Origin of the sequence: Devosia marina (assembly GCF_009758415.1) — a bacterium.
Lineage (GTDB): Bacteria > Pseudomonadota > Alphaproteobacteria > Rhizobiales > Devosiaceae > Devosia > Devosia marina.
The window spans coordinates 54,888-109,112 of sequence record NZ_WQRF01000007.1 but is presented as its reverse complement, the minus strand read 5'-3'; the positions used below and the strand labels follow the sequence as shown (position 1 = coordinate 109,112).

51 protein-coding genes, 2 tRNA genes and 1 pseudogene (1 of these 54 cut by a window edge) are annotated in these 54,225 nt (G+C 61.9%); 28 read left to right on the top strand and 26 right to left on the bottom strand.

All coding sequences use genetic code 11. From position 1 onward, the window contains the following. Positions 1–113: pseudogene (locus GO014_RS19265) on the top strand (IS5/IS1182 family transposase); the annotation flags it as partial. 804 nt (positions 114–917) lie between these two features. Here the strand turns inward: GO014_RS19265 and GO014_RS16355 are convergent. The 3 genes from GO014_RS16355 to GO014_RS16345 form a co-directional block, all read right to left on the bottom strand. Continuing rightward, the gene (locus GO014_RS16355) at positions 918–2,096 is read right to left on the bottom strand and encodes a site-specific integrase (RefSeq protein ID WP_157291400.1); all 1,179 of its coding nucleotides are present in this window, start codon (positions 2,094–2,096) and stop codon (positions 918–920) included. Continuing rightward, positions 2,023–2,526, bottom strand: a complete 504-nt coding sequence (locus GO014_RS16350) for a hypothetical protein (RefSeq protein WP_157291398.1) — start codon at positions 2,524–2,526, stop codon at positions 2,023–2,025. The genes GO014_RS16355 and GO014_RS16350 overlap by 74 nt, the downstream gene beginning before the upstream one ends. Positions 2,527–2,948: 422 nt before the next feature. Beyond that, positions 2,949–3,023 (bottom strand) — tRNA-Gln (locus GO014_RS16345). 172 nt (positions 3,024–3,195) lie between these two features. On the opposite strand from GO014_RS16345, the gene GO014_RS16340 reads away from it, so the two are divergent. Then, positions 3,196–3,272 (top strand) — tRNA-Pro (locus GO014_RS16340). Positions 3,273–3,336: 64 nt separating this feature from the next. Here the strand turns inward: GO014_RS16340 and GO014_RS16335 are convergent. After that, complete coding sequence (locus GO014_RS16335) at positions 3,337–4,368, bottom strand: LacI family DNA-binding transcriptional regulator (protein WP_157291397.1); 1,032 nt, start codon at positions 4,366–4,368, stop codon at positions 3,337–3,339. 240 nt (positions 4,369–4,608) lie between these two features. On the opposite strand from GO014_RS16335, the gene GO014_RS16330 reads away from it, so the two are divergent. From GO014_RS16330 to GO014_RS16310, 5 genes are all read left to right on the top strand, one after another. Then, the gene (locus GO014_RS16330) at positions 4,609–6,927 is read left to right on the top strand and encodes an alpha-L-rhamnosidase (RefSeq protein WP_157291408.1); all 2,319 of its coding nucleotides are present in this window, start codon (positions 4,609–4,611) and stop codon (positions 6,925–6,927) included. A gap of 57 nt (positions 6,928–6,984) precedes the next feature. Next, positions 6,985–8,274 carry an ABC transporter substrate-binding protein gene (locus GO014_RS16325; RefSeq protein ID WP_157291395.1) on the top strand — a complete coding sequence of 430 codons (1,290 nt, stop codon included), beginning with the start codon at positions 6,985–6,987 and terminating at the stop codon, positions 8,272–8,274. A gap of 76 nt (positions 8,275–8,350) precedes the next feature. Then, positions 8,351–9,259, top strand: a complete 909-nt coding sequence (locus GO014_RS16320; RefSeq protein ID WP_116589200.1) for a carbohydrate ABC transporter permease — start codon at positions 8,351–8,353, stop codon at positions 9,257–9,259. Next, positions 9,256–10,083, top strand: a complete 828-nt coding sequence (locus GO014_RS16315) for a carbohydrate ABC transporter permease (protein ID WP_157291394.1) — start codon at positions 9,256–9,258, stop codon at positions 10,081–10,083. Before GO014_RS16320 ends, GO014_RS16315 begins: the two co-directional genes overlap by 4 nt. A 34-nt stretch (positions 10,084–10,117) precedes the next feature. Beyond that, positions 10,118–11,200 (top strand): ABC transporter ATP-binding protein, encoded by a 1,083-nt coding sequence (locus GO014_RS16310; RefSeq protein WP_116589202.1) that lies wholly within the window; start codon positions 10,118–10,120, stop codon positions 11,198–11,200. 71 nt (positions 11,201–11,271) lie between these two features. Here the strand turns inward: GO014_RS16310 and GO014_RS16305 are convergent, their stop codons facing one another. Beyond that, positions 11,272–11,886, bottom strand: coding sequence for a biotin transporter BioY (locus tag GO014_RS16305; RefSeq protein WP_157291392.1), 615 nt, complete (start codon positions 11,884–11,886; stop codon positions 11,272–11,274). 91 nt (positions 11,887–11,977) lie between these two features. Between GO014_RS16305 and GO014_RS16300 the strand changes: the two genes are divergently transcribed. Next, positions 11,978–12,901: an MBL fold metallo-hydrolase gene (locus tag GO014_RS16300; RefSeq protein ID WP_157291390.1), complete on the top strand. Its 924-nt coding sequence runs from the start codon at positions 11,978–11,980 to the stop codon at positions 12,899–12,901. On the opposite strand, the gene aroC is transcribed toward GO014_RS16300, so the two are convergent. Together aroC and GO014_RS16290 are read right to left on the bottom strand one after the other, a co-directional pair. After that, the gene (aroC, locus tag GO014_RS16295) at positions 12,898–14,013 is read right to left on the bottom strand and encodes a chorismate synthase (protein WP_157291389.1); all 1,116 of its coding nucleotides are present in this window, start codon (positions 14,011–14,013) and stop codon (positions 12,898–12,900) included. The genes GO014_RS16300 and aroC overlap by 4 nt on opposite strands. A 48-nt stretch (positions 14,014–14,061) precedes the next feature. Continuing rightward, positions 14,062–14,703: a histidine phosphatase family protein gene (locus GO014_RS16290; RefSeq protein ID WP_157291387.1), complete on the bottom strand. Its 642-nt coding sequence runs from the start codon at positions 14,701–14,703 to the stop codon at positions 14,062–14,064. 124 nt (positions 14,704–14,827) lie between these two features. On the opposite strand from GO014_RS16290, the gene GO014_RS16285 reads away from it, so the two are divergent. Both GO014_RS16285 and GO014_RS16280 read left to right on the top strand, forming a co-directional pair. Further along, positions 14,828–16,243, top strand: coding sequence for an FAD-binding oxidoreductase (locus GO014_RS16285; protein WP_157291386.1), 1,416 nt, complete (start codon positions 14,828–14,830; stop codon positions 16,241–16,243). Between the two features lie 65 nt (positions 16,244–16,308). Continuing rightward, positions 16,309–16,872 (top strand): hemerythrin domain-containing protein, encoded by a 564-nt coding sequence (locus tag GO014_RS16280; protein WP_157291384.1) that lies wholly within the window; start codon positions 16,309–16,311, stop codon positions 16,870–16,872. Positions 16,873–16,934: 62 nt separating this feature from the next. On the opposite strand, the gene GO014_RS16275 is transcribed toward GO014_RS16280, so the two are convergent. After that, positions 16,935–17,687 (bottom strand): SOS response-associated peptidase, encoded by a 753-nt coding sequence (locus GO014_RS16275; RefSeq protein ID WP_157291383.1) that lies wholly within the window; start codon positions 17,685–17,687, stop codon positions 16,935–16,937. A 74-nt stretch (positions 17,688–17,761) separates the two neighbouring features. On the opposite strand from GO014_RS16275, the gene GO014_RS16270 reads away from it, so the two are divergent. The 3 genes from GO014_RS16270 to GO014_RS16260 all read left to right on the top strand — a co-directional run bounded on the left by GO014_RS16270 (position 17,762) and on the right by GO014_RS16260 (position 19,060). Next, complete coding sequence (locus GO014_RS16270; RefSeq protein WP_116589210.1) at positions 17,762–18,163, top strand: NUDIX hydrolase; 402 nt, start codon at positions 17,762–17,764, stop codon at positions 18,161–18,163. A 195-nt stretch (positions 18,164–18,358) separates the two neighbouring features. Beyond that, positions 18,359–18,685 carry a TIGR02301 family protein gene (locus GO014_RS16265; protein ID WP_157291382.1) on the top strand — a complete coding sequence of 109 codons (327 nt, stop codon included), beginning with the start codon at positions 18,359–18,361 and terminating at the stop codon, positions 18,683–18,685. 96 nt (positions 18,686–18,781) lie between these two features. After that, on the top strand, positions 18,782–19,060 hold the full coding sequence (locus GO014_RS16260; RefSeq protein WP_157291381.1) for a hypothetical protein: 279 nt from the start codon (positions 18,782–18,784) through the stop codon (positions 19,058–19,060). Positions 19,061–19,078: 18 nt separating this feature from the next. Here GO014_RS16260 and GO014_RS16255 read toward each other — a convergent pair whose 3' ends face one another. Further along, the gene (locus tag GO014_RS16255; protein ID WP_157291379.1) at positions 19,079–20,407 is read right to left on the bottom strand and encodes a dihydroorotase; all 1,329 of its coding nucleotides are present in this window, start codon (positions 20,405–20,407) and stop codon (positions 19,079–19,081) included. Between the two features lie 68 nt (positions 20,408–20,475). On the opposite strand from GO014_RS16255, the gene ygfZ reads away from it, so the two are divergent. The 3 genes from ygfZ (at position 20,476) to GO014_RS16240 (ending at position 22,571) form a co-directional block, all read left to right on the top strand. Then, entirely contained in the window at positions 20,476–21,318 is an 843-nt protein-coding gene (ygfZ, locus tag GO014_RS16250; RefSeq protein ID WP_157291377.1) for a CAF17-like 4Fe-4S cluster assembly/insertion protein YgfZ, read from the top strand. Between the two features lie 69 nt (positions 21,319–21,387). Further along, complete coding sequence (locus tag GO014_RS16245) at positions 21,388–22,005, top strand: HD domain-containing protein (protein WP_157291376.1); 618 nt, start codon at positions 21,388–21,390, stop codon at positions 22,003–22,005. Positions 22,006–22,118: 113 nt separating this feature from the next. Continuing rightward, positions 22,119–22,571, top strand: coding sequence for a hypothetical protein (locus GO014_RS16240; protein ID WP_157291374.1), 453 nt, complete (start codon positions 22,119–22,121; stop codon positions 22,569–22,571). A gap of 13 nt (positions 22,572–22,584) precedes the next feature. On the opposite strand, the gene GO014_RS19575 is transcribed toward GO014_RS16240, so the two are convergent. From GO014_RS19575 to GO014_RS16225, 3 genes are all read right to left on the bottom strand, one after another. After that, positions 22,585–23,658: a cell wall hydrolase gene (locus GO014_RS19575; protein WP_157291373.1), complete on the bottom strand. Its 1,074-nt coding sequence runs from the start codon at positions 23,656–23,658 to the stop codon at positions 22,585–22,587. Between the two features lie 177 nt (positions 23,659–23,835). Then, positions 23,836–24,390, bottom strand: coding sequence for a hypothetical protein (locus GO014_RS16230; RefSeq protein ID WP_116589217.1), 555 nt, complete (start codon positions 24,388–24,390; stop codon positions 23,836–23,838). Between the two features lie 84 nt (positions 24,391–24,474). Beyond that, positions 24,475–26,763, bottom strand: a complete 2,289-nt coding sequence (locus tag GO014_RS16225; RefSeq protein WP_157291371.1) for a putative PEP-binding protein — start codon at positions 26,761–26,763, stop codon at positions 24,475–24,477. Between the two features lie 102 nt (positions 26,764–26,865). Here GO014_RS16225 and ispH point away from each other — a divergent pair, with 102 nt between their 5' ends. The 3 genes from ispH to rnhA are packed head-to-tail and all read left to right on the top strand — an operon-like array spanning position 26,866 to position 28,821. Beyond that, entirely contained in the window at positions 26,866–27,837 is a 972-nt protein-coding gene (gene ispH, locus GO014_RS16220) for a 4-hydroxy-3-methylbut-2-enyl diphosphate reductase (RefSeq protein ID WP_116589219.1), read from the top strand. Then, positions 27,834–28,358 (top strand): GNAT family N-acetyltransferase, encoded by a 525-nt coding sequence (locus GO014_RS16215; RefSeq protein ID WP_157291370.1) that lies wholly within the window; start codon positions 27,834–27,836, stop codon positions 28,356–28,358. Before ispH ends, GO014_RS16215 begins: the two co-directional genes overlap by 4 nt. After that, positions 28,351–28,821, top strand: coding sequence for a ribonuclease HI (gene rnhA / locus GO014_RS16210; protein WP_157291368.1), 471 nt, complete (start codon positions 28,351–28,353; stop codon positions 28,819–28,821). The genes GO014_RS16215 and rnhA overlap by 8 nt, the downstream gene beginning before the upstream one ends. 147 nt (positions 28,822–28,968) lie before the next feature. Here rnhA and glyS read toward each other — a convergent pair whose 3' ends face one another. The 3 genes from glyS to GO014_RS16195 are packed head-to-tail and all read right to left on the bottom strand — an operon-like array spanning position 28,969 to position 33,518. Continuing rightward, positions 28,969–30,993, bottom strand: coding sequence for a glycine--tRNA ligase subunit beta (glyS, locus tag GO014_RS16205; RefSeq protein ID WP_157291366.1), 2,025 nt, complete (start codon positions 30,991–30,993; stop codon positions 28,969–28,971). A 57-nt stretch (positions 30,994–31,050) separates the two neighbouring features. Then, the gene (locus GO014_RS16200) at positions 31,051–32,958 is read right to left on the bottom strand and encodes a DUF2207 domain-containing protein (protein ID WP_157291365.1); all 1,908 of its coding nucleotides are present in this window, start codon (positions 32,956–32,958) and stop codon (positions 31,051–31,053) included. Between the two features lie 5 nt (positions 32,959–32,963). Then, on the bottom strand, positions 32,964–33,518 hold the full coding sequence (locus tag GO014_RS16195) for a LemA family protein (protein ID WP_157291363.1): 555 nt from the start codon (positions 33,516–33,518) through the stop codon (positions 32,964–32,966). 313 nt (positions 33,519–33,831) lie between these two features. Here GO014_RS16195 and rnk point away from each other — a divergent pair, with 313 nt between their 5' ends. Continuing rightward, positions 33,832–34,239 carry a nucleoside diphosphate kinase regulator gene (rnk, locus tag GO014_RS16190; RefSeq protein ID WP_157291362.1) on the top strand — a complete coding sequence of 136 codons (408 nt, stop codon included), beginning with the start codon at positions 33,832–33,834 and terminating at the stop codon, positions 34,237–34,239. A gap of 15 nt (positions 34,240–34,254) precedes the next feature. Here rnk and GO014_RS16185 read toward each other — a convergent pair whose 3' ends face one another. After that, positions 34,255–35,157, bottom strand: a complete 903-nt coding sequence (locus GO014_RS16185) for a glycine--tRNA ligase subunit alpha (RefSeq protein ID WP_157291406.1) — start codon at positions 35,155–35,157, stop codon at positions 34,255–34,257. A 137-nt stretch (positions 35,158–35,294) separates the two neighbouring features. Between GO014_RS16185 and GO014_RS16180 the strand changes: the two genes are divergently transcribed. Next, the gene (locus GO014_RS16180) at positions 35,295–36,158 is read left to right on the top strand and encodes a phosphotransferase family protein (RefSeq protein ID WP_157291360.1); all 864 of its coding nucleotides are present in this window, start codon (positions 35,295–35,297) and stop codon (positions 36,156–36,158) included. On the opposite strand, the gene GO014_RS16175 is transcribed toward GO014_RS16180, so the two are convergent. From GO014_RS16175 to GO014_RS16165, 3 genes are read right to left on the bottom strand one after another with little or no spacing between them, the layout of a single operon-like run. Further along, a complete protein-coding gene (locus GO014_RS16175; protein ID WP_104891776.1) occupies positions 36,155–36,376 on the bottom strand; it encodes a hypothetical protein in 222 nt (73 codons plus the stop codon). The genes GO014_RS16180 and GO014_RS16175 overlap by 4 nt on opposite strands. A 10-nt stretch (positions 36,377–36,386) precedes the next feature. Further along, positions 36,387–37,232 (bottom strand): S49 family peptidase, encoded by an 846-nt coding sequence (locus tag GO014_RS16170; protein ID WP_157291359.1) that lies wholly within the window; start codon positions 37,230–37,232, stop codon positions 36,387–36,389. A 47-nt stretch (positions 37,233–37,279) separates the two neighbouring features. Further along, complete coding sequence (locus GO014_RS16165) at positions 37,280–38,065, bottom strand: tRNA1(Val) (adenine(37)-N6)-methyltransferase (RefSeq protein WP_157291357.1); 786 nt, start codon at positions 38,063–38,065, stop codon at positions 37,280–37,282. Between the two features lie 88 nt (positions 38,066–38,153). On the opposite strand from GO014_RS16165, the gene GO014_RS16160 reads away from it, so the two are divergent. After that, positions 38,154–39,173 carry a polyprenyl synthetase family protein gene (locus GO014_RS16160; protein WP_157291355.1) on the top strand — a complete coding sequence of 340 codons (1,020 nt, stop codon included), beginning with the start codon at positions 38,154–38,156 and terminating at the stop codon, positions 39,171–39,173. A gap of 2 nt (positions 39,174–39,175) precedes the next feature. Here GO014_RS16160 and GO014_RS18970 read toward each other — a convergent pair whose 3' ends face one another. From GO014_RS18970 to GO014_RS16140, 4 genes are all read right to left on the bottom strand, one after another. Next, positions 39,176–41,518, bottom strand: coding sequence for a S8 family serine peptidase (locus tag GO014_RS18970; RefSeq protein ID WP_179952995.1), 2,343 nt, complete (start codon positions 41,516–41,518; stop codon positions 39,176–39,178). 150 nt (positions 41,519–41,668) lie between these two features. Beyond that, positions 41,669–42,550, bottom strand: coding sequence for a 4-(cytidine 5'-diphospho)-2-C-methyl-D-erythritol kinase (locus tag GO014_RS16150; protein ID WP_157291354.1), 882 nt, complete (start codon positions 42,548–42,550; stop codon positions 41,669–41,671). A 7-nt stretch (positions 42,551–42,557) separates the two neighbouring features. Further along, a complete protein-coding gene (locus GO014_RS16145) occupies positions 42,558–44,291 on the bottom strand; it encodes a tetratricopeptide repeat protein (protein WP_157291353.1) in 1,734 nt (577 codons plus the stop codon). 97 nt (positions 44,292–44,388) lie between these two features. Further along, positions 44,389–46,041 (bottom strand): electron transfer flavoprotein-ubiquinone oxidoreductase, encoded by a 1,653-nt coding sequence (locus GO014_RS16140; protein ID WP_157291351.1) that lies wholly within the window; start codon positions 46,039–46,041, stop codon positions 44,389–44,391. 68 nt (positions 46,042–46,109) lie between these two features. On the opposite strand from GO014_RS16140, the gene GO014_RS16135 reads away from it, so the two are divergent. The 3 genes from GO014_RS16135 (at position 46,110) to moaB (ending at position 48,852) form a co-directional block, all read left to right on the top strand. Beyond that, positions 46,110–46,922, top strand: coding sequence for a uracil-DNA glycosylase (locus GO014_RS16135; protein WP_157291349.1), 813 nt, complete (start codon positions 46,110–46,112; stop codon positions 46,920–46,922). Positions 46,923–47,012: 90 nt separating this feature from the next. After that, a complete protein-coding gene (locus GO014_RS16130) occupies positions 47,013–48,338 on the top strand; it encodes an MFS transporter (RefSeq protein WP_157291347.1) in 1,326 nt (441 codons plus the stop codon). Next, entirely contained in the window at positions 48,316–48,852 is a 537-nt protein-coding gene (gene moaB, locus GO014_RS16125; protein WP_157291345.1) for a molybdenum cofactor biosynthesis protein B, read from the top strand. Before GO014_RS16130 ends, moaB begins: the two co-directional genes overlap by 23 nt. Positions 48,853–48,859: 7 nt before the next feature. On the opposite strand, the gene GO014_RS16120 is transcribed toward moaB, so the two are convergent. Next, complete coding sequence (locus GO014_RS16120) at positions 48,860–50,020, bottom strand: GGDEF domain-containing protein (RefSeq protein WP_157291343.1); 1,161 nt, start codon at positions 50,018–50,020, stop codon at positions 48,860–48,862. 116 nt (positions 50,021–50,136) lie between these two features. After that, on the bottom strand, positions 50,137–51,624 hold the full coding sequence (locus GO014_RS16115; protein WP_157291341.1) for an MDR family MFS transporter: 1,488 nt from the start codon (positions 51,622–51,624) through the stop codon (positions 50,137–50,139). 371 nt (positions 51,625–51,995) lie between these two features. Between GO014_RS16115 and GO014_RS16110 the strand changes: the two genes are divergently transcribed. Next, positions 51,996–53,144, top strand: coding sequence for a PA0069 family radical SAM protein (locus GO014_RS16110; protein WP_157291339.1), 1,149 nt, complete (start codon positions 51,996–51,998; stop codon positions 53,142–53,144). 10 nt (positions 53,145–53,154) lie between these two features. On the opposite strand, the gene GO014_RS16105 is transcribed toward GO014_RS16110, so the two are convergent. Next, positions 53,155–53,733, bottom strand: a complete 579-nt coding sequence (locus tag GO014_RS16105) for a hypothetical protein (protein WP_116589239.1) — start codon at positions 53,731–53,733, stop codon at positions 53,155–53,157. Between the two features lie 132 nt (positions 53,734–53,865). Here GO014_RS16105 and GO014_RS16100 point away from each other — a divergent pair, with 132 nt between their 5' ends. Both GO014_RS16100 and GO014_RS16095 read left to right on the top strand, forming a co-directional pair. Further along, positions 53,866–54,147: a DUF4180 domain-containing protein gene (locus GO014_RS16100; protein WP_157291338.1), complete on the top strand. Its 282-nt coding sequence runs from the start codon at positions 53,866–53,868 to the stop codon at positions 54,145–54,147. A 2-nt stretch (positions 54,148–54,149) separates the two neighbouring features. Beyond that, positions 54,150–54,225, top strand: partial view of a ribonuclease HII gene (locus GO014_RS16095; RefSeq protein WP_157291336.1) — the beginning only. The gene runs 617 nt beyond the window's last position; the window shows 76 of its 693 coding nt (coding positions 1–76); the start codon lies at positions 54,150–54,152; the stop codon falls past the right edge of the window.

Genomic DNA, 54,225 nt, shown 5'->3' with positions numbered 1-54,225 from the left:
CGCGCCTCAAGGACTGGCGGCGAATCCACGCGAGATACGACAGATGCGCTCACACCTTCCTGTCAGCAATCGCCTTCGCCGCAGTCTTCATCTTCTGGATCAATGAGTCCTGACCCTAGTTAGCTAGCATGAACTCCCTCCATATCGCGGGCCAGGATGCGATAGGCAACCGCATCGTACCCTGCCATTTCCTGTTCGCCTGATTGGCTGTCCTGCGGAATATCTTAGCGAGATGAGCATCTTTCAAAGCCCCGCCACTCTGGTTCGCGAGGTGTAGCAACTCGCCCGTCCATTCGCTCGAAGGAGCAGTCTCTGCGCCCGACAGCGCCCTGCTTGGTCGAGATTCCCAGAATACTGCTGGATAGCAAGCTAGCATTAAATCTTTTGCAGCCCTTCCAGGACGTCTCCGGTGTCGCAGGCTGGCGGGAGCAGTGTGATGACGCTGTCGTTTCGACGAGGCGGCCTGTAAGGCCGGGGGCTTCATATTCCGGACGCCTGGGGCATGCGTCTCCATAGACCTTCTCGGCAACCATTGTGGTGGTTGACTATGAACGATTCCGGCTCTTCTTTGACCTCTGCGAAGGTAAGCGAGGAGATGGAGCCAGCTGGGCGTTTTCTTGCTGGGGTGCGACTGCAAAGCGACGCGAGCCCCATGGCGTCATGGCTACCGTCAGCAGCTCAGGCCTTTCTCACAATTATAGTTGTTAGCACCTAATCACCTTGGAAGGTGCCCCGCCGTTTGTGAGAACGGCTCCAAGAAGGCGGCTGCTTTCTCTCAACCCAAGAAATCAGTCGGATCGGTTGAGGCTGCAAGTGTCGAGTACGCAGCTGAATCTTAGCGAGGTCTTCAAGCTGAAGGGATATCTCCACGGGATCGCAATATCGTTCGGTTGTCTCGGACTGTCCTTTATGGCCCATCAAATCTTCCCGAAATTCCTAGGAACACGGTTTTGCTTGAGCTCATTGTTGAAAAAGTGTCGGAATTGGTGGGGCGTGATACCCAGTCGCTCCCGGATCGGCTGCAACTCTTTGTAGAGTCTGTCTCCCAATGCTGCTCTGGTAAGGGGGTTATGAAGGTCAGGAAAAACACGCGAAATACCTAGGTTTCGCAGGCAGTCCAAATAAGCAAGGAAGCCCAACCTGACAAGTTCAGGATGAAGCGCCAGGTTGCGTACAGACTGATTGTTCTGCAGCCGCCTAAATTCGTTGAAGCGAACGTGAATGTAGGGATGCTCGCCGTTGTCCAGAACGATATCGTTCACAGCTGGGCCGCAGAATTCTTCGCGGCGCATACCTTGATAGTGCGCCAGCATAGGCCCGAAGTAGGCGGCTCTGTGAAAAACTAGCGGTCCGGGTTCGTCGAATTCGTCTTCGCTGCGGCAACCGACAAAAACAGGCGACTCGAAGAATTTCGCCATAGCGTCCGGTTTTGGAATAGAGCGTTGATCGCGGGCCCGCACCTTCTTCTTTCCAGTGAACGCCGCGGGACGCAAGCGAGGGTCGAGATCCTCGGTTTCTTTGGCCATCTCGAACAGTCCGGAAAGAAACCCAAAGTGACGCGTGCGCGTTCCAATGGATAACCCTCTTTCTGCATCAGTTTTGGTCGCCGCGACTGCCCGCAATTCAGCAATCGAGCAGTTACGTTCTCGGCTGCTTTTTCCATAGTACTTATGGATGGACAGCAGGTGAGCATTGAAGTGTTCGAGGTCTGCCTGACGAAGGTCAACAAAGCGCGTGATGCCCCGCTCTTCGCGCATCAATCGAGCAAATAGATTGAAAGTCGCTCCTGCCTGATCGGCGGTGTTCGGATCCCAACTATGGTTCTCAATCTGCCTTTTGACAAATTCGGGGCCTAGCTCTTGAATCGAGAGCGTTGAAATAGGGATAGGCCTGTCAGGACGTGTCTCGGGCGTGGATGGCTCAGCATGCGCCACAACTGGTTGCGCAACTTGGCGGGATTTCAGGATTCCCGGGAGATCATCGAGAACTCGCTGCAAGTTGTCCAGATATTGACCGAGGTGCTCATGGTCGAATGTCGTGGACAGCGGGGCTGAATGCCTTATCCAGTTGGCAAGCAAGCGTGGGCTGGACGTCATCGAGCAAGGTCTCAATTTCGAATTCCTCCTCTCTACCCTCCCACTCGTATGGGTTGTAGTATTGAATGAACTCGATGGTTCTGCGCAGCCATTCCTCCAATGTTTCGGGCCGCCGAGCATCGATCGCCAGGCACCTGCCTTGCGCGATGTCATTGATGAATCTGTCAACATCGATATCAATGATGCTCTGATTTTTGGCCGCTTGTAAGCAATTGTGCGCCTCCGCTAGCCAGCGGGCCTTTGCCACCGCTTCTGCTGCCTGCCCCGTTGGTTCGACGCCTGCGCCAAGTGACGCGGAGACAGCCTCTTCGACGAAGCTCGCTGCATCTGGCCCTGCCCGGCGGGTCTTCTCTAGGCTCTCCTCAACCAAGTCTGGAAGCTCTTCGTGACCCCATGCCCGTTTCAGTCCCGCCACGTCAGTATCGGACAAGCGAGCATCAATTCCTCGCGTCGCTATCAAGCGCGCCGCCAGGCCGTGCGCCAGCAGGACGAGTCCGTCCCGTATGGGACAGGTTTCTCGACAATTAGTCCATTCAAATAGGAGATGAGCTGATCTTTGTTCATAAGGCCCGAAGTCCAGAGCGGAAAAAGGCGGTCGCTCTCTGCCGTCAGGCGGGACGATATGATGCGGGCCGTTCTTGCTTCCTTAACTCGCAAGCAGAGCTCCAAGAGCTCTCGGTGCGGACCCGGCCTCCAACGACGCCAATAATATACGGCGTTGCGGCGAAAGCAGTTCGGAATGGCTGGCATAACCTGCTCAAAGGTTTTTAGCACACGCCTGTAATACAGCTGCGATGTCATCCGGCCCCTCATTAGGGCGAATGCATCACATATCAACGACTTAGGAATTTCTGGCTGGGGCGCCAGGATTCGAACCTGGGAATGCCGGTACCAAAAACCGGTGCCTTACCACTTGGCGACGCCCCAACTTGGAGCCGGTTCCTACACGGTTCGGCCGCGCCGTGCAACACGATCTGCACCACGAGCAAAAGGTTGTCACAAGCGCTTGAACACGGAAAAGACCACAGCTATAAAGCCGCCACATCGCGGCAGGGTCGACCCGTTCGGCCCCTGCCTTCCCGACATGCCGCGAGTCTGACGGAGTATAGCGCAGCCTGGTAGCGCACCTGCTTCGGGAGCAGGGGGTCGCAAGTTCGAATCTTGCTACTCCGACCAATCAACCCCGGCGTCTTTGGACGTCGGGGTTTTTCATTGGGCGGCAGCTATGCGGCCCTTGGGGTCAGCCTTCCTTGCGGCTGGTGCTACGGCGCGCCACGAGCCGCGGCGGTACCACGAAATGCTCGACGTCGGAGCGACCATTGATCCGCTCGATCACCAACCGTGTCGCCTGCAGGCCAAGCAGTTCGCCGGACTGGTCGATGCTGGTCAGGCTGTTCTGGGCGAAGTCGCAATACATGGTGTTGTCATAGCCCACGATACCGACGTCCTGGGGCACGCGCAGGCCCAGTTCGGTGGCGACGCTGATCACCTCAAGGGCGATGAAGTCGGTCCAACAGAAGATGGCGTCGGGACGCTTGGGGCCCTGCAGCAGCCGGCGTGTGGCAAACTGAACGTCACGCATGATCTGCGGAGAGTGCGCAATATTGATGGCGCCGCCCAGACCGGCCTCGATCATGCCCCGGCGGTAGCCCATCTCGCGTTCCGAAAGAATGGACGATGGCTCACCCTGCAGGCTCAGCATGGCAATGTCGCGGTAGCCAGCCGCGACCAGATGCCGGACGACGAGCAAGGCGCCCTGCTGGTCGTTATTGTTGACCGTGTCAAAGGTTTCGGCCGATGGATCGTGATGGCCAATCGCGACCAGCGGCTTCTTAGTAGCAATGCTATTCAGACTTTCCCGTGTTTCGGTGGAGCCGATCAGGATGATGCCATCCATCTGCCGGTCGATCATGGAATCGACCACGCCGGTTTCCAGCTTTGCCGTGGATGAACTGATCCCCATCATCACCTGATACTGGGTGCGCTCGAGCGCATTGTTCACGCCGGTCATGATGTCGGCGAAGAAGGGGTTGCGCAGGTCGGGCAGGACCAGGCCCAGCGTATAGGTCTGGCCGCGCATGCCGCGTGCCGAGGCCAGGGGGCGATAGCCCAGCTTGTCCATGGAGGCCCGCACTTTGGCGCGGAGCGCTTCGGAAACGCCATAGGCATCGCGCAGCACCTTGGAGACGGCGGCAACCGAGACCCCGGCATCCTCTGCGACTTCGCGGATCGTCACCCGCCCGTTTCGCCGCCCCTCCCCCGCCTGCGCCATCCGGCTCTCCCAAGATCCTGTTATTCCAACCGATTTTGTACCGGACCGGCGCCCCTTATACGCGCTGATCCACAGTCGAGAAAGCCTATTGCCAAATGATGAAAAACGTAGAACGATACACGTAGAACATTCTACAAGATCGCTTCAGGCGACTTTATCGGCGAGGAGGCCAGCGTGACCGACGCAGCAGCAGTTCACACCCAGGGTGCAGCAAAAGCCCTGCACAATTGGACCGCGCGGATGATCCATCCGCTCGCCGACGCAGGTGTGGGCACGCCGGCCAGCTTTGTTGCCAAATCCTTCACGCTGGACCGCGTCGGTGGATCTGAAGTGCTGACCATCAGCGCCCTCGGCCTGTATCGCGCCTTCATCAATGGCAAGCGTGTCGGCAACGACCTGCTGACGCCGGGCTGGACCAGCTATGATGCGCGTCTGAGCTATCAGACCTATGATGTCGGCGACCTGCTGGTGCCGGGCGAGAACCGGATCGAAATCTGGCTGGCCGATGGCTGGCTGCGCTCGCAGATGATGTGGGGCAAGCATCCCATCTTCAACACCTGGGGGGACAAGATTGCGGCCATTGCCGAGCTGCATGCCGCGCCGGGCGTCGCAGAGCCGCTGTTGGTCACCGATGCGGGCTGGGAAAGCGGCGAACTGCCCGTTCGCAAGTCCGGCATCTATTTCGGCGAAGTGTTTGACGCGCGGGTTGCCCCCAAGGTTTCAGCGGGCACCGAAGCGCTGGCGTTCGACACGGCGGTGCTGGTGCCGCATGAAACCACGCCCGTGCGCGAGCTCGAGCCCCTGGCCGTTGCCAAGAGCTGGACCGACGCCGAAGGCCGCACTGTTTACGACTTCGCCCAGAACGCCGGGGGCAATGTTGCTATCACGGTCAACGGCGCGGCTGGCGCGAAGATCACGATCGAACACGCCGAAGTGCTCGATCAGGACGGAAATTTCTACAATGGCAATTACCGCACGGCCGATGCGCGCATTGAGTATGTGCTGGCGGGGACGGGCGAGGAACATTATCGCCCTTACTTTACCTTCCAGGGCTACCGCTATGTCTGCGTAACCATTGAGGGCGACGCCAAGCTGATCGATATCGTATCCGTGCCGATCAGCTCGGTGACCGAGGTGAAGTCCGGCTTCACTTCCGGCAATGCGCTGGTGAACCGGCTGTTCCTCAATACACTCTGGAGCCAGCGCGCTAATTTCATCGAGGTTCCGACCGACTGCCCGCAGCGCGACGAACGCCTGGGCTGGACCGGCGATGCACAGGTGTTTGCCGGAACCGCCGCCTATCTGGGGGAGGTGCAGGGCTTCTTCCACAAATGGGTGCGCGACCTGATGGTCGACCAGCGCGAAGACGGGGCGGTGCCCCATGTCTGCCCCGACCCGACGCGACTGGACCCCACCAATTATCCCGGCTTTTACGGTTCGACCGGCTGGGGCGACGCCATCTGGATGGTGCCCTGGCAGCTCTATCTGCACTATGGCGACACGGCTTTTCTCGAAGAAGTGCTGCCCTCAATGGTCAAATGGGTGGACTTCGTGTGGTCGATCAGCGATGGCCCGATCGTGTCGCCGCCGCGCGAATGGGGGGCCCGCGGCTTTTCGTTCGGCGACTGGCTGCAGCCCAAGGGCCCGAGCGCCAAGCCGCTGCCGACCATGGGCGACGATGCTGCCGCCACCGTCTATCTTCATATTGCGGCCAAGGCCGTGAGCGATATTGCCCGGATCGTGGGCAAGACCGACATTGCCGATCGAATGGCCGGCATGGCCGGCGAAGTGAAGGCGGCGTTCGCCAAGGAGTTCGTGACGCCGTCTGGCCGCCTGGCCTATGACGACCAGACCTCCTACGCGCTGGCGATCGTCCATGACCTGATCCCGGTCGACAAATTCGAAGCCGCCAAGCGCTATTTCAAGAACACGATCGAGCGGGCCGAGCGCCGCATCGGGACTGGCTTTATCGGTACCCCTGCACTGTTGCCTGCATTGATCAAAATTGGCGAATGGGGGCTGGCCAGCGAAGTGTTCCTGCAGGAAGAGGTTCCGGGCTGGCTCTATCAGGTCAAGATGGGCGCCACGACCATCTGGGAACGCTGGGATGCGATCCAGCCCGATGGCAGCATCTATAATCCGCAGATGAACTCCTACAACCACTATGCCTATGGCGCCGTTTGCCAGTGGCTTCTCGAAGGGGTAGCCGGGTTCCGCCCGGACGAGACGGATCCCGGCTTCAAGACCGTGGTTTTCGAGCCGGTCATTCTGCCCGAGCTCGCGCCGGTCAAGGCGCATCACGACAGCCCGGCCGGGCTGATCCGCGCCGAGTGGACCATCGAAGGCGAGGCTGTGCGCTACGAAATCGAGGTGCCTGCCGGCAGCAAGGGCGTCTTGCGCCTGGCCGAGCAGTATCGCGATGCGACGCTGGATGGCGCGGCCATTTCGGCCGGGACCGAGACCGCGCTGGGCGCGGGGACCCACGTCGTCACCTTCAACTACACCGCACCCAGGCGCGAGGAGCGCCAGAGGTCGCTGGTGAATGCGAACACGCCCTGAACGGCGCGTAACTTTCTTAGGACCGGACCGCATTAGCGGCCAAATGGGAGGAAGACCATGACCAAGACCAAACTCATTGCCCTGATGGGCGCCAGCACGCTGGGGATGCTGATGACGGCCAGTGCCGTCCAGGCACAGCAGTCCGGCTATCTGTCGATCCTTGTCGACAATGGCCCGCAATCCATTGCCACCATGGAAGCCTGGGCCGAGGCCTACAAGGCCATGAACCCCGATGTCACCATCGACATCGAAGTGCGTCCCGGCGGCGGCGAAGGCGACAACATCGTCAAGACACGCCTGGCAACCGGCGCCATGGCAGACGTGTTTTCGTATAATTCGGGTTCGCTGTTCCAGGCCATCAACCCGACCCAGAACCTGCTGCCCCTGACCGACGAGGCGTTCCAGGACGGTGTTCAGGACAGCTTCAAGAGCGTGGTTTCCGCTGGCGGCGAAGTCTATGGCGCCCCATTCGCTCCGGCCATGGGTGGCGGCATTTTCTACAACAAGCCTATCTATGAAGAGCTTGGCCTCGAAATTCCCACCACTTGGGACGAATTCATGGCCAATAATGAAGCGATCAAGGAAGCCGGGAAGGTTGCGGTGATCCAGACCTATGCCGACACCTGGACCAGCCAGCTCTTCGTGCTGTCCGATTTCTACAATGTTCTGGCCGAAGAGCCCGACTTTGCCGAAAAGTTCACCGCCAATGAAGCCAAGTTCGCCACTACCCCTGCGGCGCTGCGCGGCTTTGAGAAGCTGCAGGAAGTGGCCGAGGCCGGATACTTCAACGCCGATTTCGGTGCGGCCACCTATGCTGATGGCGTGCGCATGATCGCCATGGGCGAAGGCGCACATTATCCCATGCTGACCTTTGCGGTCGGCGCGATCGCCGAGACCGCCCCGGACTATCTCGACGACGTGGGCTTTTTTGCCCAGCCCGGCGACAGCGCCGAGAACAACGGCCTGACCACCTGGATGCCAGACTCGGTCTATGTGGCTGCCAATACGGCGAGCCCGGATCTGGCCAAGGACTTCGTGGCGTTTATAGCAAGCCCAGAAGGCTGCGACGTCCGCAACGAGGCCGTTGGCGCAACAGGCCCTTACATGGTTGCTGGTTGTGAGCTGCCGGCCGACGTGCCGCCCTCCGTCTCCGACATGCTGCCCTACTTCCAGGAAGGCGGCCAGAACGCTCCGGCGCTTGAATTCCTCTCGCCGGTCAAGGGCCCCGCGCTCGAGCAGATCCTGGTCGAAGTGGGTACCGGCAGCCGTGATGCGGCCAGCGCCGCAGCCCTCTATGATGAGGACGTGCGCAAGCAGGCTCAGCAGCTCGGCCTTGAAGGCTGGTAAGAGCCACTAGTCCTTATGGTCCGGGGTGCTGATTGCAGCATCCCGGACCACTTTCAGAGTTGAAGGAGGGGGAGACATGAGCGCTTCCACCATGGCTGGTTCACCCAACCGGGCCGAAACGCGGGCCATCAAGCGCTCGCCATATCCGGGATGGTTCTTCACCCCCGCCGCCATCATCTATTCGGTGCTGTTCCTGGTGCCGACCTTTGCCTCGCTCTATTTCAGTCTGACGCGCTGGACACTGTTCGACTCTGAATTCATTGGCCTGGAAAACTTCGCACAGTTCCTGCGCGAACCCTTCCTGATCAAGGGCCTGATCAATACCGTGATCTATGCCGCAGTGACGTCCGGCCTCAAGGTTGTGGTCGGCCTGCTGCTGGCCGTGATGCTGACCAGCCAGATCGTCGGGCGCGGCTATCTGCGCTCGGTTATCTTCTTTCCTGTGCTGGTGTCCACGGTTGGCGTCGGCATCACCTTCACTGTCCTCATGCATCCCACCCAGGGCATGATCAATGAGACGCTGGCGCTGTTCGGCATTGCCGGGCCGGGTTGGCTGACCGATCCGAACCTGGCGCTCTATTCAGTTGCGCTGGTCGATGTGTGGAAGGGCGTGGGCCTGGCCACCGTGATCTATATCGCGGGCCTGGTCGCGATCCCCCAGGATTACTACGAGGCCGCACGCATTGACGGCGCCACGCCCTGGCAGAATTTCTGGTACGTCACCCTACCGCTCTGCCGGCCGGCCACCTCGACCGTCATCACCCTGAGCTTTATCGGCGGTCTCAGGACATTCGATCTGATCTGGGCCATGACCAAGGGCGGCCCCGGCTTTGCCTCCGATACCATCGCCTCGGTGATCTACAAGCAGTATCAGGCCGGGTTCTATGGCCTGTCGACCGCGGGCAATGTGGTGCTGTTCATCCTCATCGCCCTGCTGGTTGTGCCGCTGACCATGTTCCTCAATCGCAAGCAGGGTCACGAATGAAAAAGCGCACTTCGATCCTGGGCGGCGCTGCCGCCATCGCAGCCACTTTCGTGGTGTTCGTCATTCCGTTCATCTTCATCATCCTGATGGCGTTCAAGGACCGGCAGCAATCGGCCCTGCGGGACTTTTCCCTTCCCACCGGATTCCACTTTTGGGAAAACGTGGTCGAGGTGGTCAAAACCCGCAACTGGATGATGATCACCGCCTTCATCAATTCGAGCATCATCACCGTGGTCAGCGTGACCCTGCTGGTGATCTTTGCGGCCATGGTTGGCTATGTGCTGGCCCGACGCAAAACACGCTGGAACGGGCTGATCGAATTTCTGGTCCTGGCGGGCCTGATGGTGCCGCCCGCCGTGGTGCCGACGATCTGGTTGCTGCAGGGCCTGCAACTGTTCGGGACACTGCATGGTATGATCCTGATCGAGGTCGCCTACAACCTGCCCTTCTCGATCATTCTCTACCGCGCTTTCGTCGCCACCATTCCGCGCGATCTCGACGAAGCGGCCATCATCGACGGCGCGCGGCCGCTGGATGTGTTCTTCCGCATTGTGCTGCCGCTGCTCTGGCCGGTCACGGTCACCAATATCGTGGTGCAATCGGTCGGAATCTTCAACGACTTCACCAACCCGCTCTACTATCTGCCGGGCAATGCCAACGCGACCGTGCAATTGACGCTCTATAATTTCCAGAGCCAGTTCAGCACCGCCTATAATCTGCTGTTCACCAATATCCTGCTCATCACCATACCGCCGCTGCTGGTCTTCATGTTCTTCAACCGGCAGATCGTGGCCGGCATGACGGCCGGCGCTGTGAAGGGATAAGGGCACATGACGACACACTGCAAGGAGACCGACCATGGCCGGGCTTGAACTGAGACAGCTCCGCAAGAGCTATGGCAAAGTCGAGGTCATCAAAGGCGTTGACCTTACCATCGAGCATGGCGAGTTCGTTGTTTTCGTCGGACCGTCAGGCTGCGGCAAGTCCACACTACTGCGCATGATTGCAGGTCTGGAGGACATCACCGGCGGCGAGCTGGTGATTGGCGACAAAGTGGTCAACGCAGTCGAACCGCGGGACCGCGGCATCGCCATGGTGTTCCAGTCCTATGCGCTCTACCCGCACATGACGGTGTACGACAATGTCGGCTTTGGCCTGAAGCTGGCGCGGACCCCCAAGGAGGTGCGCGACCAGAAAATCCGCGAGGCGGCACGTATCCTGCAGATGGAACATCTGCTAGACCGCAAGCCGAGCCAGCTTTCGGGTGGACAGCGCCAGCGCGTTGCCATCGGTCGAGCCATCGTGCGTCAGCCGGAGGTTTTCCTGTTCGACGAACCGCTGTCAAACCTTGACGCGGCGCTGCGCGTCGACATGCGCATGGAAATCTCCAAGCTGCATAGTGAGTTGGACGCCACCATGATCTATGTGACGCACGACCAGGTCGAGGCCATGACGCTGGCTGACAAGATCGTCGTGCTTGACGGCGGCGTGGTGCAGCAGGTCGGCAGCCCGATCGAACTCTACAAGCACCCTGCCAATCTCTTCGTGGCGGGCTTTATCGGTTCGCCCAAGATGAATTTCGTTGAAGTGAATGCCGACAAGATTGTTGGCGAAACGGTCCATGTGAGCGGGCCTGACGTCGTCGGCGTGCCCGTCGCGCTGCCCGCCGGCAAGGTCCACCCGGGTGACAAGCTGACCCTTGGCGTGCGGCCACACGATCTTGTGGTCGCGCCCTCCGGGGCCATTGTCGGTCGCGTTGGTCTTGTCGAGCGGCTGGGCAACGAGACCATTGTCAATCTCGAGCTCCCATCGGGCGCCTCCTGGCTTGCCGTGCTCGATGGCGACCAGGCGCTCAAGCGCGGCGAGAGCCTGGCGCTCGATGTAGATCCGGCGAAGGCCTTGCTGTTCGATGCCAATGGGTTGGCCGTGGCGGCGGGCTGACCCACCAAATATGGACATGAAAAAGGGCCGGTCTTTCGACCGGCCCTTTCTTATAAGAACTGCGTCTTCGCTTAGCGCTTGGCGCCGAAGAAGCTCCACAGGCCGGTCACGGTCAGGGCCGCAAGGGCCATCTTGAGAGTGTCCCAGACGAGGAAAGGCTGCACGGCCTTGGCAAAGGCGGAGGCGAGCACATTGGTCTGATCAACCCATGCGGCCTGACCTGCCATCATCACCAACCAGGCAAAGCCGAAGGCATACAGCACTGCGGTCGCCACCAGCATGGCCCCGAACAGGGCCAGGGGACGGCCCGAAGCGCCGCGGTCAGCCGCGTAGCCGATGATAGCGGCCTGCGCGAGGAAGCCGATGAGGAAGCCGCCGGTGGGTCCCAAAAGGTAAGCCATGCCACCGCCGGTGGCGAAGACGGGCAGGCCCATGGCCCCTTCGATGAGGTATGCGGCAACGGTGGCGACACCGATACGCATGCCGAAAGCAGCGGCGAGCGCGGCAATGGCAAAGCTCTGCAGGGTCACCGGCACCGGCCAGACCGGGACGTTGACCTTGGCAGCAGCCGTGATGAGCATGGTGCCAATGAGGACGATAGCGGCATTGGTTGCCAGCTTGGCGACGTTGCCCTTGGGCTGGAATGCACCGAGCAGCGTGTTGGGCGTGGTCAAAGTCACAGCCATTTCATACCTTCCGTAATTGATAGGGACCAACCCCCTCCCGGGTGGTCGGGTCCGGACCACAGTCTATTACGGTTTCGTTACACGGCACGCAATGGCCCCCACCGCTCCTGAACTCCACTTTGAGACCCAGTTCGATGCCCAAACGGGTCAACCCGTTGCCGTTGCAGAGCGCATTGTCCGGATTACTGCCCCCAATGCGTCGCCGTTTACATTCACCGGAACGAACAGTTTTCTTGTGGGGCATCAGAAGCTTGCACTGATAGATCCGGGTCCAATCGACCCTATGCATGAGGCTGCCCTGCTCAAGGCTATTGGCGGACGTCCGGTCACGGCCATCCTGCTCACGCATACCCATCGCGACCACAGCGCGTCGGCAAAAATGCTGGCGCAGAAGCTAAGCGCGCCGCTCTGGTTTGGCGGACCGCACCGGCTGTCACGACCCTTGCGCCGATTCGAAGTCAACCCGATCCGCAAGTCTTGCGATTGGGACCTCGTGCCCGACCGATCCCTGGTCGATGGTGAAGTCATCCCGGCAGGCGACATGACCGTCAGCGTTCTCACAACACCCGGCCATTGCGCCAACCATCTGGCCTTCGGGGTGGTGGGCAGCGACCTGCTGTTCTCCGGGGACCATGTGATGGGATGGAATTCTACCCTGGTATCGGTGCCGGACGGCTCAATGGCGGATTATCTCGCTTCGCTGGACAAGCTCATTGCCCTGCCCTATCGCCGCTATCTCCCCGCACATGGCGATAGAATTGCAGATGGCCCGGCGCACGCTGCGGCCCTCAGGGCGCACCGGCAGATGCGCAACCAGCAAGTGCTGGACGCCGTGGACGCAGGTGCGCGCACAATAGGCGCGGTGGTCAGGGCAATATATCCCAATCAACCGACCAAGGTGCGCATGGCGGCACGCATGACCATTATGGCGCACGTAGAATATCTGGAAAAGCTGGAGCAGTTGACTGTGAAACGCGGACCCTTTGGACTCCGCTTGCACGTGTCGCGTAGCTAGTTCCGCTGAAAACCGACGCCACCTTCGCGGCCGGTCTGTCCCCGGTGGCGCAACATGTGATCCGCAAGGACCAAGGCCATCATGGCTTCGCCCACCGGCACGGCGCGGATCCCGACGCAGGGGTCGTGGCGGCCCTTGGTAATGATGTCGACATCTTCATTGGCCGTGGTGACAGTCTGGCGCGGGGTCAGAATGGACGAGGTCGGCTTGACCGCAAATCGACACACGATCGGGTCGCCATTGGAGACACCGCCCAGAATGCCGCCGGCATGGTTGGAGAGAAAATAGGGCTTGTCCTCGCCCGCCCGCATCTGGTCGGCGTTCTCCACACCGGTCAGGCCCGCCGCCTCGAAGCCCGCGCCGATTTCGACAGCCTTGACAGCATTGATGCTCATCATCGCCGAGGCCAGATCGGCGCTGAGCTTGCCGTAGATCGGTGCGCCCCAGCCAGATGGAACACCTTCGGCGACCACCTCGATCACCGCACCGGCCGAATTGCCATCCTTGCGCAAGCCATCAAGATACTCGGCCCAGAGATCGGCGGCCTTGGCGTCGGCGCAGAAGAAGGGATTCTGCCCCACCTGGTCCCAATCGAAATTGGCATAGTCGATCTTGTGCGGACCCATCTGCACCAGGCTGGCACGAATGGTCACGCCGGCGAGTACTTGTCGCGCCACGGCACCAGCCGCAACGCGCGCGGCCGTTTCACGGGCCGAGGTGCGGCCACCGCCGCGATAATCGCGAATGCCGTATTTCTGGTCATAGGTGTAGTCGGCATGCCCGGGACGATATTTGTCGCGAATCTCCGAATAATCCTTGGACCGCTGATCGGTATTCTCGATCATCAGGGAAATCGGCGTGCCGGTGGTCCGCGGGCCGTCGGTGCGTTCGTCCTCGAACACGCCGGAAAGGATTTTCACCTCGTCGGCCTCGCGGCGCTGCGTGGTGAATTTGGACTGTCCGGGCTTGCGGCGATCGAGATCGCGCTGAATCATCTCGGGGGTCAACGCAATGCCCGGCGGGCAACCGTCGACCACGACGCCCAGCGCCGGCCCGTGGCTTTCGCCCCAGGTGGTGAAACGAAAAAGATGCCCGAACGTATTGAAAGACATGGCGCGGCCCCGTGGTTGCGAGCGTTCTAGGCAGGCCGAGGCGTCAGGTCAATCGACCGGCTCGTCCCAGGTGTTCTCAGCCGCATGCAGCGTCATCCGGCCACCGGCGAAATGAGCGATCACACCCTGCGGCGGCGGCCAGTTGAGCACATCACCGCGTGGCGTGCCTTCCACCAGATGCCGAACCACGCGCAGCACGCCGCCATGGGCCACGACCACCGCATGATGGGTCAGTTCGCGCGCGAAATCGAGCAGGCGGGTCGCTACATCGTCATAGTTCTCGCCATTTTCGGGGCGGAAGCGCCAATAGCTCTCGTCGCGTTCACCGGGTGCCAGCGCTGAATATTCGCGGGCGATCTCAGCGTGCAGGCGGCCCTCGAAATTGCCGAAGGAAATCTCGATCAGCCGCTTGTCGTGAATTACGGGCGGCAGCGCGATATCGAAGGCGGCGCGCATGCGGTCCATGGTTTCGGACGCCCGGCTCAGCGGCGAGGCAAACCAGTTGAGCGAGGCGGGATCGACACCGTCGCGCTCCAGCAGGTCGCGCAGCAGCAGGCCATTGGCGTCGGCCTGCAACTGGCCGGTGCGGTTGAGCGGGATATCGCGGCTGCCCTGATAACGCTGTTCACGGTTCCAGTCGGTTTCGCCGTGGCGCGCGAAATAGAAATCTGGCCAGGAAGGGGCAGTCATGGACACTTCCGCGCCTACTGGCACGGCCTTTGTTCGTCTGGAGTCTGTGGCTTGCTTGTGGCACACCCTAGACCGCGCAAGCAAGCGCAACGCCCTCATAGCTCATCTGTTTTGGAGTTCTGACATGCCCCTCACCGCTAACGAAATCCGTGATGCCCTGGCCGGGATTGTGGGGAGCGATGGGATCGTGACCGACACCGAAAAGATGGGGGCGTGGCTTGATGAACCACGCAAGCGTTTCCACCAGACCGCTTCGGCGATCGTAACGCCGCCCAGCGTGGAAGCAGTTCAAAAAGTGATGGCGTGGGCTAACCAGAACCATGTCGGCATTGTTCCGCAGGGCGGAAATACCGGACTGGTCGGTGCGCAGGTGCCGCTTTCGGGTCGCGAGGTGATCCTGAGTCTGCACAAGCTCGATCGCATCCGCTCGATAAATGCGGGTGCCGGGGTGATGACGGCCGAGGCCGGGGTAATCCTTGAAAACGCCCATAGGGCGGCAGAAGCAGAGGGAGCGATGTTCCCGCTGTGGCTGGCGTCGCAGGGCTCGGCACGGATTGGAGGCGTTCTGTCCTCCAATGCCGGGGGCGTCAACGTGTTGGCCTATGGCAATGCGCGCGAGCTGACCATGGGGGTCGAGGCCGTGCTGGCGGATGGACGGCTCTATCAGGGGCTCAACGCGCTCAAGAAGGACAATACCGGCTATGATCTCAAAGATCTTCTGGTGGGCGCGGAAGGCACGCTCGGCATCATTACCGCTGCAAGCCTGAAGCTCTATCCCCTGCCCCAAGATTATGAGACGGCCATCGTCAACGTGGCCTCTCCCGATGCGGCACTGGAATTGTTTCAGCTGATGCGTGAACGCGTTGGCTCGCGCCTCAATGCCTTCGAACTGATCCCCTGGATCGGGCTCGACATCCAGCTTCGCCACGGCATGTTGGACAAGGATCCGACCGCGAGCGCTTCGCCCTGGTATGCCTTGATCGAATTGACCCGTATGGCCGGTACGGAGCCGGGCGCCCTGCAGTCGGCGCTGGAGGTGGCTTTCGACAAGACGCTCATTTCCGACGCGGTAATGGCCGAGGCCCTCGCTGACCGCACCCGCATGTGGGCATTCCGCGAGCAGATGAGCGAATGCCAGAGCCGCGAAGGTGCCTCGATCAAGCACGATGTTTCAGTGCCCATTGCAGCTGTCCCCGCGCTGATTGCCGAGGGATCGGCAGCGGCAGAAAAATTCGCGCCCGGCATTCGCCCCGTGCCGTTCGGCCATATGGGGGATGGCAATATTCACTTCAATTTCTCGATGCCGGTCGGCGCCGATCCCAAGGCCTTCATGGCGGAGTACGACGAGGCCATGCACGAGATCATCTATGAGGTGGTGCTCAAACTGGGCGGCTCGGTCTCGGCCGAACATGGCATCGGACAGCTTAAAACAGAGCTGCTGCGACAGGTTAAGGATCCAGTGGCGCTCGAGATGATGCGGGCAATCAAGACGGCGCTGGACCCGAACGGGATTCTCAATCCGGGGAAATTGCTGGGTTAGCCGCGCCGCCGGTCACTTTCGTGTGCCTTCTTGCACCTCCCTCCCGCCCGGACCATGTCTGGGCGATGCTGCTCAAAGACATACAATTCCTTGACGACGCCACGCGTCCTGCCATTCCCAAGCTTAACGGTGTGACCGAAGCGCAGAAAGCGCCGGGTGACCACTTGAGGCAGATTCATGACCATCTGCGCGAGAATATGGTGGTGCTCGGCCGGCTGATCGAACGCGCTTCGGAAGGCAAGGCGAGCGTAGAAGAGATCAAGTCCGAAACCGCTGACCTCGTCATGGTGTCGAACTATAGGCGCTTCGGCACGCTGTGCGGGCAATATTGCCAGTTCGTTCATGGCCACCATTCCATCGAAGACTATGCGATCTTCCCTGGCATCGCCGCGCAGGGCCCGGCATTCAAGGCCATTGCGGACCGCCTGCAGGCCGAGCATGTGGTGGTGCACCAACTGCTCGAAAGGCTGATTGACGCGCTGATCAAACTGGCCGATGCGCCGGGGCCATCCAATTTCGAGGATGCCGTGACCGTGTTCCGGGCGCTGGAAAAAGTGCTGCTCAGCCACCTCCACTACGAAGAAGAGTCCATCGGCGACGCTCTGGGCTATTTCGAGATCGGGGTTTAGGGGGCAAGGGCACGGGCCGAATTTGTTCTTCTCCCCCTCGGGGAGAGGAACAGAACGGGGGCTCAGAACAGATCCATTTGCCCGCCACCTCCGGCGGCCTTCTTCGGCTTAGGCTTAGGCATCCACGACGGCTCAGGATTTGCCAGGTCCACCGGGTCGATCAGCCCGGGATCGTCGTCGCGGGCAGAATTGACCCGGGTCGAGACGGGATGGAATTTCAGCACGCCATCTTCGAGCGGCAGGGCCATTTGCGTGGCCTGATCGGCCCCGACCTCACGCAAATTGAGCCAAGCGTCTTGCGCGGCTTCGTCCAGCAGGATCGCTGGCATGCGGTCGTGGATGGGTGAAAGCTGGGTATTAGCGGCAACAGTGATGGTGGCGACGGTATCGAACTCCTCGCCATTGGGGCCCATCCAGACAGAATAAAGCCCGGCCAGCGCCATAGGCTGTCCATCGGCGCGGGTGATATAGTAGGGCTGCTTTTTCTTGTCCGGGCCGGTGTGCCATTCATAGTAACCACTGGCGGGGACGAGGCAGCGGCCATGCTTGACCCGGTCGCGAAAGGCCGGTTTTTCGGCCATGCTCTCGGCGCGGGCATTGACCAGCAAGGGGAAATCGCGCGGGTCCTTGACCCAATGGGGGACGAAGCCCCACCGCGCCAGATGGGCCTCGCGCCGGGCCTCAGCTTCCCAGATGGCAACGACAGGCTGGGTCGGCGCGATATTGTAGCGTGGCACGGTTTCGACGCTGTTGAGGAGCTTGAACAGCTCCTCCATCATCTCGGGCGGCAGGGTCGAAGCATAGCGTCCGCACATGGCATGTCTCCTTTACCTCGGGAGAGGTAAGCTCTTGGCTCACGAATCGCAAACCGGCGGGCCCCGTTCCATCCATGACAGACCTTCCCAACGCCGCCAGCGTTGCCCTTGTCCGCGACGGCAAGGTGCTGATTATCAAGCGGGCCTATGCGCCCTACCAGAATTTGTGGACCTTTCCGGGTGGTCGGATGGACCCCGGCGAGACTGTAGAGCAATGCGCAATGCGCGAATTGCAGGAGGAGTTGGGGATCACGATCCGCAACCCACAACTCGCCATGGTGCAGGCCCTGGGTCGGGACGGCACCTATCGGCTCGCCGTCTTTGCCACCACGGATTTTTCCGGGGTGATCCGCCCATCGGACGAGATCATCGACCACAAATGGGCCGATCCGGGCATGTTGCCGGCGCTGCGCACCACATCACGGCTGGATGAGGTGATCAGAGAGTGCTTCAGGGTGTTGGGGCAAAGCTGGTAGAAGGCGGGCATGGACGAGTTGAACCCACGTGATGCTGCCCGCGGCCCCACCCCACTCTCAATCCCTCCCCATCGAGGGGAAGGAGCCGCAAGACTGTGGCAACAGTTTTCATCGTCTCCCTCCCCCTTGTGGGGCGGGATCATGGCTGGGGGCTCTCGCCTCCGCGGATTGCTTGGTGGGATAGCGGTCGCCCTCATGCTTGCATCTCCCGCTCACGCCATTGACCCGCTCTACCAGCGCCAGATGGAGCGGCTGACCGAGATCATGGGCAGCCTGTATTTTTTGGAGCCGCTGTGCGAAACCGGCACAGAGGACTGGCGGCAGCAGGCGTCCGAACTGATCGAGCTGGATGAACCGGACGATGATCGGCGGCAGCGCCTGGCAGGAGCGTTCAACACGGGGTACACGGCCTTTGCCCGCCTGCATAAGCATTGCACCCCCTCTTCGCGCGAGGCGCTGACGCGGCTGCTGGACGAGGCACAGAGGCTGGCGCGGGATATTCACACGCGTTTTGCCGAGTAGTCCGGGACGGGCGGGTCCATGCAATTGCCTACCCGCTGTTAACCTTCGGCTTACTTCCTCCGAGAAGTGGCCCGCGCGCCATGTTATGCCCGCATCATGAGCACGCCCAAAACCATCTTCTCGCCCGCATCCGGGATCGGACCGTTCGACCGCAGTCAGTCGGAACGGCAACTGGCTCTGGAGTATCTGGCCGAAGCCTGGAACAGCGCCGAAGAAGACGGGCTGGAATCCGCCTCGCTGGCGCATGCTTCGCTGTTCGCGGCGCTGGCCACCTTCGTCAAGATGCATGGCGACGAGGCCACTGCCGACCTGGTCGCGCTGCTCCCTGAACGCATCCGCAATGGCGAATATAATCTGGACCGGATTCTGCAGTAGCAGCAGGCCCTTTGCCCCCTACCCTTGCGGCAACGCCTCCAGGAACCGCATGGGCTGGCCCTTTGAGGGGGTTACCAGTTCGCCCTGCCACATCACCTTGTTGCCGCGCACGATGGTGCCGACCGGCCAACCCGTGACGGTGACCCCGTCATAGGGTGTCCAGCCAGCGCGGCTCTTTATCCATTCATTGGTGATGGTTTCGCGCCGCTTCATGTCGACAATGGTCAGGTCCGCGTCATAGCCCACGGCAATTCGGCCCTTGCCGACGATGCCGAACAGGCGATTGGGGCCGTGGCTGGTCATGTCGACAAAGCGCTGCAGGCTGAGCTTCCCATTGTTCACGTGGTCGAGCATGGTGGGCACCAGGGTCTGCACCCCGGTCATGCCTGAATGGCTCTGGGGATAGGGGTGGTCCTTTTCCTCGCGCGTGTGCGGCGCGTGGTCGGAGCCTAGAATATCGGCAACGCCGTTGGCGACGCCCTTCCAGATGCCCTCGCGGTGAACCTTGTCGCGCACCGGCGGGTTCATCTGGGCATAGGTGCCAAGGCGCTCATAGGCGGTCTCGTCAAGCGTCAGGTGGTGCGGCGTCACCTCGACGCTTGCGACATCCTTGTGATCGGCCAGATAAACAATCTCTTCCTTGGTCGAGATGTGCAAGACATGAATGCGCTTGCCGGTCTTGCGGGCCAGGTTGACCAGCCGCGTGGTGCAGCTCATGGCGACTTCGGGCGAACGCCAGACGGGATGGCTGGACGGGTCGCCTTCAACGCGCAGGCCCTTGCGCTCTTCGAGCATGAATTCGTCTTCGGAGTGGAAGGCGGCGCGACGGGAAATGGCGCGCAGAATGGCCTCGACGCCATCATCATCGGCCACCAGCAGCGAGCCGGTGGACGACCCCATGAAAACCTTCACGCCCGCACAGCCGGGCAGTTTTTCGAGCATCGGCAGTTCGCCGACATTTTCGTGGGTGCCGCCGATATAAAAGGCGAAATCGCAATGCATGCGATTGGTGCCCGCCTCGATCTTGGCTTCGAAGGTTTCGCGCGTGGTGGTCAACGGATTGGTGTTTGGCATCTCGAAAACGCCGGTTACCCCCCCCATGACGGCACCGAGCGAGCCGCTCTCCAAGTCTTCCTTGTGTGTCAGGCCGGGCTCACGGAAATGCACCTGGGTGTCGATGACGCCGGGCAGGATGTGCAGGCCCTTGCAGTCAAGTGTTTCGACTGCGTTGCCCTCGACCGAACCGAGCGCGACGATCTTGCCGTCCTTGACCGCGATGTCGGCCAGGCCCTCGCCATCCTGATTGACCACAGTGGCATTCTTGAAAATCGTGTCGTACTGCGCCATGTCTTTCGTCCCGCCGCTGGTCCATGTTCAGGGCCGGTTTAACACGGGCGTCCGACGAGGCAAGTCTCATGACCATCCATCTGCGCGCAGACCGCGCACTGTTCCGCTTTTCCGGCCCCGAGGCACATCGCCTGCTCAATGACGTCGTGACTGGTGAAATTCCCAGTACTGGCGACGGTGACGGCGAGGTGGCTGCGGCATGGGCGCTGCTGTCGGCGCAGGGCAAGATCCTGGCCGAGGGCCTTGCCGGACATGCGGACGACGCCCTCTGGCTCGACGTGCACCAGTCGGTCGCCGATGATTTCTTCAAGCGCATGAAGATGTATCGCCTGCGGGCTCAGGTCGTGATCGATGATCTGCGCGATACCCATCGCGTGGGATTTGCGCAGGACGAGGAACCCCAAGGCATAAGGCATATGGACCGGCTGGGGCCTGTCGATATGGGCTGGCGGGTCATTGCTCCGATAGAAGCGACCGCGGACTGGGTGCAGAACGATACATCCTACCAGCAGCAACGTATCGCCCTGGGCATTGTCCATCAGGGCAATGACTTCCCTGCCAATGACGCCTTCGCCCACGATATCGGCATGGACATTCTCGAGGGAATTGACTTTGCCAAGGGCTGCTATGTCGGTCAGGAAGTGGTTTCGCGCATGAAGCATCGCGGCACGGCGCGTCGCCGTCCTGTCATCGTTTCGGGAGTGGAGGGGCCGGCTGGCAGCGCCGTTGTCGCAGGGGGCAAGGAGGCCGGAACAATCGGCCAGGTGGTGGACGGGATGGCAGTCGCGATCGTGCGGCTCGATCGGATCACCGATCCCGGCACCGTGACGGTCGACGGCAAGCCGGTCGAGATCGCCCTGCCCGTCTGGGCCGATTATCGTCTGGGCGACGCGGTTTCGGCAGACGAGTAGTCTCCATTCTCGAATCGCGCTGATCTGTTAAAGCTGGTGGCACCAGTCCACTAGCTGCGTCTAATGCCGATGTCCCGCCAAAGCACTCGTGCCTGGCAGCGTATGCTGTCCGGGCGCCGTCTCGACATTCTCGACCCCTCGCCTGTCGATGTGGAGTTGTCCGACATCGCCCATGGCCTGGCGCGCGTGGCGCGATGGAACGGGCAGACGATCGGGGATTATCCCTTTTCGGTGGCGCAGCATTCGGTGCTGGTGCTCGAACTGTTCCGGGCAGCCAATCCGGAGGCCGAACCGGTGGCGCAGATGCAATGCCTTTTGCATGACGCTCCTGAATATGTGGTGGGCGACATCATCTCGCCTTTCAAGGCGGTGATCGGGGGCAGCTACAAGGATGTCGAAAAGGGCCTGCTGGCCGCCATTTTCCTGCGTTTCTCGCTGCCCGCAACCATGCCGGCTGCCGTCAACAAGCTGGTCAAGAAAGCGGACCAGGAAGCGGCCTTTTTCGAAGCGACCAACCTTGCCGGGTTCGAGCCGCCAGAGGCCCGGCGCCTGTTCGGCGTGCCCAGCCAGTCCGCCTTCGATGTCGAGGCCTTCGACAAGCTCATCCGCCCCTGGCCGACCCAACAGGCGCATGAGCGTTTTATTGGGGCTTTCGAACAGATTAGCCACGATATTTCTTCGACCTGACTGGTCTGTGCACATTAACCATAAATTAAGTATGACGGTGCGCCTCCGACACTTCATGGTTACTGCTTCGTTAAGCCAAGTGTGCCGAAGTGGAACAGTCTGGAGCGCCTGCCATGAACCTGCCGACACGCCACATGCTCACGGGCATGACCCTTGGCGCCATCTGCGCGACGGCGCTGGCCGCCATCGGGCCGGTCTTTGTGCTCGATGCTTTTGCCGACGAAATGCCGGCCGGCTTTGATACCAGCAAATTGGTGAAGTTCGACGGCCGGGAGTATGAGGTCGAGTATGCCGACTGGGTGTCGACTGACCCGCTTTCGAGCACCACCGTCAAGAAGATCGAAGCCGGGCGGGTGAGCCATGTGAGCATCACCACCACGGCAACAGGCACCTATTCCACCGATGGCCTGACCTCAAAGCACGTGCTCTATCCGGGCATCGACGTGACCGCAGTGGGCGGTGGCACGGGCACTTATGTGCGGTTCTGGACCAATGGAGACTGGTACAGCTTCAGAAGCCGTGCCGGCAATTCCTTCATCCGCCTGAGCGGACCTGCCCTGCCCTGATGTTCTGTGACGGCTAGCCGAACAGCCAGCCCCGCTTGAACTTGTAGAATACGTGCAGGCCGATCTGCGTAACCTTGGTCATGCGCGGGGCCCAGGCCGGCCGCACATAGGTGGCGTGATAGTGGGTCGCATCGCCCACCTCGGTCAGATAGAGTTCGCCGCTGGTCACCTTGGCCGCGATTTCTTCGGCCTGATCCCAGGGGCGGCGCTCCGTCACGGTCTCGGGAATGCCGTCGCAGGCAAAGGAGAACTGGCACGCATTGCGGCGATTCTGATTCTGGAACACGACGCCGCAAATGGTGTCGGGATAGCGGTGATCCTTGACGCGATTGAGAATGACCTGGGCCACGGCGACTTGGCCGCGATAGACTTCGCCGCGCGCCTCGAAATAGATGGCTGTGGCCAGACACCAGAGTTCCTTGTCGGACAGCCCCCCCATTGGCTCGCCCTGCAATTCGGTGACGGTCGCCGGCGCGCTGGCGCGGGCATAAGCCAGCTGCTCGGGCACCGATTCGGGCAAGGTCACGTTGGCAGGAGCTTCGCCCTCGGCCTTGGGCGCGATGCCGGCAATGGCATCGAGCGCGGCGGCGGCATTGGGATGAAGCGACGCCACCGACATGCGCGGGCCGGGTTGGGCATCTGATGTGTCACCGGCGTCGGCAATGCTGGTTTGACCCAAGGCGGCCGCATCAGCCGGCGCCCGCAGGGCGGCGATCTGCAGGCGCGCCTGCTCGAAGCTTTTCGAAATGGCCAGGGCATCGACAGCCGGGCGCAGACGGTCGGTTTTCTGCGCGCGGTTGGGACCAGTGAAGCTGGCGCTTTCAAACAGATGATTGACCGAGCCGGTGATGATGGGATCAACGCCGTTATAGCTCAGGCTGGCCTGTGCCACAGCGACAGGTTCGGCCTGTCCGGGCAGGCCTGAATTGCCCAGGGGCGCCGAACCGGGCCCGAACGCCGCCCCCGCAAGACCGACATAGGCAAGGGGGGCCACAAGCAGCATCATCGCCCCTCGGGCGAGGATGGCTGTTCGGCTAACCGCTCTGACCGGACGCTTTTGCGCCACCGGCCGGTGGGAAAGGGCCATATACTTTACTCAACGCTACGCAACACAACTCAAGCCCGGCAAATGTGACGCTCAAATGCCGATGGTTGTGATGATCGGTTATTAAGGTTAGCGCTGGGTAAATGGGGTTCGGGGCACCCAAAGGGCGCGTTTGTGACCGTGTTGCGGCGCGGGGTGCGGCAAATTGTGCGGTGCGGGCTACTGCCCGCAGGCGGCGATGACCGGCGCCACTTCGTCGGCAAAATCGGCAACGCGGAAGCGCACCGAGAGCGAGCGCGTGGTGGCCGGGGTTACCCGGACTGTCAGATTGGTCGCGCCGATCAGGCCATCAAGAAAGGCGCGCGCGTCGCGGGTATTGTCGATCAGGATCGCTGTATTGTCCTCATTGACTGGCAGGGTCGAACTTCTGGCGCGCTGCAGGTCATATTGCAGAGTGATGCCGGTATCGCTGCCCAGTGCCGACATGGAGTTGCCGGCAAAGCTGAAGGCCACCTGCAGAATATCGGCCTCGCAAAAGACCGTGATGGTTGCCGGGGCCCGGCCGCTGGGGCGGGCGGGGATCAACTGTTCGGATTGAAGGGTAACGCTGCCCCCCTCGGGCACCACGCCGCCGGGGCGGAAGATATCGTCGTAGCAGACGAGACGTTCGGCATCATTGTCGATGGGTGCGCATTGCGCACCCGATTGTGCCAAACCTGGCTGCACAAGCCCCAAAAGCACTGGCAGCGCCAGGACAACTGCAAATCTCTTCACGAACGCAAGGCCCTTCCCGTCTGTCCCGGCACGTTGCGGCCGGTTCTGTCTTGTCACCGCATATAGGTATGCGATGGAAGCTATTTAAGCCGAAGCCTGGGCCAAGGTCAGCCGGGCCACCGGTACACGATAGGGTGAGCAACTGACATAGTCGACGCCTAAACCGGCAAAGAAGCGCAAGGAAGCCGGATCGCCTGCGTGCTCGCCGCAAATGCCGACCTTGAGACGTGGATTGGCTGCCCTGCCGCGCGCGATGGCAATGGCGATCATTTCGCCCACACCCTTCTCGTCGATGGTGACAAAGGGGTCTCGTTCATAGACGCCCTTGCGCTGATAGGCGGCGAGAAAGGTCGGCGCGTCATCCCGCGAGATGCCGAAAGTGGTCTGCGTCAGATCGTTGGTACCGAAGGAAATGAAGTCGACCATGGAGGCGATGTCACCAGCGCGGAGACAGGCGCGCGGCAGCTCGATCATGGTGCCGAAGGAAACCCGGATGCGATCGGTCCGACCCATGCCGGCATTGTCGAGAATGGTCATGATCCGCTCGCGCACCCAGGACACCTCGGTGGCCGTGGAAACGAAGGGCACCATGACTTCGACCACAACCGGCTGTGTCTGGGTTTCGCTGGCGGCACGGGCACCGGCGATCACGGCTTGCATCTGCATCTGCAGAATTTCGGGATAAGTGATGGCCAGGCGTACCCCGCGATGGCCCAGCATGGGATTGATTTCGGCGATGCGCTCAAGCCGCAAGCGCAGGGCGCGCACGGCCACGCCGAGCGAGGCCGCGGTCTCCTCGATTTCCTCGTCGGTGCGGGGCAGGAACTCATGCAACGGCGGATCGAACAGGCGGACGGTGACCGGCAGCCCCTGCATGGCCGAGAACAGCGCCGAATAGTCGCCAGTCTGGAAATCGACCAGGCCCGCAATGGCACGGGAGCGGGCATCCTCGTCTTCCGAAAGGATCATGCGCCGGAGCGCCACCATGCGCTCGGGTGAAAAAAACATGTGTTCGGAGCGGGCCAGGCCAATGCCTTCGGCACCAAAGCTGAGGGCCGTCTGCGCCGATTCGACCGTTTCGACATTGGTGCGCACGGCAATTTTTCGGCTGGCATCGGACCAGCCCAGCAGCGTGCCGATGGCACCGCCGATCTGGGGTTGGGCCAGTGGCAGATTGCCGAGATAGACCGCGCCATCGGTGCCATCGATGGTCAGCCGGTCTCCGGCACGAAATTCGCGCTCGCCAATGCGGCAGATCATTTCGAGCGTATCGACCGTGAGGCTGCGCACCCCGGCGACGCAGGGCTTGCCGGTGATGCGGGCGATCACGCCGGCATGGCTCGACATGCCGCCGCGCGCCGTCAGAATGCCGGTGGCTGCCTTCATGCCCTCAATGTCGGCCGGGCCGGTTTCATTGACCACCAGGATGCAATGCTTGCCACGGGCCCGCAGGCGTGCAGCGTCATCGGGGTTGAAGGTGATGATGCCGCTGGCCGCCCCAGGCGAAACGCCCAGTCCCATGGCAATGGGTGTCGCCTCCTCCGGTGCCTTCAATCGCGGGTGCAGCATGAGCGCGAGGCGACTGGGATCGACACGCGACACGGCTCCCTGAGGCGTCCAGACCTTCCGCTCGACCCGGTCCACTGCGGCCTGCAGCTCCGCCCCGGCGCTGGCCTGCACGGGCCGCGCCGACAGGAAGGTCACCTTGCCCTTTTCAATGGCCACCAGGCACGCCATGTGGCGGCCCGCCTTGGCATCGAGCAGGTCGACCAGCGCGTTCACATCATCGGGCAGGCGCGGCAAGGGCGCGCCATTCAAGGGCGCCGGACCCATGGCGCCGGTGGAGGCGTTGCGGGTCAGAAATTGTTCGATGTCGCCCTGCGCCACGGCCTGCACCAGAACGATCTGGCGCGCGCGGTCATCCTCATTGCGCGGCGCAATCCAGCCGCCGCCGAAAAACCCATAGCTTTCGAAGGCCTGCTTGATCGCCTTGGCCAGAGGTCGGGTGGGGTCAACCGAATCTTCAGGGGCAGTGGGTGCCGAGATGCCCAGCCGTGCCGGCGCCAGGCCGCTATTGTGCGAAGAAGCCGAGGTGCGCACCACCAATTGCGGAGCGGGACCATCCTTGGCGACGAGCTTGAACAGGCATGCCACCCAATGGGTGCGCAGACGGGTGTCACGCCGTGTGCGTTCGGCCTGCAATTCCTCCCAGGCGGCGCGGGTGATGGCGATGGTGGGAACCGTGGGGAAACCGGCTTCGCCGACGCGGAAAATCCAGCGGGACTTGCCGGTGAGCAGCTTGAGCTGACCAGCGCTCAGGTTCGCCTTCCCCGTCGCCGGGGCAATCGCAAACATTTCCTGCGCCAAACTCACCTGGAACCGTCCCGGTCACTTACTCGAGCGCATATTGCCTATGCCCTGCCCCGGCTGCAACAGCACTTGACTTGCAAGTGCGGGGAAAGCATCTGATCTGGCATGGAAAAAAGGCCGCACCTTAACATTCTGCTCTGCGCCCCGCGCGGATTCTGCGCCGGCGTGGACCGGGCGATCCAGATCGTGGAACTGGCGCTCGAAAAATATGGCGCACCCGTCTATGTGCGCCACGCCATCGTGCACAACAAATATGTGGTGGAGGGCCTGAAGGCCAAGGGCGCCGTGTTTGTCGAGGAACTCGACGAAATCCCCGAGACCGATTCACCCGTTGTCTTCTCGGCTCATGGCGTACCCAAAAGCGTGCCAGCGGATGCCAAGGCTCGCAACATGTTCTTCCTCGACGCCACCTGCCCGCTGGTCAGCAAAGTCCATGTCGAGGCCTCGCGCCACCATGAGGAAGGACACGAAATCGTGCTGATCGGACACGCCGGTCACCCCGAAGTGATCGGCACCATGGGCCAGCTTCCGGCCGGTGCCGTGACGCTGATCGAAACGGTGGAGGATGCCAATGCCTTCACCCCGAAGGACCCGGAGACGCTGGCCTTTGTGACGCAAACCACGCTTTCAGTGGATGATACGCGGGAAATCGTTGCCGCCCTCAAAGCGCGCTTCCCGGCCATCAATGGTCCGCACAAGGAAGACATCTGCTACGCCACGACCAACCGGCAGGAGGCCATCAAGGCCGTGGCGCCGCTGGTCGATGCCATGATCGTGGTCGGCTCGCCCCACTCGTCCAATTCGCAGCGCCTGGTGGAAGTGGCCCTGCGCAATGGCTGCAAGGTCGCAACATTGGTCGACCGGGCCAGCGAAATCGACTGGTCATTGTATGGCGACATCACCTCGCTCGGCGTGAGCGCCGGTGCGTCGGCCCCGGAGAGCCTTGTCGAGGAAGTGATCGATGCATTCGCCGCGCGCTATGAAGTGAAAGTCGAGACCAAGACCACGGCGGAGGAGAACATCGCGTTCAACATTCCCCGCGTGCTGCGCAATCTGGAAGCGGCCTCCGGACGATGAGCCTTGATCTGTTCGAAACCGAGCGGCTGGTGCTGTCCGGCTGGCGTATGGACCAGCTTGACGATCTGCTGGCTTTGCACGGCAATCCCAATGTGTCGCGCTATCTGAGCCTGAGCGGGGCGCCCTGGACGCGCGAACAGGCCGAGACCGCGCTGCGCGGCTGGATCGAACTGTTCGAGACCCGGCAATTGGGCAAGTTGCGACTGACCCGCAAGAGTGATGGCAAATTTATTGGTCGCGCCGGATACGGCATTTATCCCCGCACTGGAGAACCAGAGATAGGCTACGCCCTTTTCGAAGAATATCACGGGGTGGGCTATGCGACGGAAGCGGCGAGCGGTTTGCGCGACTGGATCTTCCGGGAAACCGACGCGCCACATTTCATCGGCTTCGCCGACACCAGGAACGCTCCTTCCCTCGCCGTCCTCAAAAAGATCGGCATGGAAGAAACGCATGTCGAGGTCGATCACAACGGTCTTACCTGCCAGTTCCATGTCTACCGGCGGCCGCACCATGTCTGATGGCGTTATCATCCATACCGACGGCGCCTGCTCGGGCAATCCCGGTCCCGGCGGTTGGGGTGCCATTCTGCAATTCGGTCCGCACCGCAAGGAATTGAAGGGCGGCGAAGCGCTGACCACCAATAACAAGATGGAGCTGACCGCAGCCATCGAAGCGCTCAACGCGCTGAGCCGCCCGTGTCACGTCGACCTCCATACCGACAGCCAATATGTCAAGAATGGCGTGCAAAGCTGGATTCACGGCTGGAAGCGCAATGGCTGGCGCACGGCAGACAAGAAGCCGGTCAAGAATGTCGAATTGTGGCAGGCACTCGATGCAGCCACCAAACGCCATGAAATTTCCTGGCACTGGGTCAAGGGGCATGCCGGGGACGCGTTGAACGAACGCGCGGACGAATTGGCCCGCGAAGGCATGGCGCCGTTCAAAAAGCAGAAAACAGAAAGCTTTACGCCGCCGTTCTAGGCCGCTTGGGCACTAACCAGTTGATCGACGCCCAGACCGGGCCAAAGGCGTATCCGGCCCCCAGAACATCAGCGCGCCCAGTCAGGTAATCTGGAAATTCGCCCTCAACCCGGTGAACCGGACGACGCCCGTCCGGTTCCGTCGGCTCTAACCAGCGACCTTGGAGAAATCGGCGACCAAATGCATGGTGTCGCGCAGGCGGGCCAGCAAGTTCAGGCGATTGGCACGAACCGCTGCATCCTCATCATTGACCAGGACCGCGGTGAAGAACGCGTCCACCGGGCCGCGTAAGGTCGCAAGCTCGGCCATGGCACTCTTGTAGTCGTCCTCGGCCACCAGCGCGGAAACTGCGCCGTTCACGGCTTCCACGGCCGACGCCAGAGCTGATTCCTCAGGCAGCTTGAGCGCGGCCTGATCGACCGCACCCGCAAAGGCCTTGCCGTCCTTCCTTTCCTCGGCAGCCAGGATGTTGGCGGCCCGCCGGTATCCAGCGAGCAAGTTGGCGCCATCATCATTGGCCAACAAGGTAGAGAGGGCTTCTACGCGCTGAGTAATCTGCAAGATATCATCGCTGTCGGCCGAGATGACGGCGTCGAGCAGGTCATGGCGTGCCCCGGCGTCGCGCAGCGACACCTTCAGACGGTCATGGACGAAGCTGAGGAGATCCGGTTCGACCTCAAGCGGGAATTTCAGCCCGTTCTCGGTGATGATACGGATGACCCCGAGGGCGGCGCGGCGCAGCGCGAACGGATCGCGCGAGCCTGTGGGCTTTTCATCGATCGACCAGAAACCGGAGAGCACGTTGAGCTTGTCGGCCAAGGCCACCGCGATCGACACCGGCTCGGTGGGCACGCGGTCGGTTGGACCGAGCGGCTTGTAATGCATCTCAATGGCGGAGGCGATGGCGTCGGGCTCTTTCTGGGCGGCCGCATAATAGCGGCCCATCAACCCCTGCAATTCCGGGAATTCGCCAACCATGCCGGTGACGAGATCGGCCTTGGCTAGCATGGCAGCCCGCTTGGTCAGATCGACATCGGCGCCGACCTTGGGGGCGATTTGCGCCGCCAGATGCACGAGGCGCTCGACCATGGCGAACTGGCTGCCCAGCTTGGCGTGAAACACCATGTCTTCGAGCTTGGGCAGACCGTGTTCGAGCGGAATGGCCAGATCGCCCTGGAAGAAGAAGGCCGCATCCGACAGGCGGGCACGGATGACGCGCTCATTGCCGGCGATCACCACGGCGCCACCATCGGCGGGGATGGTATTGGCGGTGATGATGAAATTAGGCGCCAGCTTGCCAGCCGCATCGCGCAGGCAGAAGCACTTTTGGTTGGCGCGAATGGTGGCGATGATGACTTCCTCTGGCAGCTTGAGGAATTCGGGATCAAACGAGCCCATCATCACATTGGGCCATTCGACCAGCCCGGCCACTTCTTCGAGCAGGCCTTCGTCATGGATGACGGAAAGACCCTGGGCGAAGGCGAGGTTGTCGGCGTCCGCGCGGATGATGTCCTTGCGACGATCGATATCGAGCACCACCTTGGCCCGCTCCAGCGCGATCTGGTAGTCCTCGAAGCGCTTGACGCGGATGGCATCGGGCGCAAGGAAGCGGTGCCCGAACGTGGTCTGGCCGGATTCCAGGCCTGCCGCGGCGAAGGGCACGACAATCGGCTCGTCATTTTCGGTGCCGAAGGTTGCAGTAATGGCCCGCAGCGGACGGACCCAGTTGAAGCTGCCCGAGCCCCAGCGCATGGACTTGGCCCAGCCAAAATCGGTCATCACCTTGGGCAGGATGCCTGAAAGCAGGTCGACGGCGTCGGCCCCGGGCTTCTCGATAACGGCGACATAGAACTCGCCCTTTTTGGGGTCGCTTTCCACCTTCGCCTGATCGATGGAGCTGAGGCCCGCCGAGCGCAGAAAGCCATCAATGGCTGGTTGGGGCGCCCCAACCTTGGGGCCCTTCTTTTCCTCGCGCGTGTCGGGCGAGCGAGCCGGCAGGCCGGAAACGGACAGCGCGAGGCGGCGCGGGGTCACGAATGCCTTGGCGCCTTCATAGACCAGCCCAACATCGACCAGCGCATTGGTCACGGCTTTCTTGAGGTCCTCGGCCGCGCGGCGCTGAAAGCGGGCGGGAATTTCCTCGGAAAAGAGTTCGAGCAGCAGTTCGGGCATGGAAGGCAACCGGTGTTTGAAGGCGTGTGCGTGCTTAGCGTGGGGGCGGTGCGTTGTCTACCAGCCGCCGCCGCCGCCGCCCCCTCCGCCACCGCCGGAGAAACCACCACCGCTGGAACCGGACGAGCTGGCCTGGACCGGCTGGGCCGCGACCATGGCAGCGGCCATGCCGGCTGATGCGCCCGACACAGCCTTGGCGATGTTTCCCGAATTGAAGGATCGGCGGCCCGAGTACCAGTGCGGCGTGTAGGTGCCTTTGTCGGCGTCGGGCACTGCATTGCGGGCCAGCTCGGCCTCGAAATGCTCGGACCAGGGCTTTTCAACGCCCAGTGCTATGGCATAGGGCAAAAGCCGCTCGAAGCGCTCGATCGTCATGGGCGGCTCGTCGACGATGTTGAGCCGGTTTTTCTCGGCCGTTTCGAGATAGAGCTTGAGCCCCTCGATCTGGTCCATCAGCTTTCGTCCCTGCACGGTCGGGGCGCGCAGCAGGACGGTGAAAATGATGCTGATCAGCACCATGGAGGCGGCCGCCAGTGCTCCGGAATTGATGGAGAAGCTGGTGAAGGTTTCCAGCGCCCCGCCGGCAAAATTAAAGGCAAAGACCGCCACGAATACCAGGGTAATGAAGCGCCGGACGGCGCCACCGGACTTGATAACCCCAAAAGTCACGCTACCAATCACGCCAAAGAAGATCCCTGCAAAAACGGCGATGAACAGCCATATCGGTTCGAGCACATCGAACACCACCATCGCTACGATCATGGCTGCCGCAAGCAGGAAACCGAACCCCGCATAGCCCCAATTGTGGTTGAACCAGATCTTGCGGTTCTCGCTTTCGATGGCGCTGGTGAACTCAGTGCGCTTGGTGCCCAGATCCCTGCCATTGGCCTTGTTGAATGTGACCGCGCCCTTGCCTTCAAAATAGGAGAACAAAACCTGCTCACCGATGGGCAGTTTTTGGTCTGGCCGCTTGCCGGTCACCGCAACGGTCAAAGTCTTGCCCGGGTTTCGAACTGTAACCAGTCCCTTGACGCCCAGATTGAAGATGGCTGCCGTCATGGCGGTCCAGCCCGAGTTGGAGAACCCCCATTTGTGCACGAAATGGGTCAGCGCAGGCGAAAAGTCGCGCGGCGGATGAAACAGCGGAATGATGGTGCCCTTGGGCGGGTCGCGGCCGACGCGCAGCCAGGCGGTGAAGTTGTAGGCCACGAGCAGGAGGACAGCGAGGACCGGCAGCCAGACTTCGCGCAGGTCCGAGGCGGTTTGCAGGAGGGCTTCCATCCCTTCGGGATAAGTCACCACGCCCTTCTGGAAGGAAACGGCAAAGCTCATGCCCTCGCCGGGGTCCAACTGCCGCTGGGTGCGGAAAATGGCGGAGTTGTCGGTTTCTCGCGTCATGGAGACATCGCGGCCGGTGGCTCCCGCAACGCCTGTATAAGCCGCCATATCCTCGATCACGGCCCCATTGGGCAGACGCACGCGCGCGACCGAGCTCAGAATGGGAAAGTCCCAGTAATTGCCGGTGGCATTCCAATAGAGTTCGTCACCTGTACCATCGGCAGTGGGCCGCGCCATGCGGTCCATGGCGTACTCAATGGTGTAGCGATGTTCGCCGTGGCGCAGGAAAACGTCCGGATCACCGATCCAGATGCGCTGGAAATCACCCATGCGCTCGACGCGGAACATTTCGGGGTGGCCGCCCCGCGTTACCGCGTCAACATCGAGCGTGATACGGATCTTGTTGCCGCTCTCCCCGATCATGGTGACCGGGATGTCACGATAAATGCCGCGCCGGATCTGGTTGCCCTCGGCATTCACGTCGATGGTTTCGAGCACATTGACCGATCCGTCGGTCAACAGCTCGACATCGGACGCAAAGGCGCGGATTTCCTCGCGCGCCAAAGCGGGCACAGCCAGCGCGAGAAACAGCGCGAGAGCAGCGATCAGGCGGAACAGAACAGGCATGAGGTTTAGAACTTCACCTGCGGCACGGCGCGCTCGGCTTCGTTCTCCAGCTCGAAATATTCGGCCTGTTCGAACTTGAAGGCATTGGCGACCAGGTTCGAGGGGAAGCTTTCCACCTGGATGTTCAGATTGCGAACGGCGCCGTTGTAATAGCGGCGGGCCATCTGGATCTCGTCCTCGACGCCCTGGAGGGCCGTCTGGAATTCCAGAAAGGTCGTATTGGCCTTGAGGTCCGGGTAGGCCTCGGCGATGGCCAGCAGGCGTCCGAGAGCGGCGGAAAGCTCGCCTTCCGCCTTGGCACGCGCTTCCGGTCCGGCGGCAGAAGCGCTGGTTGCCTTGGCGCGCGCATTGACCACGGCGTCGAGCGTTTCGCGCTCATGGGCCATATAGCCCTTCACCGTTTCAATCAGATTGGGGATGAGATCGGTGCGGCGCTTGAGCTGCACGTCAATGCCCGACCAGCCCTCGCGCACCATCTGCCTGTTGGACACCAGCGAGTTGTAGATGACGATGGCGTAGCCGGCGATGCCGACCACGAGCAGAAGAACGACCCATTCCATAGCTGCGCTCCCTCAAGCAATGTGCGGCGCAAACTGGCATTGTGGCCGGGGCTTTGCAACGCCGGTTTGATCGGCGGGCTTGACTTCCCGCCGCCAATCCCTAGCTTTTAGACTATGAACACGCGCCAATGGCATCGCTGCAGCTTTCTTCACGCAAGCTATCTACCCTAGGCATGCCCGCGCCGGAGCCTGCTTAGGGCTCTTGAACAGTTCTGTTCCGCCGCCGGCGCACCGTTCTTCAACTTCAGTTTCACAGTTCCCGCCTGCGCTGCGCTCTTGCGCGCGCGGCTCGACTTTTAGAAAGGACCCTCAAATGACTGAGATCCGCCGCGACCTGACCCCGCCCCTGACGCTTGGCCAGACCGATCACACCAAGCTCTACGCACTGGGTGAAGCCGGTCTCGACCGCAATCCGGATCTGGCCGAGATCCTGCTCACCGAGCTGGATCGCGCCAAGGTGGTCAATGACGCAAAGCTGCCCGATGGCGTGGTACGCATGGGCTCACGCGTGACCTTCGAAACCAATTCGGGGCAGGAGCAGACCGTGACCCTGTCCTATCCGGTGGATGCCAATATCGAAGAAGGCCGCATTTCTGTGATGACCCCGATCGGGGTCGCGCTGATCGGGCTCAAGGCCGGCCAGTCGATCACCTGGCATGACCGCGCCGACAAGCGGCACAAGCTGACGGTGTTGAAGGTGGAAACGTCGGTAGCGGCCTGACGCCAAGCGGCGCGGTTACTCCGCGCCGCCGCCGGCGGTTTGCAACCAGGCCTGGCCGCAGGCCTTGGCCAGTTCGCGGATGCGCAGGATGTAGCTCTGGCGCTCTGTGACCGAGATTACGCCACGTGCATCGAGCATGTTGAAATTATGCGAGGCCTTGACGACGTGCTCATAGGCCGGGATCGCCATGGTCTGACGATTGCCCTCGGCACCCTTTTCGAGAATGGCGCGGCATTCCTTTTCCGCATCCTCGAAGTGGCGGAACAGCATTTCGGTGTCAGCCGCCTCGAAATTGTATTTCGAGCTTTCCTGCTCATTCTGCAAGAAGACATCGCCATAAGTGACCCTCTCCTCGCCGGTCCGGCCGTTGAAGTTGAGATCATAGACGTTCTCAACGCCCTGCACATACATGGCAAGGCGTTCAAGACCATAGGTGATCTCGCCCGGCACGGGGGCACACTCGAAGCCGGCAACCTGCTGAAAATAGGTGAATTGGCTCACTTCCATGCCGTCGCACCAGCATTCCCAGCCCAGGCCCCAAGCGCCCAGGGTCGGGCTTTCCCAATCGTCCTCGACAAAGCGCACGTCATGCACGCTCTGGTCGAGGCCAATGGCGGCCAGCGAGTCGAGATAAAGCTGCTGGATATTGTCCGGCGAGGGCTTCAGGATCACCTGGAACTGGTAATAGTGCTGCAGCCGATTGGGGTTCTCGCCATAGCGTCCGTCAGTGGGGCGACGGGATGGCTGCACATAGGCGGCCTTCCAGTGTTTTGGACCCAAAGCGCGCAATGTCGTCGCCGTATGAAAGGTGCCAGCGCCCATCTGCATGTCGTAGGGCTGCAGGATCACGCAGCCCTGCTCAGCCCAGAATTGCTGCAGCGTCAGGATCAGACCCTGGAAGGAATTCTTCGGGTCCATGTGGGCGGGGCGAGAGGTCATGTCAAAAGTCCTGCAATGAAGCGGACAAAGCTCTAGTGGGGTGCGCCGGAGTGGTCAATGGCGCGGAGGACAAAGCCTGCATTGACACATGATCGCAGTCCCCCGCAGATGCAGTCATGAGCGCCACGGACCTCGACATTCTTGCCTATCTCGGCCATCCGCAAGCCACCCTGCTTGGAGCCGGTAGCGAAGCACAGGTTTATGCACTGGATGATGCGCATGTTGTTCGCATCTTGCGGGGCGGGGCAGCGCTGGCAGACGCAGAACAAAGGGCCGGCCTGATGGCCGAGATCAAGACTGGTGCCCGACATTTGAAGTTTCAAGTGCCGTCGGCGGACAGTGTGCAGGCATGGAATGGGCGCGTTTTCAGCGTTGAACCCAGATTATCGGGGCAGCCGGTCTCGCAACTTCTCAAGGGTATGTCCGGCCCCGAGCGCGCTGACCTGCTTATCGACTATCTCAGTGTGGCCGACCAGATCAGGACAATTTCAATTCACCGTCCGGACTACGGTCCATTGCTTGGCGACGCGGAGCTGTGCGCGACTGATTGGAAAGGATTTCTTCGCGCCCGTGTGGAGCGGAGCCTTGCAAGCTGTCCCACTGACCTGCGCCCTGCCGTGGCGGCGATGCGTGACATCGTCCTGCCGGTGCCAACCCAAGCCGCGCTCGTGCATATGGACTATTTTCCGGGCAATGTGCTGGCGCAAGGCAGCACCGTCACAGCTGTGCTCGACTTTGGACCATCGACCATAATCGGCGACGCGCGCATGGAAGCCTGGAGCGCTGTTGCCTATCTCGACAGCGAAATATCGCCAGACGCAACCGAGGCAGACCGCGCGCTGGCCATGGGCCGGCTTGCAGAACACAATCTCACGGCCCACTACCCGAACGCCAAACGCTGGCTGGCGGCCTACTGGTCCTTTGCCGCAGACGATCCCGCTTTGATGCGCTGGTGCAGGCGCATTCTGGCCGGCCGCTAGTCGCGATCCCCGTCCTTTGGCCGGTAGGTTCCGTCCTCGTCGCGCTTGAGGTCGATGACGCCGGGTTTGGCGCGTTCGGCGCGATCGCGTTCGCGGGCGATCCGTTTGGCTTCCTCGGCGTCGTGATTGAACTTGTTGGTCCAATCCTTCCAGATGCGGCGGATGCCGAAATAGATCAGCAGGCCGAGGCCCACAAAGAGCAGTATGCGCAGGAGCATGCTTTAAGACCTAGAGACCGATCCGCGCCCACCAGGCGCGATCCTCGAAAGACGTGGTGACCTCCTCTACCATGCCCTGAGCGGAAAATCCCAGCCGGGGCAAAGCGAAGAAGGGGCGTTTGGGCGCAATGGGCTTGAGCACCACTTCGGGGCCAAAGCGCTGCCGCAGAACGGTGTGCAGATCGCCAATGGCATCGACAAGCCCCAGTTCCACGCCCCGCAGACCGGTCCACCACTCGCCGGTGAACAGGGTGTCATCATCGGCCTTGAGTCGACCGCGGCGCCCGGCCTTTACATGGTCGATGAAGACCTGATGGATATCGAGTTCGAAGTGCTTGATGCGTTCCACATCTTCCGCCTTTTCGGGCAGGAAGGGATCGAGCGTCGACTTGTTCCGGCCTGCTGTATGCACGCGGCGCTCGATGCCGAGCTTGTCGATGGCGCCGACAAAGCCAAAGGTCGCCATGATGACACCGACTGAGCCGACAATCGAAGAGGGATCGACAAAGATCTCGTCTCCGGCCACGGCGATAAAGTATCCGCCCGAGGCAGCAGCATCCTCAACGAAAACCAGTACGGGCTTGTTGTGCTCACTGGCCAGATCGCGAATGCGTTTGGAAATCAGCCGGCTCTGTACCGGCGAGCCGCCAGGTGAGTTGATGACGATGGCGACGGCGGGCGCCGATCTGATGGTAAAGGCCTTGGCCAGCAAGGGTTCGACCGTGGCGATATTGAGCCGGCCGGGCCGCTGTTCGGCGGCGATCACGCCCTGCAGGCGCACAACCGGAATGACGGGCGGGCGGTGAATCAGTCGGCTCAGCCAATTGCGCTTGGTGCCCGTGGGCGTCTCGGTCATGTGTGCTCCCCTGGATGTTCCGGACATTTAGGCAGGCGCGGGCGCCATTACCAGTCCAGCACCGCCGTGCCGCGCAAGATGGCTTCGAATTCGGGGGTAAAGCCATTGCCCTGTTCGCCGTGCAGGGGGCGTGCGGCCAACAGTTTCAATGGCGCGCGCGACCCCTTTTGTCCGCGCACCAGGACGCGAGACGCAGATGCACCCGGGCGCGGGCAAAGCGGCAATATCACAATACCGCCAAAACGGCGGTCAAAGGCGGCCAACAGGGCCGCCAGACCTTCGGCGGGATAGATGACGATTGCGGTGCCACCGGCGCTGGCCGCCGTCGCGGCGCACTTGACCCAGAGGTCGAGACTATCGGTGTCCATGTGGCGGGCATCGGCCCGCGCACCGTCCGGCGCATGCGTGCCCTGCCCTGCGCCGAAATAAGGCGGGTTGGCGATCACCACATCATAAGCATTGTCATTCAGACCAGCGGTGCGCCGGTCCGCGCCCTTGACCAGAATGTCGAGCGCCAGAACATCGGCCCTTTCGGCAAGGCCGTTCTGGGCGACATTGTCCCGCGCCAGCGCCAGCGCCGCTTCGTCCCGCTCGACCAGACAGGCCTTTTCGGCGCGCCCCATGGCCAACGCGCATAGGGCCGCTGTGCCCACGCCCGCGCCCAGATCGAGCACGTTGCGCGTGCCCGCAGGCACGGCGGCGCCGAGCAGGACACTGTCCAGTCCGGCGCGAAAACCGGTTCGGGGCTGCGACAGAGTGAGCCGCCCGCCCAAAAAGGCGTCGCGCGTTATGGTTTGATGTTTTACAAACTGGGCGGGCTGGTCTAGGGACATCGCAACCGGAAGGCTGGTTTTGCCCGAACCATACATGGCTGGGCACGGCGGTCTCAACCCGAATTGCCCTTCAGGCATCAAGGACTTTATGGCGGTGTCAGTTCTGCCCAAGATCAATCAGGCGCCAGACATGAACCCGGTGGAGCGGCTGATAGCCGCCACCGCGGATGACATGGCGCGCGTCAATGCCCTCATTCTGGAGCGCGCCGAGAGCCATGTGGACATGGTGCCCGAGCTCGCGCGCTATCTGATCGAAAGCGGCGGCAAGCGCCTGCGGCCCATGCTGACGGTCGCCGCCGCAATCCTGTTCGGCAAAGGCAATGGCAGCGCCATCAATTTCGCCGCCGCTGTCGAGTTCATGCACAATGCCACGCTGCTGCATGACGATGTGGTGGACGAAAGCGACATGCGCCGTGGCAAGCCGGCGGCCCGCATGGTCTGGGGCAATAAGGCCTCGATCCTGGTGGGCGACTTCCTGCTCGGCCAGGCCTTCATGATGATGGTGGAAACCGGCGACGTCGATGCACTCGGGGTGCTGTCTGCCGCCTCCGCCGTGATGGCGGAAGGTGAAGTCTTCCAGCTGGCCAAGACCGGCGATCTCGATACCACTGCCGCCGATTATGCCGAAGTGATCCGCGCCAAGACCGCCGTGCTGTTCGAGGCCGCCTGCGAGGTCGGAGCCATGTCGGGCGGGGCCAACGAGGCCGGCCGCAAGGCGCTGGCGCTTTATGGGCTGGAATTGGGCAATGCCTTCCAGCTTGTCGATGATGCGCTCGATTATGGCGGACAGTCGGGAACGCTGGGCAAGAATGTCGGCGACGATTTGCGTGAAGGCAAGATGACCCTGCCGGTGATCCTGGCGCTGCAGTCCGCCAGCGAAAGCGAGCGCACCCTTATCGCTGCAGCACTGGGCAATGCCGAAGCCACGGACCTCGAAGTGCATCAGGTGGTGGCCATCTTCAACCGCTACGAGACGCTGAGGAAGACCTTGGAAAAAGCGCAGGACCATGCCAGGGCCGCCATTGCTGCGCTCGATCAACTTCCCGAAAGCGAAATGAAGTCCATTCTCGCCGAGGTGGTGGTGCACAGCGTCAGCCGCGCAAGCTAGTCTTAGAACCCCTGTCGGTAGCCGAACATCAGCCCCGAGCCGCTCTGTCCAGCAACATGTCCGGCGCTGATGGCATGTTTGAAGCCGAGGCTGAACGAAGCCTGGTTGGGCAGGCTGGCCTCGTAGGACAGCCCAAGATCAATCTCGCGGCCCGATGAAGTCAGGTCCGCGCTTGAAGTCTGGTTGACGATGCTGCCATCGGCCAAGCGCGCAACCGGCCGGGTCATTTCGACGATGCCGGTCTCGATACGCAGGGGCTGCGACACGGACAGGGTGAGGCGGTCGCCCGCAGCCAGGGTATTGGCGAAACTGGCGCCGATCTCCATGCCGGAAAAGGTCAGGCCCGACAAATCTGAAACCAGGCCGTTGCCGCCCCCTTGGCGCGCGACGGCGCCGTATTCGAGGCGACCGAACAGCGACAGGCCCGGCGCTATTGGCTGCTCCAGTCCCAGGTTCAGCGCGCCAATGGCGCTTCCGGAACCGAAATCGAAGGCCGTTCCGCCATCGAGCCCCATCACCGCCCCCTGTTCCCCGGCCAGCGTAGCGCCGAGCCGAACCTGCCCGCTGCCGAGCGGCAGGGAAAGAGTCATGCCTGCTCCGGCCAGCGCGCCATTGTCCACCGCGCCGTGTTCGGCCGCAAAGCCATAGGTGGTCAGCTCGCCTGCCGCACCGACAGGGGCAATCGAGGCGACCAGCAGGCTTTCGCCCGCCATGGTGAGCACCGATGCCCCACCGCCGGCCCCAGCAAAGCCGGTCACGGCACTGGCGAGGTCACCGGTGTGGATGAGATTGAGCCCGTCATGCCCCTGATCAATGCTGGCCTGTCCTGGTAGTCTCGGCAATACGGTCGCAGGCGCGGTCTGCACGGCGCTGGCCGAAGACACGGAAAAGGCGCGGTTGAGCGCATCGAACACCGCCAGTTGCTGGGGCTCGAGCGCGCGCGAGAGAGAATCGCCAAAGCTGGAGGGCGCCACAATGGCGCTTTCGGACAGGCTATGGCGTTCCGCGCTGGCAACGCTGGCGCCGCTCAGCACCGAGACCGAGCCTATCGGGCTGAGCGCGGCCCGAATGTCCATCACACCGTGGCCCCATTCGGTCGAATAGGAATGAGTAACGCCATTGCCATAGTCGATCGTGCCGGCAAGTGGGACGCCCTGGGCGGCAAACCAGGAATTGTCCGCACTGGCCAACAGGCGCTGCGCCCATTCGGACGGCGTCATGTCGGGAAAAGCCCCGGCCAACAGCGCAACGGCTCCAGCCACCTGGGGCGCAACGAAGGACGTGCCGAACCCACTGCGATAGTCGGTGTCGTTGCCGTTCCAGGCGGCCGTGGTGATACCATCACCAGCTAGGCAGAACTTGGCCGCCAAACCACAGGCTGCAGACAGACGAACTGCGCGGGTAATGTCGCCGCTACCGTTGACCTCGAAATAGCCATTGGCCGCCGAAATCCAGGCCTCGGCCAGACGGGGCTCAAAATAGGGCAAGGCGGCCATGACATCGCCCGAAGTCAGGCTATTGTCGTTGGACAGCGCCCAGACAACGACGCCCGTATTCTGGAAACTGTCCAGCGCATTCAGATAGGTCTGCCAATTTGCCGTTCCATGGCCCAGGGTTGCGTTCAGGCCCTGTGCGGTTGTGGCACCGGGATTATTCTTAAGATAGGTCTGCAGGTTCAGCGATGAGACCTCAAAACCCCAGGAGTTGTTCTGGGCGACCGCGTTTAGGCCTGCTGCCGCCAGGGTGCCGGCGGTGACATTGGCAATGTCGAACCCTGAGCCGGATGGCGCAAAGGAGGTCAGATGGAGATCGGCCCCGGGCGCTACGCCATGCATACCGATCCCATCCTTCTTGCCCGCAGCCAGCGAAGCCACAAAAGTACCGTGTCCCTTGTCGGGCAATATGCCGGTCTGCGTGATGGTTTTGCCGGCCAATTCCCGATGGGACAGCCGGAAGCCGTCATCGACGATGGCGATGGTTTTGCCCGCACCGGTCAGCCCGGCCGAATGGGCCCAGTTGACGCCATGCAGCACAAAGGCGGCCGACTGGGTGCCGGTTGGCGTAACTCCACACCCGACCGTGACGCAGCTTGCGTCGCTGGCCCGAAATTCGGCCGAAGCAGCGAAGGCGGCGGCCTGCGCGGCATTGAAGGTGACGCCGCGGGTGCCCCAGGTCGCGCTGGGCGCTGGCGTGAACACATAGCTTGGCACCGAACTGGACCCGCTGCCGCCCGAACTGCTGCCCGAACTGCTACTTGACGAGGACGATCCGCCGCTTGAGCATGCGGCCAACGCGACGGTCAGGCTGATCGCCGCGGTGGATTTGAGAAAGGTTGGGAAAGGCACGCTGATCGGATCCGCAACGAAATGAACGCCACCGACACACGTCAGCGTGTTTCTGCAATAAATGCGCCCCCGAGATTTAGTAGCAGAAGCCGACCACTCCCAATACAGGCGATCGACACTTATGCGATCACATTTTCTAAAGGCTCGGCCTCATATCGCCGGGCCGGAAATGGCGGCTGCCGCTGCCCAATAGTCCGGATATTGCCGGCGAATGTGATTTGCCGCCTCATGCGCCTGCCCTTCCGAGCCGAACAGACCGAAGACGGTAGCGCCGGATCCGGACATGCGCGAGAGCATGCAACCAGGAGTCTCCGCCAATTCTTCGATGAGAACACCGATCTCGGGCACCAGCTTGACCGCCGGCGGCTGCAGGTCATTGCGCGTTTCGTTAAGCCACAAGCCGAGTTGCGCCGGACGCGTCAGGGGCTCGGGCAGTGCTGGCAGGGGATAATTGTCATGGGCGCGCAGCCGGCGAAACACATCGGCGGTTGCCACGGCCACACCCGGATTGACCAGGGTCACATGGAGCTGCGGGAAATCGGGCAATGGCGAGAGGATTTCCCCCACGCCCCGCGCCACCAGCGGCCGCGAGAGTAGACAGGCGGGCACATCGGCACCCAACCTTGCCGCCAGATCAGCCAGATCAGCCACGGGCACCGGCTCCGCGGCCATACCGGCGAGAATGCGCAGCGCCGCCGCCGCATCGGCCGAACCGCCCCCAATCCCGGCAGCGACAGGCAGGTTCTTGGTCAGATGCAGGTTGAGGCCCGGCGGCGAAAGCTCCGGCCAACGGGCACGAAAGGCCGCAATGGCCTTGAGCACCAGATTGTTTGGCCCCGCGCCAAGACCGCGCGAAAACGGACCGGATATGGTTAGGCTGTCCTCGGCCGCCGTGACCGCTTCGAGCTCATCGAAAATATCGGCGAAGACGATCAGGCTTTCGAGATCGTGATAGCCGTCTTCGCGCCGGCGTGTGACATGCAGGGCCAGGTTGATCTTGGCTGGCGCCGTCTGAACGATAGCCTCGACCATGGGCGGACTATTGGGTTTCGGCAGCGGGCGCCAGCCCCTCGGCAAGCTTGGGTCCGACCCGTTCGGCGACATTGCCCGTCTCGTCGACCGAACGGGCGATGTTCCACTGGAAGCGCGCTTCGAGCTTGCGCCCGACTTTCCAATAGGCATCGCCCAGATGATCGTTGATCTCCGGATCATTGGGCAGCAGCATGACCGCGCGTTCCAGCGTTTCCACGGCTTCTTCCATGCGGTCCAGCTTGTAGAAGGCCCAACCGAGCGAATCGATGATGTAGCCATCCTGTGGCTGGGCGGCGACGGCCTTCTCGATCATTTCGAGCGCCCGCACCAGATGCATGTCCTGGTCGATCCAGCTATAGCCCAGATAGTTGAGGACCTGGGGCTGATCCGGATTGAGCTCGAGGGCCTTGAGGAAGTCGGCCTCGGCCCTGGGCCATTCCTTGGCGCGCTCATAGGCAATGCCGCGCACATAATAGAAGCGCCAATCGGCCGGAGATTCGCCCCCGGTGATCTCCAGGGCCTTGGTATAGGCCTCGGCGGCAGCCAGGTAGTCCTCGTCATAGCGCAGCAGGTCGCCCAGCACGGACACAGCATCGAGATCGTCGGGGCGCGTGGCAACGATATTGTTGAGACGGCGAAGGGCTTCGGCACGGTCGCCGGTGGCATCCAGATTCTGAGCGACGCGCACGACGGCCATCGGCTTCATGGCCGAATTTGCGGGAATGGCGTCGTAGATCTGGTTGGCGGCCTGATGCTGCCCGGCAATGTCGAGCAATTGCCCCAGCGCCAGCGAAATGACATCGGCACCTGGATCGAGATAGACGCCAAGGCGCAGGAAGACCAGCGCCAGATCGGAGCTGCCATCGCGCGACAGGGCCACGCCAATGCCGTGGAACATTTCAGCGGCGCCGATCTGCACATTGGCGGCAAACACGCCCGGCCGCCGACCAGCCTCGACCGATTCGCGGACGATCTCGATGATGGGGTGGGTGAGCCCTTCGCTTTCGAAGGCGTCGAGCACATCCTTGGCCTCATCGAAGCGTCCGGAATTGGCCAGCATGCGGGCATAGACTTCGGCCATGCGCGCCACATAGGGCTCTGCCTCAAAGGCGCGTGCGGCCAGTTCCAGCGCAAGTTCAGTATCGCCAGCGGCCTCGGCCATCAGCGCGCGGTGGAAGACAAGGAACTCGTCGAGACCGTTGGCGCCCAGCTCCTCCATCAAGGCCTGCGCGTCATCGCCGCGATTGTCACCAACCATGGCCCAGGCGCGCAGAATGCCGGCGGTAATGCCGCTGAAGCTGTCCTGCGAAATCTGGCTGAGCTGCCGCACGGCGGAATCGTAGCGCCGCTCCTTGAGTGCTTCGGAGGCCACCACCAGTTCGGCCAGCTCATTGGCCGGATCGAGTTCGAGCATGCGGCGCGCCGTGGAGGCGGCCTTGCCGATCTGCCCATCGGTGGCGAGCGCCACAAAGGCTCGCTCGACCAGAATGGGATTGTCCCAATCGGCCTGAGCGGCATCGGAGAAATAGCGCGCAGCTTCGTCGGTCCGCAGATCCTTGAGCGCCTGCTGCCCGGCCATATAGGAGCCGGTCACGCTGGGTCGGAACAGTTTGAGCATGTCCTGCGCGGCCTGCCGCAGCCCCGCGGATGCCTCGCTCTGGGCCGCCAGGGGCGTGGCCATCAGGGCAAGCATGGCGGCCATTGCAAGGCGCCATGCCGGTCGATTGGAAAGCAGGGTCACGTGCTTGAATTCTCCCTATGCCGTTGCCGGCCGCGTTTGGGCGCAAAGATTGTCCGTTTTGCGACTGCGCCGCAAGGGCAGCGCCCGCTTCGCATGGTCACATTCCGCTGTAATTGGGCCCGCTACCGCCCTCGGGGGGCACCCAGGTGATGTTGCGGGCCGGATCCTTGATGTCGCAGGTCTTGCAATGCACGCAATTGGCGGGGTGGATGCGAAAGACCGGCGCGCCGTTTGCCTCAGCCATTTCATAAACACCGGCGGGACAATAAAGCGGCGCAGGCTCGCCATAGCGCGGCAGGTTTTTGCTCACCGGCACGGACGGGTCAGCCAGTTTGAGGTGTACCGGCTGATCCTCGTCATGGGCCAGATTGGCCAGAAAAACCGAGGACGACCGATCAAAGGTCGCCTTGCCATCGGGACGCGCATACTGGCGTGGCGTGACCTGATCCAAAGTCTTGAGCTTGGCCGAATCAGGCGCTTTCCAGCGCAGCGTGCCGAAGGGGGAAAAGCGTAACACTGTCTGGCACCACATGTCGAAGCCGCCCAAAAACGCGCCGAGCAGCGTGCCGAACCGGCTCCAGAGCGGCTTGAGATTGCGCACGCCGGTCAGTTCTTTCTCGATACCGGTCGAGAGGATGTGGTGCCCGAGATCGGCAATCCGGTCATGCTGGCGCCCGGAGGTAATGGCATCGCCGACCGCGTCAGCGGCACCGATTCCGGAGAGGATGGCGTTGTGAATGGCTTTGAGGCGCGGCGCATTCATGAACCCGGCCGCACAGCCGATCAGCCCGCCTCCCTCGAAGGCCAGATCGGGGATAGCCTGCAAGCCACCGGCGGTCAGCGACCGCGCGCCGTAGCTGATACGGGTGGCCCCTTCAAGCAGGCGGGCGATGGACGGATGCGTCTTGAAGCGCTGGAATTCGTCAAAGGGCGAGAGCGTAGGGTCGGCATAGTCAAGATGCACGACCAGCCCGAGATAGAGTCTGTTGTTCTTGGCGTGATAGGCAAAGCCGCCACCGCCAGTCGCGTTGTCGAGCGGAAAGCCCAGATAGTGATCGACCCGGCCCGCCTGGTGCCGCTCTGGCGGAATTTCCCAGACTTCCTTGATGCCAAGGCCAAATTTTTGCGGGCTGGCATTTCTGTCGAGGGCGAAATCGCCGATGACCTGCTTGGCCAAAGAGCCGCGCGCGCCTTCAGCAATCAGCGTGTACTTGGCTTCCAGCGCAATGCCCTCTGCGTGTCCGGGCTTGGGATTGCCCTCCACGTCCAGACCAAGATCGCCGGTGATGATGCCGCGTACCGGGCCATCGCCGCTTCGCAGCACATCGACCGCCGCGGTCATTGGGAAAATATCGACGCCCAGTTCAGCCGCCTGCTCACCCAGCCAGCGCACCAGGTCGCCCAGGCTGACGATAATGGCATCCTTGGTCCGCATCTGCGGCGGGACCAGAACATGGGGGAAGGCGAAATCAGCCGACTGGGTGAGGAAGTGATAGGTATCCCTGGTAACGTCGGGCCCGACCGGCGCGCCCTTCAGGCGCCAGTCGGGGATCAGGGCATCAAGGCCCACCGGGTCCATCACCGCCCCCGAAAGGATATGCCCGCCGATTTCGGCTGCCTTTTCCACGACCGTGACGGCAAGCTCGGGATGACGCTGTTTCAGCCTAATGGCCGCGGCCAGACCTGACGGACCGGCGCCGACGATCAGCACATCTGTCGGAAGCGTTTCGCGATTGCCGGCTTCTGCCATTGGAAATGCACCTTTGGGTCTTGGAGGGCGACTGGTCCCCTTGAACGGGGTGTGACATAACGGGCCCAATGTCTCAAGATCGACCGCTCAACAATGCCGAACTGCTCTCGGTGCTCGACTGGTATCGGGCCGCCGGGGTGGATCTGGCCGTGCTTGACGAACCGGTCGACCGCTTTGCTCAGAAATCGCCAATGCCAGCGGCCATGCCGTCGCGTGCGGCGCCGGCCGGTGAGGCACCAGCAGCGCCCCAACCCCTCTCCGGCCCGGTTGGTGGCGACCCGGGCGAAGCGCGTCAATTGGCGGCGTCAGCCCAATCGCTTGATGCCCTGCGCGCTGCGCTCGAAAGCTATGACGGCTGCGGGCTGAAATTCCGCGCCACGCAACTGGTATTTGCCGATGGCAATCCGGAAGCCAAAATCATGCTGATCGGCGAAGCGCCAGGCGCCGAAGAGGACCGGCAGGGCAAGCCCTTTGTCGGCCGGTCGGGGCAATTGCTCGACCGTATGCTGGGCGCCATCGGGCTCGACCGCACTTCGGTCTATATTGTCAATACCGTGCCCTGGCGGCCGCCCGGCAATCGCACGCCGACGCCTGAGGAAATGGAATTGTGCCTGCCCTTCCTCAACCGGCAGGTGGAACTGGTCGCACCCAAACTGGTAATGACGCTGGGCGGCCCGGCAATGCAGACCGTCTTCAAGACCACCAGCGGCATCATCAAGATGCGTGGCAAATGGCAGGACGTGACCATCGGCGCCCATGCCGTGCCGGCCCTACCCACGCTGCACCCGGCCTATCTGCTGCGCAATCCGCCGGCCAAGCAGCAGGCCTGGCGCGACCTGTTGAGCTTCAAGCAGCGTGTGGACGAACTCGGGCTCGCCTGATCTGGAATTCCGGTCTATCCAGGGCAACTGAACGCGCTATGGTCGCGTTCGTGTGATTTGCAACGCTCTATCTGAAGGCCGAATAGCGTCATGGCTTCCGTCATCAAGATTTATGCCCTGTTCCTGGGGTCGGCCCTGCTCATGTTCGGTGGTGGCCTGCAGGGGCTTCTGCTGTCGGTTCGCGGCGCTGAAGAAGGTTTTTCGCTACTGGCACTGGGCCTGATCGGTACGGGTTGGTCGATCGGCTTTGTCGCCGGCTCACTGACGGTGCCGCTGGTCGTGCGCAAGGTAGGGCATATCCGCGCCTTTTCGGTGATGGCAGCCATCGGCACGATCACGATCCTGCTCAACCTGCTCTGGATCAACGATTTTAGCTGGATCGTGCTGCGGGCGCTTTCCGGCTTCTGCTTTGCCGGCGCGGCGATGATCGTTGAAAGCTGGCTCAATGAAGTGACCGACAATCGCAACCGTGGCACGATCTTCTCGATCTATGTGACCATTAACATGGCAGCCTCAACCCTGGGGCAGATTGCCATGTCGGTTACCGGTACGGCGGGCTACATACCCTTCGTCATCGGCGCGATCAGCTTCATCTGCGCGGTCCTGCCCACGGCCCTCACCTCCAGCCCGCAACCCAAGCCGCTGCAATCGGCGCGGGTGGATATTGGCCTACTCTATCGCACCTCGCCTGTCGCTGCGATCGCGGCCTTTTCGGTCGGCATGGCCAATGGCGCCTTCGGCACGCTGGCGCCGGTCTATGGCTATCAACGGGGGCTGGATGCCGGCGGCATCGCCCTGCTGTTCTCAGTGGCGGCGATTCTGGGTGCGGTGGCGCAAGTGCCGTTCGGGCGCCTGTCCGACCGCATCGACCGCCGGCTGGTGCTGATTGGCCTGTCCGGTTTTGCAGCCATGGTGGGCGCGCTGATTGTGCTGATCAATCCCGGCGCTGGCTGGGGCATGTATGTTCTGTTTGCCGCTTATGGCTTTGCCGCAAACCCCATCTATGCGGTCGCCGTGGCCCATGCCAACGACTTTGCCCGCGACGGCGATTTTGCCAAGATTGCCGGGGGCATGCTGCTGATCCTGGGCGTTGGCCTGGCTATCGGCCCCGCCGTTGCTTCGCTGATCATGGGCGCCTGGAATCCGGTGGGCCTGTTCTTGGTTACAGCAACGTTCCACGGGGCATTGGCGGGCGCCGCCTATCTGCGGATGCGGGTGCGCAAGAGTGTGGACGCTGCCGAGCGCGCGCCGTTCCAGGCGATGAGCGACAAGCAGGTGACACCCGAGACCTTTGTTCTGGACCCGCGTGCTGATAGTGAAGCCGACGAGTTCGTGGCCGGCGGTGAAGATCCGGTGCCCGAGGAATTGATCGAGACGCTGGAGGATGATGGCGATGTTCAGAACGGAAAAGTTTGAGGACCGGGCCTTCAAGCCACTTTCCATCGCCGTCATTGCCGTCTCCGACACGCGCACGCTGGAGACCGATACCGGCGGAGCGCTGCTCAAATCCCTGCTGGAAGCGGACGGACATCACTGCTTCGAACGGCAGGTGGTGCGTGACGAAATCCAGCTCCTGCGCGCCGCCGTGCAGGCCTATGTCGCCAACCCCAAGGTCGATGTGATCCTGACCACCGGCGGGACCGGATTTTCCGGGCGCGACATCACCCCGGAAGCTGTCGAGCCGCTGTTCGACAAGCGCATGGAAGGCTTTTCGGTGCTGTTCCACCAATATTCGGCGACCACCGTGGGTACATCTTCGCTGCAATCGCGTGCCACGGCGGGGCTGATCGGCACCACATTCGTCTTCTGCCTGCCCGGTTCGCGTGGCGCCTGCCGCGACGCCTGGGAAGGCATTCTTACCCACCAGCTCGATTACCGGCACAAGCCGTGCAATTTCGTCGAGCTGATGCCCCGGCTCGACGAGCGATGATGTCCGGTCACGCAGCGCTGCGGCTGATTGGTTGCAGCCTGTCATTGCGGGCGAACATCACCTGGTTCCGGCCCGCCTCCTTGGCGGCATAGAGTGCAGTATCGGCCCGATTGAAGGCCGGACGCCAGGTCTCCTCATCCAGATTGGCTTCGGCCACGCCGACGCACACCGTTACCTGCCGATCAATGCCGGCTGGCCGCCAATCATGGCCGGCGCAGGTCACGCGGATCGCATGGGCCAGCGCACCGCCTTCGCTCAAGGGCGCCTGGGGGAGGACAACCACGAACTCCTCGCCGCCAAAGCGGGCAATGATCGCCTTTTCCGGCAGGGTCGAGCGCAGGATGTCCGCCAGCCCGATCAGCACCAGATCGCCAGCATCGTGGCCATAACGGTCGTTGATCTGCTTGAAATGATCGATGTCCACGGTCAGCAAGGCTCCACCCAGGCCCTGCTTGATCAGCGGCTTGGTCAAGACGTCAAAGCCCCGTCGGTTAAGCAACCCACTTAGCGGGTCCCGGTCCGCCGCCTCGCGATATCTGGCCATGGCGTCGAGCGAATAGGTGGCCAGGGCCGACAGGCCGAACCAGATGCCGAACACACTGCCCGTCAATTGCATGACATAGGCATATTCGGTGCCGAACACCTGCGCCACCTCGACCTGCGCCGGAAACACCAGGCCATAGGTGATCGCCGAAAGGAGGTTAATTGCCACGCTCAGCAGAGCACACAGGCCGAGCGTGATATCGACGCTGCTGCGCATTTGTCGCCAGGCGAGCAGGCCGAAACCGAGCAGTACGCCCACGCCCGTATCGATGGCCAGCACACTCAGGGCGAGGCTGTCGAAGACCATGACAGCGATCAGATCCAGCCCGAGAAAAGCGAGCAACACGATGGTCCGAACCATGCGCCGCAAGGGTTGGTTGTGACGGGCCAGGATCGCCTCGGCAAACATCGAATAGGCCACCAGATAGCAGGCATCCGAAAGAACGGTCTGAATGGCGGGATCGAAGGGCGGCAGATAGAGCAGTGCGGCAAGGGCGCTCAAGCCATAGGCCAGCCCCCAGCGCCAGGCCGAGGCAATGCCGGTCCGCTGCAGCCAGTAGAACACGGCGGCAAAGGAGAGCTGGATCAGCGGCGCCAGGATGGCGAAATTGTCTTGGGTCTCCATCGGACATCCTCCAACGCCAGCACTAGCCCGCATTGGTAATGAAATGGTTGGCGCCAAGAGAACTCCCGCCTTTTTTAGAGGGCGGGAGCCGGTACGTTCTCATTGCAGGGGAAGCGTCAGTGACTGCTGCCAGGTCCAGGTGCGCCACCTTCGGGCTTGCGGATGAAGAAGGCCGCAAGAACGGCAAACAGAGAGATGATCGCCCCGACCAGGAACGCGGTGCGAATACCGCCGGCCAGCGCTTCCACCGGCTCGACGCCCTCGGCCGTAAGCGCCGCAGTGCGAATGGTCATCAACGCCACGAACAGGGCAATGCCCGCCGCGCCGGCCAATTGCTGGACCGAGCCGAGCACGGCCGAAGCGTGCGAATAAAGCTCCATGCGCACCGACCCCATGGACGAGGTGAAGACGGGCGTGAAGATCAGCGCCAGGCCAATGCTGAGCACTACATGGCCCGCCAACAACGCCCAAGGGGCGGTGTCCTGCCCAACCGTGGTCAGAGCCCAGAGCACGGCGGAGACCAGAATGGCGCCCGGCACGGCCAGCACCCTGGGGCCGACGCGGTCGTAGAGGCGGCCGACGACCGGGCCAAGCAGGCCCATGATCAAACCGCCGGGCAGCAAGAGCAGACCGGTTTCGAGCGTGTCGAGCCCGACCACGTTCTGTGTGTAGATGGGCAGCAGGATGACGGTGCCGAACAGAGCCATCATGGCCACCAGCATCATCGACACCGAGACGGTGTAGTTGCGCGACTGGAACACGCGCAGATCAAGCAGGGCCTTGTCTTCGCGCTGCAGGCCGAACTGTCGCCAGGCAAACAATCCCATAGCGATCACGCCGACGGCAATCGGCAGCCAGAGCGGCACCGGGCCGGGTTCGCCGGCATGGGCAAAGCTCTCGCCAAAGCTCGACAGACCATAAACCAGCCCGCCAAAGGCAAAGGCCGACAGGATCACCGACAGCACATCGAGCGGGGCATAGCGGGGGGTCGAGACATTGCGGATGCGCAGCGCGCCCAGCACCAGCGCCGCAATGGCGATGGGCAGGGTAAAATAGAACATGAAGCGCCAGTCGAAATTTGCCAGGATGAAGCCGCCAATGGTCGGGCCGATGGCCGGGGCCACCGACATGACGATGGAAATATTGCCCATGGTCTTGCCGCGGGACTCTGGTGGCACCAGGGTCATCACAGTGGTCATCAGCAATGGCATCATGATCGCGGTGCCGATAGCCTGAATAACCCGCCCGACGATCAGCAGTTCAAGGCCCGGCGCCAGGGCGCAGGCCAGCGTGCCAGTCGAAAAGATGGCCATGGCGAGCATGAAGATCGGCCGGGTATTGATCCGCTGCAGCAGGAAGCCGGTGATCGGGATCACCACCGCCATGGTCAAAAGGAACCCCGTGGTCAGCCATTGGGCCGCGCTGGCGGTGACGCCTAGGTCGCCCATCAGATGGGGAATGGCCACGCTCATGATGGTTTCGTTGAGAAACACGACAAAGGTCGAGACCAGCAGAATGGCGATGACCAGCCTGTTGCGTGCGGCATTGTCGGGATGGTGCGGCGCGATCTCGGCCGTCTCGACCAAAGTGGCTTGCAGTGTCATGTGTCGTAACCCTCATCACGAATAGCGTGTCGCCCATGCGACGGCCGGCGTCGCCAGCTTTCGACACGGGAATTGCAAAGAACGCGCGACAGCCAGTGTCAGCAACATGAATCTCGGGGCCCAGCATGCCTTCAACGAGACGAGCGCAGCGTACAATTGCGCATGGCCGATTGCGCCGGGTTGAGCGCGGTTTCCTACGCCCGGATCGGCCTGCGGTAAAGCCTTGCAATGCAAGGGCGCCATGCCGATATCTGTTTTGGTAGCCTCCGTTGCCACCTACATGTTCTTGTTCTGTTCCTGCCAACCTGATAGCATTCTCATGCGTTGGAGGAAAGACGATTCCCTCCCGCGTAGAGGCAGGAGACAGAACCATGGCCCTTTATCAGGCGCCCTCTTTTGAAGCCCTTGAACGTCTGAGCCGCAGCCGGGACGCTGATCTGGCGCGGCGCGAACTGGAACGGCCCGACAGCATTCGCGGTCGGGGCGCGCAGAGCAATCGCGTGGGCCGGTTTGAAAAGCATCAGCGTGACAGCTTCGATGACGGCTGGGGCAGCGTCGAGCCAATGCCCATGTTCGAAACAATCGAGCATATCGAACGCGCCAAAACCATCATCACCAGCAATGACAGCCCCGATATCGGCTTTGAGCGCTCGATCAATGCCTATCGCGGTTGCGAGCATGGCTGCTCATACTGCTTCGCACGACCGACTCATGCCTATCTGGGGCATTCGGCCGGGGTGGATTTCGAGCGCGATATCTATGTGAAGGCCAATGCCGTCGAGGCGTTGCGGGCCGAACTTTCGGCAAAGAACTACCGCGCCAAACCCATTGCCATGGGCACCAACACCGACCCCTACCAGCCCGCCGAGCGCACCCACAAGCTGACGCGCGGCATTCTCGAAGTGATGCTGGAGACCAGGCATCCAGTGATGATCACCACCAAATCGGCGTTGATCGTGCGGGACCTCGACATTCTGACCGAGCTGGCCAGATCGGGGCTGGTGAAGGTTGCCATTTCGGTCACCTCGATGGACCACAAGCTGAGCCGCAAAATGGAGCCGCGCGCCTCCTCGCCGGCGCGGCGGCTGGAGGCCATTCGCCTGCTTTCGGAAGCCGGCATTCCGACCGCCATCTTTGCCTCGCCGATGATCCCGGCGATCAACGATATGGAACTTGAGCGCATTCTCGATGCCGGCAAGGCTCAGGGCGCGATCAGTGCGCAGATGATCCTGTTGCGCCTGCCCGGCGAAGTGCGGGACGTGTTCCGCGAATGGCTGCTCAGGCATTTCCCGGACCGGGTGCGTCATGTGCTCTCGCTGGTACGCGACACGCGTGGCGGGCGCGACAATGATCCACGCTTTGGCAGCCGCATGACCGGCGAAGGCCCTTATGCCACCCTGTTGCGCCAGCGTTTCGAAAAGGCCCGCGAGCGTTACGGGCTCGATGCCAAGCTGCCGCCATTGCGGGCAGACCTGTTCGAGGCCCCGACGGTGGAAAGCGCGCAGATGAGCCTGTTCTAGCCGTCGCGTCTCAATATTGCGTCACCCGGCGGGCGTAGTTGGCCATGAAATCGAGCGAGGCCAGCACGCCACGCAGCGAGAGCCAGGTTTCGACAGGATCCTCCTGCCCCGCCAGCGGCACCGACAGGGTCAGGGCGTTGCGATCTTTCATCTTGTCGAGAATGTCGGTGCGCCGGGGACCGATGACGAAGAACTGATTGATCGTGTTGTGCCGGGTTTCAAGCCCCGAGGCTAAAGTGAGGGCAATGGGCGCTTCACCGCCAAATCGCAGCGCAATGGGTCGGTCGGGATCATATTCGCCATCCCCCGGCGACACCGTGATGGCGATGTCGAGCTCCCCATTGAGGCGATTGCGGATAAGGGTCAGCTTATAGGCTGGCAGCCCTGCGCCGTTGAGCTCCTGGCTGCCCGTGCTGGCAAAGCAGGAATAGCCGTAAAAATCGATGGCGTCCTCGTTGATGGAATCGGGACAGGCGGCCAGCCAGTCGCGGTTATATTCACGCCATTCACCATAAGGGTGGTGGAAGGGCTCGGCCGAAACGGCACCGGTCAGCAGCAAAAATGCCGCAAGGCCTGTTGCATTGCGCATCAAAGTCTCTCTCGCCTTTGCCCCCCGGCCAGACTCTTGTATCAGCAGAAGTGTGATCGGCAAAAGCATCTGGCATCGCCCTGCCATGGTCACGTGTTTCATTGCCGATCAACGAGCCTGGGACTGCTCATTATGGCCATCGAGAACATTAACAGAGTGACGGTCTATTTCGTTTCGGCCGTTGGCCGGGCCCTGGCGAGCGGGCACGATGCCCGGGACCTGCTCGGTGAAACCCATGGCACCGAGACCGATATGATCGTGGTGCCTGCTGGGCGGTTTGCGGCAAGGTTTTTCAATCCTTCCACCAGCCAACTCGGCCATTTCCATCAGAAGCTGCAGACCTACGAGGTCGGCCGCTACCTGTTTGCTGCGGACCGCGAGGCGCTCGAAGCCGAGCTGCGGGGTAGAGCCTGAGCATGGCGCGACGTCGCTCACCAGACCCAGCAAATGGAACGCTCTTTGCGCCGGAGTCCGGTTTTCCCGATTTCAGCC

Bases quoted from the DNA above. Each gene is read 5' to 3' on its own strand.
- GO014_RS16290 (WP_157291387.1), bottom strand. From the start codon at position 14,703: ATGACTGCCCCTTCCTGGCCAGATTTCTATTTCGCGCGCCACGGCGAA.
- GO014_RS16185 (WP_157291406.1), bottom strand. From the start codon at position 35,157: ATGGACCCGAAGAATTCCTTCCAGGGTCTGATCCTGACGCTGCAGCAA.
- GO014_RS16100 (WP_157291338.1), top strand. From the start codon at position 53,866: ATGGCCATCGAGAACATTAACAGAGTGACGGTCTATTTCGTTTCGGCC.
- GO014_RS16150 (WP_157291354.1), bottom strand. From the start codon at position 42,550: ATGGTCGAGGCTATCGTTCAGACGGCGCCAGCCAAGATCAACCTGGCC.
- GO014_RS16315 (WP_157291394.1), top strand. From the start codon at position 9,256: ATGAAAAAGCGCACTTCGATCCTGGGCGGCGCTGCCGCCATCGCAGCC.
- GO014_RS16240 (WP_157291374.1), top strand. From the start codon at position 22,119: ATGAACCTGCCGACACGCCACATGCTCACGGGCATGACCCTTGGCGCC.
- GO014_RS16320 (WP_116589200.1), top strand. From the start codon at position 8,351: ATGAGCGCTTCCACCATGGCTGGTTCACCCAACCGGGCCGAAACGCGG.
- ispH (WP_116589219.1), top strand. From the start codon at position 26,866: ATGGAAAAAAGGCCGCACCTTAACATTCTGCTCTGCGCCCCGCGCGGA.
- GO014_RS16255 (WP_157291379.1), bottom strand. From the start codon at position 20,407: ATGGCGCAGTACGACACGATTTTCAAGAATGCCACTGTGGTCAATCAG.
- GO014_RS16180 (WP_157291360.1), top strand. From the start codon at position 35,295: ATGAGCGCCACGGACCTCGACATTCTTGCCTATCTCGGCCATCCGCAA.
- glyS (WP_157291366.1), bottom strand. From the start codon at position 30,993: ATGCCCGAACTGCTGCTCGAACTCTTTTCCGAGGAAATTCCCGCCCGC.
- GO014_RS19575 (WP_157291373.1), bottom strand. From the start codon at position 23,658: ATGGCCCTTTCCCACCGGCCGGTGGCGCAAAAGCGTCCGGTCAGAGCG.
- GO014_RS16270 (WP_116589210.1), top strand. From the start codon at position 17,762: ATGACAGACCTTCCCAACGCCGCCAGCGTTGCCCTTGTCCGCGACGGC.
- moaB (WP_157291345.1), top strand. From the start codon at position 48,316: ATGTTCAGAACGGAAAAGTTTGAGGACCGGGCCTTCAAGCCACTTTCC.
- GO014_RS16105 (WP_116589239.1), bottom strand. From the start codon at position 53,733: ATGCGCAATGCAACAGGCCTTGCGGCATTTTTGCTGCTGACCGGTGCC.
- ygfZ (WP_157291377.1), top strand. From the start codon at position 20,476: ATGACCATCCATCTGCGCGCAGACCGCGCACTGTTCCGCTTTTCCGGC.
- GO014_RS16165 (WP_157291357.1), bottom strand. From the start codon at position 38,065: ATGTCCCTAGACCAGCCCGCCCAGTTTGTAAAACATCAAACCATAACG.
- GO014_RS16310 (WP_116589202.1), top strand. From the start codon at position 10,118: ATGGCCGGGCTTGAACTGAGACAGCTCCGCAAGAGCTATGGCAAAGTC.
- GO014_RS16325 (WP_157291395.1), top strand. From the start codon at position 6,985: ATGACCAAGACCAAACTCATTGCCCTGATGGGCGCCAGCACGCTGGGG.
- GO014_RS16330 (WP_157291408.1), top strand. From the start codon at position 4,609: ATGATCCATCCGCTCGCCGACGCAGGTGTGGGCACGCCGGCCAGCTTT.
- GO014_RS16285 (WP_157291386.1), top strand. From the start codon at position 14,828: ATGCCCCTCACCGCTAACGAAATCCGTGATGCCCTGGCCGGGATTGTG.
- GO014_RS16175 (WP_104891776.1), bottom strand. From the start codon at position 36,376: ATGCTCCTGCGCATACTGCTCTTTGTGGGCCTCGGCCTGCTGATCTAT.
- rnhA (WP_157291368.1), top strand. From the start codon at position 28,351: ATGTCTGATGGCGTTATCATCCATACCGACGGCGCCTGCTCGGGCAAT.
- GO014_RS16110 (WP_157291339.1), top strand. From the start codon at position 51,996: ATGGCCCTTTATCAGGCGCCCTCTTTTGAAGCCCTTGAACGTCTGAGC.
- GO014_RS16275 (WP_157291383.1), bottom strand. From the start codon at position 17,687: ATGTGCGGACGCTATGCTTCGACCCTGCCGCCCGAGATGATGGAGGAG.
- GO014_RS16260 (WP_157291381.1), top strand. From the start codon at position 18,782: ATGAGCACGCCCAAAACCATCTTCTCGCCCGCATCCGGGATCGGACCG.
- GO014_RS16335 (WP_157291397.1), bottom strand. From the start codon at position 4,368: ATGGCGCAGGCGGGGGAGGGGCGGCGAAACGGGCGGGTGACGATCCGC.
- aroC (WP_157291389.1), bottom strand. From the start codon at position 14,013: ATGTCTTTCAATACGTTCGGGCATCTTTTTCGTTTCACCACCTGGGGC.
- GO014_RS16215 (WP_157291370.1), top strand. From the start codon at position 27,834: ATGAGCCTTGATCTGTTCGAAACCGAGCGGCTGGTGCTGTCCGGCTGG.
- GO014_RS16245 (WP_157291376.1), top strand. From the start codon at position 21,388: ATGTCCCGCCAAAGCACTCGTGCCTGGCAGCGTATGCTGTCCGGGCGC.
- GO014_RS16195 (WP_157291363.1), bottom strand. From the start codon at position 33,518: ATGGAATGGGTCGTTCTTCTGCTCGTGGTCGGCATCGCCGGCTACGCC.
- GO014_RS16115 (WP_157291341.1), bottom strand. From the start codon at position 51,624: ATGACACTGCAAGCCACTTTGGTCGAGACGGCCGAGATCGCGCCGCAC.
- GO014_RS16160 (WP_157291355.1), top strand. From the start codon at position 38,154: ATGGCGGTGTCAGTTCTGCCCAAGATCAATCAGGCGCCAGACATGAAC.
- GO014_RS16140 (WP_157291351.1), bottom strand. From the start codon at position 46,041: ATGGCAGAAGCCGGCAATCGCGAAACGCTTCCGACAGATGTGCTGATC.
- GO014_RS16305 (WP_157291392.1), bottom strand. From the start codon at position 11,886: ATGGCTGTGACTTTGACCACGCCCAACACGCTGCTCGGTGCATTCCAG.
- GO014_RS16355 (WP_157291400.1), bottom strand. From the start codon at position 2,096: ATGACGTCCAGCCCACGCTTGCTTGCCAACTGGATAAGGCATTCAGCC.
- rnk (WP_157291362.1), top strand. From the start codon at position 33,832: ATGACTGAGATCCGCCGCGACCTGACCCCGCCCCTGACGCTTGGCCAG.
- GO014_RS16135 (WP_157291349.1), top strand. From the start codon at position 46,110: ATGTCTCAAGATCGACCGCTCAACAATGCCGAACTGCTCTCGGTGCTC.
- GO014_RS16130 (WP_157291347.1), top strand. From the start codon at position 47,013: ATGGCTTCCGTCATCAAGATTTATGCCCTGTTCCTGGGGTCGGCCCTG.
- GO014_RS16300 (WP_157291390.1), top strand. From the start codon at position 11,978: ATGGCCCCCACCGCTCCTGAACTCCACTTTGAGACCCAGTTCGATGCC.
- GO014_RS16265 (WP_157291382.1), top strand. From the start codon at position 18,359: ATGCTTGCATCTCCCGCTCACGCCATTGACCCGCTCTACCAGCGCCAG.
- GO014_RS16120 (WP_157291343.1), bottom strand. From the start codon at position 50,020: ATGGAGACCCAAGACAATTTCGCCATCCTGGCGCCGCTGATCCAGCTC.
- GO014_RS16280 (WP_157291384.1), top strand. From the start codon at position 16,309: ATGCTGCTCAAAGACATACAATTCCTTGACGACGCCACGCGTCCTGCC.
- GO014_RS16200 (WP_157291365.1), bottom strand. From the start codon at position 32,958: ATGCCTGTTCTGTTCCGCCTGATCGCTGCTCTCGCGCTGTTTCTCGCG.
- GO014_RS16170 (WP_157291359.1), bottom strand. From the start codon at position 37,232: ATGACCGAGACGCCCACGGGCACCAAGCGCAATTGGCTGAGCCGACTG.